General features: G+C 67.5%; 54 protein-coding genes (2 of these 54 cut by a window edge). 21 read left to right on the top strand and 33 right to left on the bottom strand.

All coding sequences use genetic code 11. The annotated features are described in order from the left end of the window. A protein-coding gene (locus tag BU124_RS08235) for a ligase-associated DNA damage response DEXH box helicase (protein ID WP_084862563.1) crosses the window boundary here: on the bottom strand, positions 1-624 show its 5' end (the start). It extends 1,776 nt beyond the left edge of the window; 624 of the gene's 2,400 nt are visible here — the first part of the coding sequence; it begins with the start codon at positions 622-624; its stop codon lies beyond the left edge, outside the window. A gap of 83 nt (positions 625-707) precedes the next feature. Further along, the gene (locus tag BU124_RS08230; protein WP_084862561.1) at positions 708-2,018 is read right to left on the bottom strand and encodes a P-loop NTPase family protein; all 1,311 of its coding nucleotides are present in this window, start codon (positions 2,016-2,018) and stop codon (positions 708-710) included. Between the two features lie 147 nt (positions 2,019-2,165). On the opposite strand from BU124_RS08230, the gene BU124_RS08225 reads away from it, so the two are divergent. After that, positions 2,166-3,797 carry a DUF2029 domain-containing protein gene (locus BU124_RS08225; RefSeq protein ID WP_084862559.1) on the top strand — a complete coding sequence of 544 codons (1,632 nt, stop codon included), beginning with the start codon at positions 2,166-2,168 and terminating at the stop codon, positions 3,795-3,797. 20 nt (positions 3,798-3,817) lie between these two features. Here the strand turns inward: BU124_RS08225 and BU124_RS08220 are convergent, their stop codons facing one another. The 12 genes from BU124_RS08220 to BU124_RS08165 form a co-directional block, all read right to left on the bottom strand. After that, entirely contained in the window at positions 3,818-4,267 is a 450-nt protein-coding gene (locus BU124_RS08220; protein ID WP_245831647.1) for a prepilin peptidase, read from the bottom strand. Positions 4,268-4,322: 55 nt separating this feature from the next. Then, complete coding sequence (locus BU124_RS08215; protein ID WP_084862556.1) at positions 4,323-5,180, bottom strand: tetratricopeptide repeat protein; 858 nt, start codon at positions 5,178-5,180, stop codon at positions 4,323-4,325. A 28-nt stretch (positions 5,181-5,208) separates the two neighbouring features. Then, a complete protein-coding gene (locus tag BU124_RS08210; RefSeq protein WP_084862554.1) occupies positions 5,209-5,772 on the bottom strand; it encodes a tetratricopeptide repeat protein in 564 nt (187 codons plus the stop codon). 98 nt (positions 5,773-5,870) lie between these two features. Further along, complete coding sequence (locus BU124_RS08205; protein WP_084862552.1) at positions 5,871-6,851, bottom strand: type II secretion system F family protein; 981 nt, start codon at positions 6,849-6,851, stop codon at positions 5,871-5,873. 8 nt (positions 6,852-6,859) lie between these two features. Next, positions 6,860-7,828 (bottom strand): type II secretion system F family protein, encoded by a 969-nt coding sequence (locus tag BU124_RS08200; protein ID WP_179141886.1) that lies wholly within the window; start codon positions 7,826-7,828, stop codon positions 6,860-6,862. A gap of 1 nt (position 7,829) precedes the next feature. After that, positions 7,830-9,287, bottom strand: coding sequence for a TadA family conjugal transfer-associated ATPase (locus BU124_RS08195; protein ID WP_084862549.1), 1,458 nt, complete (start codon positions 9,285-9,287; stop codon positions 7,830-7,832). Positions 9,288-9,299: 12 nt separating this feature from the next. Beyond that, positions 9,300-10,589, bottom strand: coding sequence for a CpaE/TadZ family protein (locus tag BU124_RS08190; RefSeq protein WP_084862546.1), 1,290 nt, complete (start codon positions 10,587-10,589; stop codon positions 9,300-9,302). Positions 10,590-10,861: 272 nt separating this feature from the next. Continuing rightward, the gene (locus BU124_RS08185; protein WP_084862543.1) at positions 10,862-11,542 is read right to left on the bottom strand and encodes an OmpA family protein; all 681 of its coding nucleotides are present in this window, start codon (positions 11,540-11,542) and stop codon (positions 10,862-10,864) included. An 11-nt stretch (positions 11,543-11,553) separates the two neighbouring features. Continuing rightward, the gene (locus BU124_RS08180) at positions 11,554-12,981 is read right to left on the bottom strand and encodes a type II and III secretion system protein family protein (RefSeq protein ID WP_084862541.1); all 1,428 of its coding nucleotides are present in this window, start codon (positions 12,979-12,981) and stop codon (positions 11,554-11,556) included. Positions 12,982-13,177: 196 nt separating this feature from the next. Continuing rightward, entirely contained in the window at positions 13,178-14,044 is an 867-nt protein-coding gene (gene cpaB, locus BU124_RS08175; RefSeq protein WP_084862539.1) for a Flp pilus assembly protein CpaB, read from the bottom strand. A 148-nt stretch (positions 14,045-14,192) separates the two neighbouring features. After that, positions 14,193-14,378 (bottom strand): hypothetical protein, encoded by a 186-nt coding sequence (locus BU124_RS08170; protein WP_084862537.1) that lies wholly within the window; start codon positions 14,376-14,378, stop codon positions 14,193-14,195. 190 nt (positions 14,379-14,568) lie between these two features. Continuing rightward, positions 14,569-14,754: a Flp family type IVb pilin gene (locus BU124_RS08165; RefSeq protein ID WP_084862535.1), complete on the bottom strand. Its 186-nt coding sequence runs from the start codon at positions 14,752-14,754 to the stop codon at positions 14,569-14,571. A gap of 352 nt (positions 14,755-15,106) precedes the next feature. Between BU124_RS08165 and BU124_RS08160 the strand changes: the two genes are divergently transcribed. Then, entirely contained in the window at positions 15,107-15,964 is an 858-nt protein-coding gene (locus tag BU124_RS08160) for a lytic transglycosylase domain-containing protein (protein ID WP_245831646.1), read from the top strand. Position 15,965: 1 nt separating this feature from the next. Next, positions 15,966-17,390, top strand: coding sequence for a UbiA family prenyltransferase (locus BU124_RS08155; protein WP_084862532.1), 1,425 nt, complete (start codon positions 15,966-15,968; stop codon positions 17,388-17,390). On the opposite strand, the gene BU124_RS08150 is transcribed toward BU124_RS08155, so the two are convergent. The 6 genes from BU124_RS08150 to tldD form a co-directional block, all read right to left on the bottom strand. Then, the gene (locus tag BU124_RS08150; RefSeq protein WP_342743731.1) at positions 17,387-18,127 is read right to left on the bottom strand and encodes an SDR family NAD(P)-dependent oxidoreductase; all 741 of its coding nucleotides are present in this window, start codon (positions 18,125-18,127) and stop codon (positions 17,387-17,389) included. The genes BU124_RS08155 and BU124_RS08150 overlap by 4 nt on opposite strands. Continuing rightward, positions 18,124-19,422, bottom strand: a complete 1,299-nt coding sequence (locus BU124_RS08145; protein ID WP_084862527.1) for an FAD-binding protein — start codon at positions 19,420-19,422, stop codon at positions 18,124-18,126. The genes BU124_RS08150 and BU124_RS08145 overlap by 4 nt, the downstream gene beginning before the upstream one ends. A 5-nt stretch (positions 19,423-19,427) precedes the next feature. Further along, positions 19,428-20,432, bottom strand: a complete 1,005-nt coding sequence (locus tag BU124_RS08140; protein ID WP_084862525.1) for a lysylphosphatidylglycerol synthase transmembrane domain-containing protein — start codon at positions 20,430-20,432, stop codon at positions 19,428-19,430. Between the two features lie 74 nt (positions 20,433-20,506). Next, positions 20,507-23,029: a type I DNA topoisomerase gene (gene topA, locus BU124_RS08135; protein WP_084862523.1), complete on the bottom strand. Its 2,523-nt coding sequence runs from the start codon at positions 23,027-23,029 to the stop codon at positions 20,507-20,509. 301 nt (positions 23,030-23,330) lie between these two features. Next, positions 23,331-24,479, bottom strand: a complete 1,149-nt coding sequence (gene dprA, locus BU124_RS08130) for a DNA-processing protein DprA (RefSeq protein WP_084862521.1) — start codon at positions 24,477-24,479, stop codon at positions 23,331-23,333. A 101-nt stretch (positions 24,480-24,580) separates the two neighbouring features. Beyond that, on the bottom strand, positions 24,581-26,026 hold the full coding sequence (tldD, locus tag BU124_RS08125; RefSeq protein WP_084862519.1) for a metalloprotease TldD: 1,446 nt from the start codon (positions 26,024-26,026) through the stop codon (positions 24,581-24,583). 161 nt (positions 26,027-26,187) lie between these two features. Between tldD and coxB the strand changes: the two genes are divergently transcribed. The 15 genes from coxB (at position 26,188) to ptsP (ending at position 41,060) form a co-directional block, all read left to right on the top strand. Further along, complete coding sequence (coxB, locus tag BU124_RS08120) at positions 26,188-27,060, top strand: cytochrome c oxidase subunit II (protein WP_084862516.1); 873 nt, start codon at positions 26,188-26,190, stop codon at positions 27,058-27,060. 67 nt (positions 27,061-27,127) lie between these two features. Next, on the top strand, positions 27,128-28,063 hold the full coding sequence (gene cyoE, locus BU124_RS08115; RefSeq protein ID WP_084862514.1) for a heme o synthase: 936 nt from the start codon (positions 27,128-27,130) through the stop codon (positions 28,061-28,063). 4 nt (positions 28,064-28,067) lie between these two features. After that, on the top strand, positions 28,068-28,286 hold the full coding sequence (locus BU124_RS08110) for a hypothetical protein (RefSeq protein ID WP_084862511.1): 219 nt from the start codon (positions 28,068-28,070) through the stop codon (positions 28,284-28,286). After that, positions 28,283-28,909, top strand: coding sequence for a cytochrome c oxidase assembly protein (locus tag BU124_RS08105; RefSeq protein WP_084862509.1), 627 nt, complete (start codon positions 28,283-28,285; stop codon positions 28,907-28,909). The genes BU124_RS08110 and BU124_RS08105 overlap by 4 nt, the downstream gene beginning before the upstream one ends. 23 nt (positions 28,910-28,932) lie before the next feature. Beyond that, complete coding sequence (locus BU124_RS08100; RefSeq protein ID WP_084862507.1) at positions 28,933-29,733, top strand: cytochrome c oxidase subunit 3; 801 nt, start codon at positions 28,933-28,935, stop codon at positions 29,731-29,733. Between the two features lie 111 nt (positions 29,734-29,844). Next, a complete protein-coding gene (locus BU124_RS08095; RefSeq protein WP_084862504.1) occupies positions 29,845-30,528 on the top strand; it encodes an SURF1 family protein in 684 nt (227 codons plus the stop codon). After that, positions 30,525-31,913 carry a threonine synthase gene (gene thrC / locus BU124_RS08090; RefSeq protein WP_084862501.1) on the top strand — a complete coding sequence of 463 codons (1,389 nt, stop codon included), beginning with the start codon at positions 30,525-30,527 and terminating at the stop codon, positions 31,911-31,913. Before BU124_RS08095 ends, thrC begins: the two co-directional genes overlap by 4 nt. Then, the gene (locus BU124_RS08085; RefSeq protein WP_084862500.1) at positions 31,910-33,175 is read left to right on the top strand and encodes a M16 family metallopeptidase; all 1,266 of its coding nucleotides are present in this window, start codon (positions 31,910-31,912) and stop codon (positions 33,173-33,175) included. The genes thrC and BU124_RS08085 overlap by 4 nt, the downstream gene beginning before the upstream one ends. Next, entirely contained in the window at positions 33,175-33,759 is a 585-nt protein-coding gene (locus BU124_RS08080; protein ID WP_084862499.1) for a GNAT family N-acetyltransferase, read from the top strand. Before BU124_RS08085 ends, BU124_RS08080 begins: the two co-directional genes overlap by 1 nt. 108 nt (positions 33,760-33,867) lie before the next feature. Continuing rightward, positions 33,868-34,263, top strand: a complete 396-nt coding sequence (locus tag BU124_RS08075; protein WP_179141885.1) for a DUF4168 domain-containing protein — start codon at positions 33,868-33,870, stop codon at positions 34,261-34,263. Between the two features lie 127 nt (positions 34,264-34,390). After that, a complete protein-coding gene (locus BU124_RS08070; protein WP_084862495.1) occupies positions 34,391-35,203 on the top strand; it encodes an MBL fold metallo-hydrolase in 813 nt (270 codons plus the stop codon). 37 nt (positions 35,204-35,240) lie between these two features. Further along, positions 35,241-36,653, top strand: coding sequence for an FAD-binding oxidoreductase (locus BU124_RS08065; protein WP_084862617.1), 1,413 nt, complete (start codon positions 35,241-35,243; stop codon positions 36,651-36,653). Positions 36,654-36,711: 58 nt separating this feature from the next. Further along, on the top strand, positions 36,712-37,950 hold the full coding sequence (locus BU124_RS08060; protein WP_084862493.1) for an aspartate kinase: 1,239 nt from the start codon (positions 36,712-36,714) through the stop codon (positions 37,948-37,950). A gap of 78 nt (positions 37,951-38,028) precedes the next feature. Next, a complete protein-coding gene (locus BU124_RS08055) occupies positions 38,029-38,703 on the top strand; it encodes an SGNH/GDSL hydrolase family protein (RefSeq protein WP_084862491.1) in 675 nt (224 codons plus the stop codon). 119 nt (positions 38,704-38,822) lie between these two features. Beyond that, the gene (gene ptsP / locus BU124_RS08050; RefSeq protein WP_084862489.1) at positions 38,823-41,060 is read left to right on the top strand and encodes a phosphoenolpyruvate--protein phosphotransferase; all 2,238 of its coding nucleotides are present in this window, start codon (positions 38,823-38,825) and stop codon (positions 41,058-41,060) included. On the opposite strand, the gene BU124_RS08045 is transcribed toward ptsP, so the two are convergent. Next, positions 41,057-41,869 carry an EcsC family protein gene (locus BU124_RS08045; RefSeq protein ID WP_245831645.1) on the bottom strand — a complete coding sequence of 271 codons (813 nt, stop codon included), beginning with the start codon at positions 41,867-41,869 and terminating at the stop codon, positions 41,057-41,059. The genes ptsP and BU124_RS08045 overlap by 4 nt on opposite strands. A gap of 30 nt (positions 41,870-41,899) precedes the next feature. Then, entirely contained in the window at positions 41,900-42,394 is a 495-nt protein-coding gene (locus BU124_RS08040; RefSeq protein WP_084862487.1) for a GNAT family N-acetyltransferase, read from the bottom strand. Between the two features lie 341 nt (positions 42,395-42,735). Between BU124_RS08040 and BU124_RS08035 the strand changes: the two genes are divergently transcribed. Together BU124_RS08035 and BU124_RS08030 are read left to right on the top strand one after the other, a co-directional pair. Then, the gene (locus BU124_RS08035) at positions 42,736-43,602 is read left to right on the top strand and encodes an S-methyl-5'-thioadenosine phosphorylase (protein ID WP_084862485.1); all 867 of its coding nucleotides are present in this window, start codon (positions 42,736-42,738) and stop codon (positions 43,600-43,602) included. A 25-nt stretch (positions 43,603-43,627) separates the two neighbouring features. Then, complete coding sequence (locus tag BU124_RS08030; RefSeq protein ID WP_084862483.1) at positions 43,628-44,158, top strand: adenine phosphoribosyltransferase; 531 nt, start codon at positions 43,628-43,630, stop codon at positions 44,156-44,158. Between the two features lie 9 nt (positions 44,159-44,167). Here the strand turns inward: BU124_RS08030 and BU124_RS08025 are convergent, their stop codons facing one another. The 3 genes from BU124_RS08025 to BU124_RS08015 form a co-directional block, all read right to left on the bottom strand. Then, complete coding sequence (locus BU124_RS08025) at positions 44,168-44,596, bottom strand: DUF1178 family protein (RefSeq protein WP_084862481.1); 429 nt, start codon at positions 44,594-44,596, stop codon at positions 44,168-44,170. Positions 44,597-44,657: 61 nt separating this feature from the next. Beyond that, positions 44,658-45,125 carry an NUDIX hydrolase gene (locus BU124_RS08020; RefSeq protein WP_084862479.1) on the bottom strand — a complete coding sequence of 156 codons (468 nt, stop codon included), beginning with the start codon at positions 45,123-45,125 and terminating at the stop codon, positions 44,658-44,660. Positions 45,126-45,228: 103 nt separating this feature from the next. Further along, a complete protein-coding gene (locus tag BU124_RS08015; RefSeq protein ID WP_084862478.1) occupies positions 45,229-46,140 on the bottom strand; it encodes a hydrogen peroxide-inducible genes activator in 912 nt (303 codons plus the stop codon). 119 nt (positions 46,141-46,259) lie between these two features. Here BU124_RS08015 and katG point away from each other — a divergent pair, with 119 nt between their 5' ends. Continuing rightward, entirely contained in the window at positions 46,260-48,431 is a 2,172-nt protein-coding gene (katG, locus tag BU124_RS08010; protein ID WP_084862476.1) for a catalase/peroxidase HPI, read from the top strand. Positions 48,432-48,497: 66 nt separating this feature from the next. Here katG and BU124_RS08005 read toward each other — a convergent pair whose 3' ends face one another. From BU124_RS08005 to BU124_RS07970, 8 genes are all read right to left on the bottom strand, one after another. After that, a complete protein-coding gene (locus BU124_RS08005; RefSeq protein ID WP_084862475.1) occupies positions 48,498-49,379 on the bottom strand; it encodes a 2-oxo acid dehydrogenase subunit E2 in 882 nt (293 codons plus the stop codon). Between the two features lie 9 nt (positions 49,380-49,388). Further along, on the bottom strand, positions 49,389-50,813 hold the full coding sequence (locus tag BU124_RS08000; protein ID WP_084862473.1) for an NAD-dependent succinate-semialdehyde dehydrogenase: 1,425 nt from the start codon (positions 50,811-50,813) through the stop codon (positions 49,389-49,391). Positions 50,814-50,828: 15 nt separating this feature from the next. Next, positions 50,829-52,124, bottom strand: a complete 1,296-nt coding sequence (locus BU124_RS07995) for a biotin/lipoyl-containing protein (RefSeq protein ID WP_084862470.1) — start codon at positions 52,122-52,124, stop codon at positions 50,829-50,831. Continuing rightward, positions 52,114-53,109, bottom strand: coding sequence for an alpha-ketoacid dehydrogenase subunit beta (locus BU124_RS07990; protein ID WP_084862468.1), 996 nt, complete (start codon positions 53,107-53,109; stop codon positions 52,114-52,116). Before BU124_RS07990 ends, BU124_RS07995 begins: the two co-directional genes overlap by 11 nt. Positions 53,110-53,119: 10 nt before the next feature. Continuing rightward, positions 53,120-54,097: a thiamine pyrophosphate-dependent dehydrogenase E1 component subunit alpha gene (locus tag BU124_RS07985; RefSeq protein WP_084862466.1), complete on the bottom strand. Its 978-nt coding sequence runs from the start codon at positions 54,095-54,097 to the stop codon at positions 53,120-53,122. A gap of 108 nt (positions 54,098-54,205) precedes the next feature. After that, a complete protein-coding gene (locus tag BU124_RS07980) occupies positions 54,206-55,516 on the bottom strand; it encodes a M24 family metallopeptidase (protein ID WP_084862463.1) in 1,311 nt (436 codons plus the stop codon). Between the two features lie 66 nt (positions 55,517-55,582). Beyond that, a complete protein-coding gene (locus BU124_RS07975) occupies positions 55,583-56,392 on the bottom strand; it encodes an SDR family NAD(P)-dependent oxidoreductase (protein WP_084862461.1) in 810 nt (269 codons plus the stop codon). Continuing rightward, positions 56,374-56,654, bottom strand: partial view of an ABC transporter substrate-binding protein gene (locus BU124_RS07970; protein WP_245831644.1) — the 3' end only. It continues 1,588 nt past the right edge of the window; 281 of the gene's 1,869 nt are visible here — the last part of the coding sequence; its start codon lies beyond the right edge, outside the window; the stop codon is at positions 56,374-56,376. Before BU124_RS07970 ends, BU124_RS07975 begins: the two co-directional genes overlap by 19 nt.

The raw sequence follows: 56,654 nt of genomic DNA, 5'->3' as shown, positions 1-56,654 counted from the left end.
GGCCGACAGGATCGGGCAGGGGTCCGGGTGCCGGGCCAGCGTGCGGGCAATGGCCTGCGGGTCGTCCACCGTGGCCGAAAGTCCGACGCGGCGCAGCCCCGGCGCCAGGCTTTCCAGCCGCGACAGCGCCAGCATCAGCTGGTCGCCGCGCTTGCTGTCGGCCAGGGCGTGGATTTCATCGACAACCACCCGTTGCAGTCCGGCAAAGATGCGCGGAGCGTCCTCGTAACTGGTCAGCAATGCGAGCGACTCCGGCGTGGTCAGCAGGATATGCGGCGGGTCGGCCCGCTGGCGCCGCTTGGCCGTATAGGTGGTGTCGCCTGTGCGATCCTCGATGCGGATGGGCAGGCCCATCTCATCGACCGGCGTGGTCAGGTTGCGCCGGATATCCGTTGCCAGCGCCTTGAGCGGCGACACATAAAGCGTGTGCAGCCCAGAATGCGCCCCGTCCGCCAGTTCGACCAGGCTGGGCAGGAACCCGGCCAGCGTCTTGCCGCCGCCGGTGGGCGCGATCATCAGGGTGGCCGGGTCGGCGGCGCGGTGCAGCATCTGCTGCTGATGGGGGTGGAGGGCCCAGCCTCGCGCGGCGAACCAGTCCGTGAAGATCGGGGGCAGGGCGGTCATACCGCCATAACTGCCCCCATTGGCGCGCGGGTCAAGCGGTGCGGCCGCTGCGTCGACGGGTCCGTCGACGGACCGCGCCGCGCTCAGTGCACGATGTCCTCTTCCTTGACGAACATGTTCGCCCAGGCGCGATCAACCAGGTCGGGGCGCATCTGGTAGGGGATGCCCTCGAACTCGCAGATCGAGATGATCTGGTCGATCAGGAAGATCGGCTGGTAATTGGCATAGACGTTGTCGATCTCCGGGTATTTCTCCTGCAGAAGATAGACCAGCGACTCCTCGTCCAGCGGCACCCCCTTCTTGCGGGCGACCAGGGCGAAGATCTTGAGGAAGTCCTCCTGGCTGGGGCCGTCGATCTTGATCTTGAAGAAGATCCGGCGCAGCGCGGCCTTGTCGAAGATGTCGTTGGGATGGAAGTTGGTCGAGAAGATGACCAGCGTGTCGAAGGGCACCTCGAACTTCTCGCCCGATTGCAGCGCCAGGATGTCGCGGCTCTCCTCGAGCGGTACGATCCAGCGGTTGACCAGTTTCTGCGGCGGTTCCTCCTGGCGGCCGAGGTCGTCGACGATGAAGACCCCGCCCGAGGATTTTAACTGAAGCGGCGCCTGGTAGGTCCGCGCCGTGGGGTTGTAGACAAGGTCGAGCATGGACAGCGACAACTCGCCGCCGGTGACGACCGTGGGACGCTCGCAGCGCACGTACCGGGTGTCGAAGCGGCCCGTCGTGCGGCGCAGGGAATTTGGATCGTCGACCAGCTCCTCGGCGGCCGAATGGACGATGGGGTCGTAGACGGTGATGACCTGCCCGGCATATTCGATGGCGCGGGGAACGTAGATCTTGTCACCCAGCGCGTCGCGGATGCCGTTGGAAATCGAGGATTTGCCGTTGCCCGGCGGGCCATACATCAGGATCGACCGCCCCGAGGACACCGCCGGGCCAAGCTGGTCGAGCAGGTCCGGCGGCAGGATCAGATGCCCCATGGCGGCCGTCAGGTGGTCGCGCGTGATCTGGATGTTGCGGATCGACTGGCGCTTGACCTGTTCGGCGTAGACTTCCAGCGGCACCGGCATCGCGCCGTAGTATTCCGACTGGGCCAGCGCATCCAGCGCCCGTGCCTTGCCCGCATCCGTCAGTTGATAGCCCATCTCGTTGCCGGAATTGGCGTTGAGCGTGCCCGTCGCCTCGAGCAGCTTCTGCGTTCGGGCGAGGTCGACCAGTTCCTGGGTCACCGGCACCGGCAGGCAGATCGCCCGGGCCAGGTCCGACACGGTTTCCGCGTTCTTGCGGAACATCGTCTTGAGGAGGATATCCCGCATCATGACCATCGGCAGCCGCATGGCCTCAAGCGATTTCGGCGCGGGCGGGGCGACAACGTCGGAGGTCTGCATGTTCATGGCGGCAGGCTCGCTTTTTCGGTTGCACTTGTGGCCCGCAGGCCGCGCCCGGCGTCAAATCCGGCCCGGCACGGCGCAAGGGGTGTGATCGCCTTCCTGCAGGGGTATTGTGGCGAAAAAAGGGACAAAGGCGTTCCAGAGGCGGGCATGAGCAGACCGAACCCAGTCATCCTGACGGCCGTGTTGGCCGTGATCGTCCTTTGTCTGGGGGGCGCCGCGGTGCTCAAGGGCGCGCTCTACATCGGCAAGCACGAGGGCGACGCGATGCACATGGTGCAGATCGTCTTCCGCATGGCCGAGGGACAGGTGCCGCACCTGGACTTCATGACGCCGATCGGCGCGCTTGCGTTCTGGCCCGTCGCGCTGCTGGTCAAGGCGGGGATGGGCGTCGGCATGGCCTTCCTGTGGTCCCAGGTGATCGTCGCAGCCCTCTTCCTGCCCATTGTCGCATGGGTCGCGGCCAGCCGCCTGACGCCCAACCTGGCCCTGCTTTTCGGTGCTGTCGTCATGGTGCTTCTGCTGGCGCTGATCGACGGTGGGGCCGAGACCAGTGTCTCGGTCTCGATGCACTACAACCGACAGGCCTGGGCGGCGGCCTTCGTTGCGATCCTGGCCGCTGTGATCCCGCCGGTGCATCCGCGCGTCGGCCAGGTCGACGGGATCATCATCGGACTGATGATGGGGGTCATGGCCATGATCAAGGTGACGTATTTCGCCGCCTTCGCGCTGCCGGTCGCGCTGGGACTTGTGATGACCGAACAGCGCCGGGCGCTGGTTTGGGCGCTGGCGACCGGACTGGTCTGCGTCGGCGTGATCACCCTTGTGATGGGCCCAATGGTCTGGCCGGCCTACCTGGGCGACCTGCGCACAGTTGCCGGGTCCGAGGTGCGCGCGGCTCCGGGCGATCCGCTCACCGCCGTCATGGGGGCGCCGGCCTACCTCGGCGGATCGCTGGTTGCCCTGGCCGGTGTCATCCTGCTGCGCCAGGCGCGGGTGGAAACGGGCGGGCTGATCCTGCTTTTGCTTCTTCCGGGGTTCTTCTACGTCACCTATCAGAATTACGGCAACGATCCGCAGTGGCTGGCGCTGTTGGCGATCCTGCTTCTGGCGCTGCGCCCCGAGCCCGAAAAGGTCCTTCGCAACGGCTTCGGCTGGCCGCTGCGCGAGGCCCTGGGCGTGGCCGCGGCCATGGCGCTGGCGCTGTCGGTGGCATCCTATGCAAACCTTGCCTACAGCCCGCTGCGCCATCTGCGCGCCGACGTGGCCGAGTATGTGCCGCTTCTGCCCCGGGCCAAGCGGCACGCCGACCTTCAGGTGCTCAGCCTGCGGTTCAACCGCGTGGAGGCGCGGGTGCCGCTGGACGGCCCCGGCACCGGGCTCGAACGCTACCGCCCGCAGGCCGAGCGGGAGGCGCCGCCGCGTTTCATGGGCGAGGACCTGGAAGAGTGTTCGCTGGAAATGGGGCTGCTCGCGGTCATGGATGCCATGGCCCGCGACCTTGACGCGGCCGGGCTGGCCGAGGGCCGCTCGGCGCTCGTGGCCGACATGTTCAGCTCTTTCTGGTTGTTCGGGGCGGTGGAACCGCTGCAAGGCGGGGCGCCCTGGTACTACGGCGGATTGCCCGGCTGGGAAGATGCGGACTACCTGCTGGTGCCGCGCTGCCCCCGGATCCCGCAGGTCCGTGACAGCATGATCGAAAAGATCAAGACACGCGGTATTCCCGAGACACTGACCGAGATCCGGCGGACACCACTCTATATACTTTACGACAAGGACTAGGTGCCATGTCCGCCGGGGCCTCAGAAAAACGGCGTGGCCAGGTAGAGAACGAGCGTCACCCCCAACGGAAAGCCCATTGGAAAGCGGCGCGTCTCGGTCCAGCTCTGCCAGTGGGGGACGATCCCGCGGACTGCGGGAATGGCCCGGCACAGCCGGTGCACGACGAAGGCGGCGACAAGGCTGATCACCAGCAGGAACAGTACGGCGCCCACGTCCTGAAGGGCGATGAAAGGCGCGGCCGAGGCCATGAATTTTGCATCCCCCGCCCCCAGCGCCCCGATGCCGTTCAGCCCGATCCCGATGGCCAGAACCACGCCGAAATGCGCAAAGCGCAGGACGTAGTCGGGCCAAACCGGCAGCAGGAAGACGCCCAGCACGACGAAGACCAGCGCGAGCAGGTCCGTTGACCAGGTCGGTATCTTCATCGCCCGCAGGTCGGACCAGACCACGTACAGGCACAGCGGCGCCACGAAAGGCAGTAACCAAACCGCCTGGGTCACAGTCAACGCGGTCTCGACCACCGGATCAGTTCGTCACGTTGTCTTCGAGCGCGCGCAGCGACCGCGCCGCGGCCTCGAAGTGCCGCGGGTGGGTATCAATCGCCTCGCGCAACAGGCCGCGCCCCATTGTCACGTCGTTCTGCTTGACGGCCGTCAGCGCCAGCGTGTGCAGCAATTGCGCCCGCTCGACCTGGCTCATGGGGATGACCGGCAGATCATAGTTGCGCTGCGCGCCGCGGGCCATGACCAGGTTGTTCTTTGCAGTGAAAAGGTCGCGGTCGTTCTTGATGGCGTCGAGGAACAGCTCTTCCGCGCCCTCGTAATCGCCCCGCGTCAGCTTGGAATACCCCCAGTTGTTATAGACGCCGGCGGGGCGCGTCGTCAGCCCGGCGGCGGTCTCGTAGAAACTGTCGGCGCTGTCCCATTCCTCGTTGCTGTCGGCGACCATGGCTTCCAGGCGGTAGCGCTCGTAGGTCTCGTGCGTGGGGGGGATGGCATCGAGCACCTCTTCAGCGCGGTCCCACTGGTTGGTGCGGATCAGCGCATCTGCCAGGCTGACTTCGTCGTCGGCGTTGCTCTCCGCGTGGGCAGTGACCTCGGACCAGGCCTCGACCGCGCGGTCGTTTTCCCGGGCCCGGATCAGCGACTTGGCCAGTCCCCGCATCAGGTCGATGCGGCCGGGGTCGTTCTCGCTCGCGCGGGCGAAGTAGCGCACGGCCTCGTCGGGGTCGCCGACGGTCAGCATGACGTCGTTGAGGTTGGTCTCGTCAACGACGTTGACGTCCTGAAGGGCCCGGTTCACCTGGGCTTCGCCCGACCGGTCACAGGCCGCCAGGGCCAGGACCCCGACCAGGGCCGTGCAAAGGAGGATCGAGTGGCGCATGTTGTGCGTCCTTTTGCTGCTCTTGCCTCTAGGGATCGCCGCCCAGCAGCAGGTAATCCCCCGTGCCGCGGCGAACCAGACGGAACTCTTCGTCCTCTTTCTGCGAAGAGTAACCCGAATTCCCCCGCTTGGCGAGCGCCAAGCGCAGGTTGTCGCGGATCAGGTCCGAATCGCCGTTGTCCGTTGCATAGGCGCGACGGAAGACCTGCGCGGCCTCGGCGATCTTGCCGCGTTCCATGAGGATGACGCCGAGGTTGTTCCAGGCCGGCACGAAGTCCGCGTCGGCCTCAACTGCGCGGCGCAGCAGGTCTTCGGCCTGGCCCAACCGCCCCAGCCGCAGGTTGGCCGACCCCAGCGCCGACAGGGTGTCCACGTTCAGGCCCTGGCGCCCGGCCGCGCGGGTGTAGGCCTGCAACGCAAGCTCGAATTCCTCCGCCGCCATCAACCTGTGCCCGACGATCAGCCCGTCGATATCGGACCCGCCCGCGACGCCGGGGGCATAGACCCGTTCGCCCTCGGGGGCGAAGTTCGCCGAGGTGCAGGCCGCAAGGGCACAGCAAAACAGAAGTATCGGGCGGGCAGGGGGCGTCATGGGCGGTCGGGTCTGCCTGTCGCAAGGGTGGTACTTGGTGCTAGAGGCTCGCCCATACCGCGCGACGGTTCAAGCCGGGATCGGCCCGGCCGCCCCCGTTAGAGACCGGAGTCCGACAGCGTCACCGCGATCTCGTAGACCGAGGGACCGATCAGGATGATCAGCAACGGTGGCAGCGTCAGCATCATCGTCGCCAGCGTCATTTTCGTTGGCAAGGTGTTGGCCTTTTCCTCGGCCCGCATGACGCGCTTGTCGCGCATCTCCGCCGAGAAGACCCGCAGCGCCTCGGCGATCGAGGTGCCGAATTGCTGCGACTGGATCAGAACGGTGACGAAGCTGGCAATGTCGGGCACGCCCGCCCGTTCGGACATGTCGCGCAGCACCTGGGTCTTGTCCTTGCCCGCCTTCATCTCGTGCGAGACGATCTTGTATTCGTCGGCCAAGGCCGGAAAGCCGGACTCCAGCTCGCGGGCGACGCGGATGATGGCCTGGTCCAGCGACTGGCCGGCCTCGACGCAGACCAGCATCATGTCGAGGCTGTCGGGAAATCCGTTGACCATCTGTTCCTGGCGTTCGCTCTGGCGCCGCGTGACCCAGTATTTGGGCAGCATGTAGCCCACCATGCCCGGTACCAGGATTGCCAGCATCATGGACTGGGCCGTCGGGTCGCCCGTCGTGGAATCGAAGATGGCATAGCCAGCGCCCAGCACCAGGAACCCTAGCCCCAGCGCGAACTGCGAGAAGTGGAACATGCGTACCGCGTTCTTGCCGCGATAGCCCGCTTGCAGCAGCTTGAGCTTGACCGAGGAAAATTCCTCCTGGTTCTGCGGTTCGAGGAAGTCGGAGTACTTTTCCAGCTTGTCCTTGCCGCCGCCCACGCGCAGCCGGGCGCCCTCGGTCCGGTTCTGGCTGGCCTGGTTGCTCGACTTGAGCTTTTCCAGCGGGTCCGCGTCCCTGTTCAGAAGGGCGGGCAGCACCAGCAGGATCAGCAGGACACCAAGCATCCCGAGCGCCATGAGCGGGCCGAAGGGGCCGAGCATCTCGGTAAGTTTCTGCGAGACTGTATCGAGAATCTGCATGACTGTCCTCAGACCTTGATATCAACGAGCCGGCGCATGACGATGATGTTGGCCACCAGGAAGACCGCCACGGCCAGGCAGGCCGGGATGAAGACCGCCGTGTCACGCACATCGTCGTAATAGCCGGGCTGGATCACGTTGATCATCACCAGCGCGACGAGCGGGAAACCCGACAGGAACATGCCGGACCACTTCGCCTCTGCGGTGATGGCCTTGACCCTGCGGAACAGCTTGAAACGTGCCCGGATCACCTTGGCCAGGCCGGCCAGGATCTCGGCCAGGTTGCCGCCGGCCTGCTGCTGGATCGTCACGGCCACGGCCAGGAAACGCAGGTCCTGCATGTCGATGCGGTCGGCCATCTCCTTGAGCGTTTCGCCCATGTCGCGGCCATAGGCCACCTCGTCGGAGATCACGCCCATCTCGGTGCCCAGCGGATCGGGAACTTCCTTGGCGACAATGTTGACGGCCGAACTGAAGGGATGCCCCACGCGGAGCGACCGGACCATGAGCTCGACCGCGTCGGGCAATTGTTCCTCGAGCATGGCCAGGCGCTTGTTGGCCTTGTTGTTGATCCACATGTAGACGCCGCCGACGCCCATGGCCACGGCCACGGCCAGGCGCACCGGCGCCGAGGCGGTGGTGCCGAAGGTCAGCCCGAAGAAGGCAACGCCCGACAGCACGCCCATCACGGCGATCAGTTGCGGGGGCGAGAAGGCGATGTTGGCCTTTTGCGCCTTGTTGGCCAGCAGGGAATACAGCGGGATTTGCTGGCTCTTGATGTGCTGCGTCATCTCCTTGCGGAGTTGTTCGAGCACTTCCTCGCGGTTGTTGCCCTTCTCCAGCATCTCCAGGCGCCGGTTGACGCGGCTGTTGAGACTGATCGACTTGCCGAATGCCACGAGGTAGATGCCGTTGACCAGCACCAGGATGGCCACGAAGATCAGCCCGTAGATGATGGGTTCTGCTGCTATGGCCATGTTATTGCGCCGCCACGGGTTCGAAGATCTGCGGCGGCAGGTCGTAGCCCCAGAGCTTGAACCGCTCCGAGAAATGCGACCGTACGCCGGTGGCCGTGAAGTGGCCGATGATCTTGTTTTCGGGAGTCAGGCCCACGCGCTGATAGCGGAAGACCTCCTGCATCGAGATGACGTCGCCTTCCATGCCCGTCACCTCGGTGACCGACACCATGCGGCGTGATCCGTCCTGCAGGCGGCTGACCTGGACGATCAGGTGAACGGCGCTGGCGATCTGGCTGCGCACCGCCTTGAGCGGCATCTCGATTCCGGCCATGGCGACCATGTTCTCCAGGCGGCTGATCGCGTCGCGGGCGTTGTTGGCGTGGATCGTGGTCATCGACCCGTCGTGGCCGGTGTTCATGGCCTGCAGCATGTCGATGACCTCCTCGCCGCGGGTCTCGCCCACGATGATGCGGTCGGGCCGCATCCGCAGCGCGTTCTTCAGGCAGTCGCGCTGGCTGACCCCGCCCTTGCCCTCGACGTTGGGCGGGCGGCTTTCCATGCGGCCGACGTGGGTCTGTTGCAGCTGAAGCTCGGCGGTGTCCTCGATCGTCAGGATGCGCTCGGCATCGTCGATGAAGGAGGACAGTGCGTTAAGCGAGGTCGTCTTGCCCGACCCCGTGCCGCCCGAGACGATCACGTTGAGCCGGGTCGAGACGGCCGCCTGAAGGTAGGCGGCCATTTCCTCGGAGAAGGCACCGAAGTTGACCAGGTCTTCGATACCCAGCTTGTCCTGGGTGAACTTGCGGATCGACACGAGCGAACCGTCCACCGCGATCGGTGGAACCATGGCGTTGAAGCGCGACCCGTCTGACAGGCGCGCATCGACATAGGGGTTGGACTCGTCCACGCGGCGCCCGACCGCCGAGACGATCTTGTCGATGATCCGAAGCAGGTGGCGCTCGTCCTTGAAGGTGACATCCGTCAGTTCCAGCCTGCCGCCACGTTCCACGAAGATCTGCTTGGGTCCGTTGACCAGGATATCGTTGACCTCGTCGTCCTGAAGCAGGGTTTCGAGCGGGCCCAGCCCCTTGACCTCGAAATAGAGTTCCTGGGTCAGGGTGGTGCGTTCCTCGCGGTTCAGGACAACGCCCATGTCCTCCAGCGCCTCGGTCGCAATCGCGGTGATCTCGGCCTTCAGGTCCTTTTCCGAGGCCTGGTCCAGCGCGGCGAGGTTCAGGTTGTCGAGCAGCGCCTTGTGCAGTTCCAGCTTGATCTCGCCCAGCTTCTCCTTGCGCTTGACCTCCTTGTCCTTGGGGGCGACCTGCGCGGGCTTGGGGTTCGCGCGCATCAGCGGCTTGCGGGGAGCTTCGGGCTTGGCGTCCCCCTCGGCCTCGGTCGGCGCGGCCGTGTCGGGGTCCGGCGACCGGGGCGCGTTCGATTTCGGTGCCGGTGCCGTCTTCTTGTACTTCGAGAACATCGGGCGGGCTCCTTATCCGGTTGCCGCGTCATCGGCGACGTTGTGCGCGTGAACCGATGTCGCCAGTTTCAGGATCTCCTTGCGCAGCGGGTTCTTGGGTAGCCCTTCGGCCAGCGGCACGCCGTGATCGGCGGTCTGGGCCACGGGGCGGCCGCCGTCGGACATCTGCACCTCGATGGAAATGCCGAGGCTTTCGGACAACCGCTTGATGCGGCTCTTGCCGCTCAGGTCGGTGAACTTGGGCGCCCGGTTGAGCACGAAACGCAGCTTGTCGAAGGGCAACTGTTCGGCCTGGAGCGCGCGTTTGACCCGCAGCGTGTTCTGGGCCGAACGCATGTCCAGCTCGAGCGTCGCGAAGTAGACATGGGCGGCGTTGAGGACCGTCTCGGTCCATTCCACGAAAGTCTTGGGCATGTCGATGATGACATAGTCGAAGTTGATCCGCGCGGTCTCGATCAGCCGCTCGATATCGGCGGGTGCGACCAGATCGAGCGGGATCAGGTCGGTAGGGGCCGTCAGGACATGCAGCTTGTCCTCGTAGCCTTGCAGGGCCTGCATGAAGCTCTCGCTGTCCATGGCCTCGGTGTCCTGCAACAGCTCGAACACCGCCTCGCGGCGCGGCAGGTCGAGGAAGGTCGAGGTGCTGCCGAACTGGAAGTCCAGGTCGATCAGGCAGACCTGGGGCGGCTTTTCGCCGGCCTTGTCCTTCGTCTTCTTGCCGGCCTTGGACCCGTCCGTTCCGATCCTCGCCAGTTCCCAGGCGAGGTTGACCGCCAGCGTCGTGGCCCCCGTGCCGCCGGCCATGCCGTGCACCGGGATCACCACCCCGCTGCGGTCGTTGGTGGCCTTGAGGGTTGTCGTAACGTCCTGTGTGGGGGCGGCGGGCGGCGGCGGCGGGGCCATCACGCGGTCGATCGCGCCGGCAAGTTCACCCTCGGGCAGGGGGTAGGGGACAAATTCGTCGCCCCCTTCGCGCATCAGGGTGTGCAGCGTGGTCGGCGAGACCTCCTCGCCGATGACGAGAATGATCCGTATGGACTTGTCCTTGGCGGCCCGGACGATATCGACGATCAGGCCGACATCGGTCTCGTCCTCCTCGTCCATGGCGATGGCCAGGAACTCCAGGTCGCGGGCCTCGGGCTGTTCCAGAAAGGCCAGCGTGTCCTCGAACCCGAGGTCGCCCCAGCTTTCGCCCATGCAGCTTTCCATGTCCTCGATCAGAAGATCGAAGTTCTGCACGTCACGGCTGACCGTGCAGGCCGTGATCGGTTGCGGTTCGGGCTGCAACATTGCACCACTCATGCCTGGTCCGTCCTTTCCAGCTGCCCCGCGGACCTCGGACTGTCGGGGGCCGTATCACGATTTTCCGGCCCGGCGTCGCGTGACGCACTGGGGGCCGGGACACCGCCGAAATTCACGGAGAAACATGTCGAGAATTGGGCCGAATTTCCGCCATTGTGCGAAATAATGGGACGGTGGTCCGTGCTCGCGCGGCTCTGTTTCCAGGCGCCGGAAGATGAAACGGGACTCGCTGTCGGGCCCCGTTTCAAAGCGAATGGCGAAGGGCGCGGCGCTCAGCCGCCGTCCTGTCCGCCCGGCATGTTGGTGCCGTGTCCCAGGCCCGGCGGGTTTACCCCGCCCAGGCTGGTCGAGACCCCGGTCGAGACATAGTCACGGAAGATCACCGCGGCATATTCACCGTTCAGCACGGTGGGGTGGTTCTTCACGAACCCGGTGACCTCGGTGACGGTGCGCCGGTTGCGGCGTTCGCGCCCCTCGGTGACGATCAGCGGCTGGCTCTCGCCCTGGCTGACCACCGCCTCCAGGCGCGAGCGGTCGACGCCCTGTCTGACAAGGTAGGCGACCGCGGCCTGGGCGCGGCGCAGGCCCAGCTGCCGGTTGTAGGCGCGCGACCCGACCAGATCGGTATGCCCGAAGACCTTGAAACGGACCTCGGGGAACTGGTTGATCCAGGTCGCCTGCTGGCGCAGCACCTGCCTGGCCTGCTGGTCAAGTACCGTCGAGTTGAAGCCGAAGTTGATCATCGGCTGAACCTCGGTCGAGAAACGCTGGTTGAGGTTGATGACGTGATTGGCCTGCCCGGTCCCGACCTGGATGTTGTTCATGGTGGCGTTGCCGAAGTACCCCGAATCGATCTCGGAGCCGGCCTCACGGGTGCTGAAGACGTTCGTCACGTCATCGCAGCCCGACAGGGCGATCAGGGCAGTCGCCGCCAGGGTCAGGGAAGTTTTCATGGCCTGGCTCCTCAGTTGTCCATGACATAGCCGTAGGACCCGTTGAAGTCCTGGCGGGCGACTTCGCCGGCCCCGCCCGATGTGGGGGCGCCATCGTTCGCGACACGGCCGAACAGGAACAGGTCACGCTCCGAGGGGGGGCGCACGCGGTCGGTCGGCAGGGCAAGTGCTTCGCCACGGGTCGGCGTGACCAAATGCGGCGTGACGATGATGACCAGTTCGGTCTGCTCTCGCGAGTATTCCGCGCTGCGGAACAGCGCGCCCAGCACCGGGATGTCGCCAAGCCACGGCACCTGGCCGGCAAGGTCGGTAAAATCGTCCGACAACAGCCCGGCGATGGCAAAGCTCTCGCCGTCGCGCATCTCGACGGTGGTCGAGGTTTCACGCGTGCTGAAGGCGTCGATGGAAAACCCGTTCTGGCTGAAGCCGTTAGTCGGGTCCAGCGAGCTGACCGAGGCGTTGAGTTCGAGGTTGATGACATCCCCGTCGATCACCCGCGGCACGAAGTTCAGCTCGATGCCGAAGGGCTTGTACTCCACGGTGATCTGGTCTTCGCTCTGCGCGATCGGAATCGGGTATTCGCCCCCGGCGAGGAACCGCGCCTCCTGCCCGGACAGTGCGGTCAGGTTGGGCTCGGCCAGGGTGCGGACCACACCGCGTTCTTCCAGCGCCTCCAGAAGGATGCCGACTTCCAGTCCGCCCGCATTGAACCCGAACAGCATGGCCCCCTGGTTGTCGTTGGACCCGGGCAGAGCGCCGCTCAGGGCCCCGTTCCGGCCGCCTTCCGTGACCGTCGTGCCTGTGCCGATCGACGTGCCGAGGTCGCCACCCAGCGCGTCGCCGGCGATGGCCACCGATGAACTGAGCTGTTTCGAGACAGAGCGCTGCATCTCGGCGAATCGCACGCGCAGCATGACCTGCTGGGTGCCGCCGACGCTCATCAGGTTGGACACGCGCCCGGAGGCATAGCGTTCGGCCAATTGCAGGGCACGGTCCAGCTTGGCCGAGGAACTGACAGTGCCGGACAGGACGATGCCGTCATTGGCCGTGCGCACCTCGATGGGTTCGCCGGGCAGGATCTGTTCCAGGCGTTCCTTGAATTCGGCGATGTCCGGTGTGACGTGGATTTCGACGTTGGTGATCAGTCGACCGTCGCCGGCCAGCAGCGTAAGCGTCGTGCGGCCCGGTTCCTTGCCCAGCACGTAGATGGTGCGTTCCGAAAGCGACGATATGTCCGCGATGCCCGGATTCGCGATGGAAAGCTCGGCGAAGGGCGTGTCGCTCTCAACAACGACCGCCCGGTTCATCGGAACGTTCAACGCGCTTGATGGCGACCCCGACATCACCTGCAGGGTCTCGGCTGGCGCCATCGAAGGCGCGGCCGTGACGGCAAGGATAAGCCCGGCAAGGGCCGCCTTGATCGAAGTTCTGATTGTCATGTGACCTGCCTCTCGATCACGCCCACTGCTGGACATTTTTGCCCGATATTGCGCCGACCCTGCACCGAAACGGCTTTTTTTGCAAGAATCAATACTGTGTGCAGGGGGGTTCATGTGGATAACCGGCAACAAGCGGCGAAACGGAACCGCCCGGACACGGGTGTGTCCGGGCGGTGTGACGGGGTGCCGTGACGTTTCAGTTGGTGCAGGGTATTTCGACTTCGACCGTTTCGGTGCCGCGGTTCTGGCGGATCGTGCAGACCTCCTCCTGCTCGACGGGCTCGGGCTCCTGACGCGGGGTGATCCCCAGCAGCGTGGCCTGGTTGACCTCGACCGGATCGTTCGACGCAGTGGGCAGGGTGTCGCCGACCAGGGCGAGCGAAAGCTGCCCTGATCCCTGTGCGGTGGCGAGGGCCGCGACCTGGGCGCTGTCGGCCTCGACAGTGACGGTGCGCACCTGGCCCGAGGCTGCGGCGCGCCCGCTGTCGGTGCTCTGGTCCACGGCGACGATCGTCAGCCCGCTCTGGATCAGGCGGGTCGTGACGCCCTGGGTGCCGCCGAAGTCGCCAAGGTTGGCCTGGCCGGTCCAGTAGACGTCGACGCGATCCCCCGGGCGCAGAAACCCAGATACCGCCGAGCGCACGGTCACGTCGATGGCATAGGCCTGCATGCCCGGCGTCAGCAGCGCGTTGATCCCGGCACTTTCGCCCGGGTCGGTGACCTTGACGGCCATCAGCGGCTCGTTCGGTTCCATCTGGCGCAGGGCGACGCGGGTTTCCTCGGCGCCTTCGGGGAAGACCTCTTCCTCGGTGCGGAAGACCCCCTCGGGCAGGAAGGGTTCGGCATGCTTGATCGTGACGACATCCTCGGGCGTGATCTCGTCACCGTATTCCACCACGCGATTCACGGCGATCACGTCGACCGTGGGCACGTTCTGCGCCATCCTGGCCCGCTGCGCCGCGAGCTGGGCGTTCTGTTGCTCGAAGTATCCTTGAACCATGTAGATGGCCGCCCCCGCGAGGCCGACCCCGATGATCAGGACAAGACCGAATACTGCACGCATCCTCTTTCCTTTCGCTTGCGGTGCCGCGCGGGCACCAACGCATTACGGATTCATCGCTTACCCCGGGAATGCGGCCATTTTGGGTCGTTCGCGTGACCGCTTCGGGTCAGCGTCGGGCCGCGCGGCGCGTTGGCCCGCCCTGCCCGGATCAGTAGGTCTTGACGGACTGGTCTTCCAGGTGGGCGCCAAGGCCCTCGGCGCCTTCGGCCGTGGTCTCGAGGATCGTGACGACGACGGCCACGCCCAGCCCGACGATCGCGCCTGTCAGAACGACCCAGTCGACGGTCACGGCCCCGGTCTCCGCCCTTCGGAACTTGCGTAGGATGTTGAGCATGGGACTCTCCAAAGCGTCAGATGATTTCAAATCGCTACCGTGCGACTGTGTCAGCTTCTGGCCGGGCCTGGGGTGATTCCGCGTCAGCCGCTGTTGCAAAAAACCCGGTCTGCGCGCCGAGAAAGACGAAGGGCCGCTCCGGAACGGAGCGGCCCCTGTCTCAGGTCCGACGGTTCGGACGAGCCGGCAATCAGTATTCCTTGATGCCCTGGCTGCTCAGCTCGGTCGAGATGTCGTCGGCGAAGGTGGCGGTCTGCTCGCCCACCGTGGTCAGCACGGCGATGCCGAGGCCCACGATGGCCGCGGTCAGGACGACCCAGTCAACGGTCACGGCGCCATCTTCGTCGTTGCGGAAGTTCTTGATGTAGTTCAGCATTTGATGTCCCTCCTCAGGGTTTCGCTCGGTTTCACTCTCCGCTTCGGATCGTCCCGCGCCGGCCTCTTGATTGGTGCGGTCCCCGTCTCGGATGGGTAGATATAGCCAATCGAATGGGGCGAGATTTGGACGGCTTTCGTGCATTTTTGCAGCCCGTTAAACTTTCGTATATTTATTTTCCAAATACTTGTTTTTAAACGATAATAAATTCAGCCGTCCTCGGTGGGCAGTATGTTGCGCGGCCTGTTCGGAGGTTTTTGAGGGCTACGAAACCCGCCAATTCGGCCCCTGTCACGGACGTCTGGCCAGCCCGCCGCGGACAGGGTAGGGTGTGAAGTGCAAGGCGAGGCAGGTGGAGACCGCGGAAATGCGGCGCAGCATCAATACTGCAGTTCTGGCAGGGGTCGCTGCGCTGGCCGTCGCAGGGGCGCCACGCGCCGAGCAACAGCGCCTGCAAGAGGATTTCACCTTCAAGCGCATCGGCGTTCCCCCCGCCGGTGCGACGGATCGCATCACGGTCCAGATCGCCCCGACGCCCCCTGACGCCGCCGCCGCGCCGGGGCCCGCCGCGGTGCCTTCGCCCCCGGCGGACGGGCTGTCCGGGCGGGCCGCCGCGGATATCGCCTGGTTCTGGGAGGCGGTCTCGCCCGACCTGGGGGCCTCTGACCCGGCGAGCTTCATGCAGGCCGAAGCCGCGCTGGTGAATGCCCCCGACGACCGCGCCATCCCGCAGCCGCGCCTGCGCGACCTCGGTGCCCTGGCCGGGCGCTATGGCGCGCAGATACTCGCCGCCTCGGTCGGTGAACCGGTGTCGCCCGCGCTGGTGCTGGCGGTGATCGCCGTGGAAAGTTCCGGCGATCCGCAGGCCGTCAGCAGTGCGGGCGCGCGCGGGGTGATGCAGCTCATGCCCGCCACGGCCGCGCGGTTCGGCGTGCGCGACAGTTTCGATGCCGGGCAGAACATCGCCGGCGGCGTGGCCTATCTCGGCTGGCTCATGGAAGAGTTCGACCGCGACCTGATCATGGTGCTGGCCGGCTACAACGCCGGGGCCGGCGCGGTGCGCGACAACGCCGGCGTGCCGCCCTATCCCGAAACCCGCACCTACGTGCCCCGGGTGCTGGCCGCATGGCGGGTGGCGCGGGGGCTTTGTGTCACCCCGCCTGAACTGCCCAGCGACGGCTGCGTCTTCAACGTCGCGCCGGAGGGCTGAGATGGCGGGCAAACCCCTTGTCGTGGATGCCGATGGCACCCTGCTGCGCACCGACATGCTGCTCGAATGTGCCTGGAAGGGGGTGGGGAGCGACCCGGCCGGCACGCTGCGCGCCCTCGGCCGCCTGCCCGACAAGGCGGCCTTCAAGGCCGAGCTCGCCCGCGTGGCGCCGCTGCGGACCGACCTGTTGCCCGTTCGGGACGAGGTCGTCGCCCTGGTCGAGACGGCCCGCGCGGCAGGGCGCGAGGTCGTCCTGGCCTCGGCCTCGGACGCCGCCCTCGTCGAACCGCTGGCAAAGCGCTTCGGCTTCGACCGTGTCTTTGCCTCGCGCGATGGCGAGAACCTGAAAGGCGCCGCCAAGGCGCGCGCCCTCGTCACGGCCTTCGGAGAGAGGGGCTTCGACTACGCGGGCGACGCCGCTGCCGACATTGCGGTCTGGCGGCACGCCGACCATGCCATCGTCGTCGGCCGGGCCGGCGGCGCGGCCGACAGGCTGGCGGCCCCGACCCGCATCGCCGGCGGCTGGACACCGCGTGCGCTGCTGGGGGCGCTACGGCCGCACCAGTGGGTCAAGAACGTGCTGCTGTTCCTGCCGATGATCGCGGCCCATGCCTTCGATACGGGCACGTTGCTGCGGGTGCTGCTGGGGATCGCCGCCTTTTCGGCGGCGGCTTCGACCATCTACATAGTCAACGACCTGGTCGATATCGAGGCCGACCGCCGCCACGCCACCAAGAAGACGCGCCCCTTCGCCGCCGGAACCGTTCCCATCCCGATTGGGATGATCGCCTGCGCGGCGCTTGCGGTGCTGGCGCTGGTGCTGGGCGCGCTGCTGTCGGTGCAGATGCTGGGTGTCGTGGTGCTCTACATGGCGCTGTCGCTGGCCTATTCCCTGCGCCTCAAGCGGCTGCGCTGGGTCGATATCGCGACGCTGGCCGCGCTATACACGCTGCGGGTCGTCGCCGGTGCGGCGGCGAGCGAGGTGCCGGCCTCGGTCTTCATGCTGATCTTCGTCTTCCCTGTTTTCCTGACCCTGGGCTGCGTCAAGCGGATGACGGAACTGGCGCTGGCGTCCGACGGCGCGCGGTTGCCGGGCCGAGGCTATGCCCGCGGCGACCGGGGCGATCTGCTGAACATGGCCGCGCTGGGCATGGCGGGAGCGCTCGTGATCTTCTTCCTGTATTCCTGGTCGGACCAGGCGCGGCTGCTCTACCCCGACCAGTGGCTTCTCTGGGTGGCGCTGCTGCCGATCGCGGCCTGGCTCTACCGGATGATCCGCCTGGGGTATTTCGGCACGCAGGACTACGACCCCATCGTCTTTGCCCTGCGCGATATCCGCGGCATCGGCTACCTGCTGATCACCCTGTCGCTGATGTTCTACGCGGCCGGCCTGTGGACCGAGTGGTATCTCCGGCTGACCGGCTAGATCGACATCTTCTTGAAGAGGTGCTCGGGAATGGCGCGGATCACCAGCATGATCGGCCACCAGATCCGCCGGGTATAGAGCACGTCTCGCCCGCGCCCGACCCCGGCGAGGATATCCTCGGCCACCGCCTCGGCTGTGGTCGGGAAGGGCAGGCCCTCCATCCCTTGTGTCATGGCCGTGTCCACCGGGCCGGGCTTCACGGTCAGGACATGCACGCCGCTGCGGCCCAGCCGGTTGCGCAGCCCCGACAGGTAGGTGGCAAAGCCGCCCTTGGCCCCGCCGTAGACATAATTGCCGATCCGCCCGCGGTCGCCGGCAACCGATCCGACACCGACAACGGTGCCCGAACCGCGCGCCTCCAGGTGCGGTGCCAGCATCTGCAGGAACCGGGCCGGGCCGGTGAAGCTGTCGGCGATCACACCATCCAGCAGCCCCGGGTCGGCGTCGATCTCCGCCTGCGGGGGCATGGAGCCGACGAAGACCGCGCAGTTGATCTGCCCGGGCTGGTCCAGGGCGCGGTCGATCACCGGCTGAAAGCTGTCGGGGTCGCGGGCGTCGAAGGCCACCGGCTCGGCCAGGGCCGCCCCACGGGCAAGGGCGTCGCTGGCGCTGGCCTGCAGGTCGTCCATCCGGCGCCCGGCCAGCACCAGGCCAGCGCCCGCTTCGGCGAGTTTCTGCATCAGCGCCCGCGCCATTGTCGAGCTTGCCCCCAGGATGATCCAGGTCTGTTCCATCATGTCCTCCGAAGGTCCAGCCGGCGGACCATGTCAGTTTCAAGGGCGCCGTCCGGGTCGGCCGCGGCGACCCGGGACAGCCAGCGGGGGTGGTCGGGATACATGGCCTTGACCCGGTCGCCCGTGGCCAGCGCGTCCTTGGCCAGGTAGATGCGCCCGCCGGCGGCGACGGTCAGGTCCTCCAGCCGGGCAATCAGGGCGCGCGCGGCGGCGCGGTTGGGAAAGTCCACCGCCAGCGTGTAGCCTCCCATCGGGAAGGAGAGGTATCCGGCTCGGCCCGGCCCCATGCGCTTGAGCACGGCCAGCGGCGAGGCCAGCCCGCTGTCGGCGATCTCGGCCAGCATGGCGCGCAGGGCCTCGGCCTGCTCCGGTGGCACGACGCACTGGAACTGGTGAAAGCCCCGCCTGCCGTAAAGCTTGTTCCAGTCGTGTATCCTGTCCAGCGGAAAGAAGAAGCCGTCGAAAGGGCGCACGGTGGTGCGGCCCGTCGCCGGGACGCGGTGATAGTAAAGGCTGTTGAAGGCGCGCACGATCGGCGCCGACAGGGCCCAATGCGGCGCGTCCAACGGCACACGGCGCGGTGCGGGCCGGGCCGGGGGCAGGCCGCGGCCGACCTCGGCCTCTTCGAGGATACCGCGGCCAAGGGCCGCGCCGCTGGCGGTCGCGTCGATCCAGCCCACGCAATAGGCGGCGTCCGAGGCGTCGAGACGGGCGATATGTTCGGCCCAGTCCGCGACCCGCCGCTCGGTGACGACCATGACATCGCCCGGGCAGGCGGCCAGTTGCAGCGTGACCTGCGTGATCACGCCGGTCTGGCCAAGCCCGCCACAGGTCGCGGCCCACAGCGCCGGGTCGGTCTCGGGCGTGACCGGGCGGCGCTGGCCGTTCTGCACCAGCGTCAGTGCGGTGACATGCTGGCAGAAGCTGCCGGCGGCGTGGTGATTCTTGCCGTGGACATCCATTGCCACGGCCCCGCCCAGCGTGGCAAAGCCCGTGCCAGGCAGGACCGGCGGCAGCCAGCCCCGGGCCGGCAGGACGCGGGCGAGGGTGCCCAGGGTCACGCCCGCCTCGGCGGTGAGGACCCCAGCCCGTGGGTCGAAGGCCAGGATGCGGTTCTGCGCGGTCATGTCGCAGGCGCCACCCCCGTCATTGAGCGGCGCGTCCCCGTAGGACCGCCGGTTGCCGAAGGCCGGCGCGGTGCCGTCGATGGCGTCGGCCGCATGGGGGCGGGCGACCGGACCCGTGGCGCGATGGACCCGGCCCCAGCCCGAATAGGTGATCCTCCGCGCGCCCTGCATGGTGCTCACCCCTGGGCGCGCGCCGCGCGGCGCTCGGCCAGCGGGAACACGGCCAGCCCGATCGCAATGGCGAACCAGAGGGTGGTCAGCCGGATCACGGCGGTGGCGGGGATCGAGACCTCGAGCGGGACGCCTTCGAGCGACAGAAGCGCGACCATGGCTGCCTCGGCCCCGCCGACGCCACCGGGCGCGCCCGTCAGGCCACCTGCGAGCGTTGCGAAGGTAAAGATGCCCATCGCCGCCCAGAGCCCGATATCGGTGCCCATCCAGCCCAGCAGAAGATGAAAGGCATAGCCCTCGGCGCCCCAGCCGATCACCCCCAGCAGAAGCGAGAGCGACAGCGTCGGCCCGTTGGAAAAGACGGCCAGCGAGCGCGCCGCGCCGCGGACCCGGCCCATCAGGCGGGGCAGCAGGCCGGTTAGCCGGTAGGCCAGCGTCACCCCGCCGGCCAGCAGGCGCGGGCGGGTGGCGATCCAGGCCGCCGCCAGCGCCAGCAGGGCGACAGGCGCCGCCATGCGCGCACCTCCGGCCGAAAGCGCGACCGAAAGCGCCAGGATCAGCGCCATGCTGGCCAGGTCCGAGGCGCGGTCCACCAGCACGAGTGGCGCGGTGCGCTCGACCGGCCAGCCGGCCTCGCGCTTGAGCCAGCGCATGCGGATCAACTCGCCCACGCGGCCGGGGGTCACCGACATGGCAAGCCCCCCGACGAAGTGGCGCATGTCCTGCACCAGCCCCGTGGGCAGCCCCAGCCGCCGGGCAAAAAGATGCCAGCGGGCGCCGCGAAAGAGGTAATTCACAAGGCTCAACCCCAGCAGCAGCGCGACCTGCCCCGCGGTCAGCCGCATCAGTTGCGCCCGGGTCTCGGCCCAGCCGGTGGCCGCGGCGAGCCCGGCCAGCCCCGCGATGACGAGCGCGAACAGGCCGCCCAGCAGCGCGAACTCGCGCCAGCGGCGCGTGGCAGGGCGGGGCGGCGGCGCGGCCGCGGGATCGGGGGTGAGGGTCATGCTCATTACCCGCCCGTCTAGACACGGAATGGGGCGACATTATGAAACCGTTTCGCAAAGGGAAACGATGTCTTGCGCCGTCAGGCTTTCTTGCGGCCGCCCGTCTTCTTGCCTGTGCCCGTCTTCGCGGCCTTCTCGGTAATCAGCGCCACGGCCTGGTCCATGGTCACGTCGCCCGGCTCGGTCTCCTTGGGGATCGTCGCGTTGACCTTGCCCCATTTCACATAGGGGCCGTAGCGCCCCTCCATGACGTTGACCGGCCCGCCCTCGGACGGGTGGTCACCCAGTTCCTTGAGGGGCTTTGCCGCACCGCGCCCGCCCCGGCCGGGGTTGGCGCGTTTCTCGGCCAGCATCTCGACCGCGCGGTTCATGCCCACCTGGAACACGTCGTCGGGGTCCTTGAGGTTGACGTAGACCGGCTTGGCCTCGTCCGGGCGCTGGTGCATGACATAGGGCCCGAAGCGGCCGAAGTTGGACTTGATCGTGCCGCCCTCGGGGTGTTCGCCCACCTCGCGTGGCAGGCTGAGCAGGGTCAGCGCCTTGTCCAGGTCCATCGCGTCCTTGTCCCAGCCCTTGGGCAGCGAGGCGCGCGGCGGTTTCTTGTTCTCGGGCGTCGGCTCGCCGCGCTGCACGTAGGGCCCGAAGCGCCCCGATTTCAGCCAGATCTCGTCGCCCTGGTCCTCGCCCAGCACGCGCTCGTCGCCATCGGCGCCCTCGCCCGCGATGGGGCGGGTGTAGGTGCATTCGGGGTAGTTGCCGCAGCCCACGAACCCGCCCGTGCGCGAGGTCTTGAGATGCAGACGCCCGGTGCCGCACTTGGGGCAGGCGCGCGGATCGCTGCCGTCCTCGCGCGGGGGATACAACTGCGGCGCCAGCACGTCGTCGAGCACGTCCAGAACCTCGGTGATGCGCAGTTCCGAGGTGTCCTCGATCGCCTTGTGAAAGTCGCGCCAGAAGCCCGACAGGACCTCTTTCCAGTCGCGCTGCCCGGCCGAGACATCGTCGAGCATTTCTTCGAGGTTCGCGGTGAACTCGTAGCCGACATACTTGCGAAAGAAATTCAGCAGGAAAACCGTGACGATCCGGCCCTTGTCCTCGGGGATCAGGCGGTTCTTTTCCTTGCGGACATACTCGCGGTCCTGGATCGTCGAGATGACGCTGGCATAGGTCGAGGGCCGCCCGATGCCCAGTTCTTCCATGCGCTTGACCAGGGTCGCCTCGGTGTAGCGCGGCGGCGGCTGGGTGAAGTGCTGTTCGGGGCTGACGCCGGTTTTCTTCGCCGCCTCGCCCTCGGTCATCTGCGGCAGGCGCTTGTCGTCGTCGTCGACCACGTCGTCGCGCCCTTCCTCGTAGACGGCGAGAAAGCCGTCGAAGAGCACCACCTGGCCGTTGGCGCGCAGCACGACCTGGCCATCGGCGCTGGCGATGTCGACGCTGGTGCGTTCCAGCCGGGCCGCGGCCATCTGGCTGGCCAGCGTGCGTTTCCAGATCAGGTCATAGAGCTTTCGCTGATCGGCCTCGCTGATCTTCGCGTCGGCCGGCGCCTTGGCCATTTCGGTGGGGCGGATGCATTCGTGGGCCTCTTGCGCGTTCTTGGCCTTGTTCTTGTAGATGCGGGCCTCGGCCGGGACGTAGTCCTTGCCGTAGCGTGCCTCGATCGCCGCCCGCGCGTCGGCCACGGCCTCGGGGGCCATATCGATGCCGTCGGTCCGCATGTAGGTGATCAACCCCGCCTCGTAGAGGCGCTGGGCCGTGTTCATGCACTGCCGCGCACCCATGCCGAACTTGCGGCTGGCCTCTTGCTGCAGGGTCGAGGTCATGAAGGGCGGCGCCGGCTTGCGGGTGCTGGGCTTGGCCTCGACCTTCTGTACCGACAGATCGCGCGAGGTCACGGCCTGCACGGCCATCTCGGCCTGGGTCGCGTTCTCGAGATCGAACTTTTCCAGACGCTTGCCGGCCAGGGTGGTCAGCCGCGCCTCGAAGGGCTGGCCGCGCGAGGTTTCCAGTTGCGCCTTGACCGACCAGTATTCGCGGGGGTCGAAAGCCTCGATCTCCATCTCGCGCTCGACGATCAGGCGCAGGCAGACCGACTGCACCCGGCCCGCGCTGCGCGCGCCGGGCAGCTTGCGCCACAGAACGGGCGAGAGGTTGAAGCCCACAAGGTAGTCCAGCGCCCGCCGCGCGAGATAAGCCTCGACCAGGTCCTCGTCGACCTGGCGGGGGTGCTGCATGGCCTCGGTGATGGCCTCTTTCGTGATGGCGTTGAAGGTTACGCGGGATACCGAGGTGTCCTTCTTGATCGAGCGGCGCTTGGTGAGCGCCTCCTGCAGGTGCCAGGAAATCGCCTCGCCCTCGCGGTCGGGGTCGGTGGCGAGGATAAGTTCGTTGTCGTCTTTCAGCGCGTCGGCGATGGCCTTGACGTGCTTCTTGCTGTCATTGGCGACTTCCCAGACCATGTCGAATCCGTTGTCGGGATCGACCGATCCGCTCTTGGGCGGCAGGTCGCGGACATGGCCGTAAGATGCCAGCACGGTGTAGTCGGAGCCCAGATACTTGTTGATTGTCTTGGCCTTGGCCGGGGACTCGACGACGACAACGGGCATGGACACTCCTGAAAATTCCTGGGTCGCGGGCCGGGCATAAAGGGCGTGGCCCGCCGCATTTGTCAATGCGTTCACTTGGGACGGCCCGGCAGCGGGGTCAAGTCGACGCCGGGCCGGCCGGGTGCGGGGCAGGCTCGGTGAAGGGGCGGCGGTTGGTGCCGTCGTGGTCCGAGATTGCCCCGCACCCGGCCGGACCGCCATGACGCGGCATTTCGGCACCGGGTGTGGAGCTCCCGTGCCCTTGTCCTTCGGAGATCGCGCCGGGCGGGCGGTGATCGTGCGCGGGATGGCCCGGCGTCCGTCAGACCACGCGCGACAACAGGCCGCCGGGCTGGCGCAGGATCTGCCCCTCCAGTTCCAGGTCCACCAGCACCGGGGCGACCTGGCCCGGGGCGACATGCAGGTCACGGATCAGCTGATCCTCGGCGATGGGGCTGGGGCCCAGCCGCGACAGGATATCCCGGTGCAGCGCGGCGGTGTCCTGCAGGCTGCGGCGGTCGGGCGGCGGCGCGGGGATGTCGAGGGCCGGCTGCGCCTGGGGCTGCGGGGCGGGGGCCGGATCGGCCAATGCCTCGGTCACATCGGCGGCGTTGCGCACCAGCTGCGCGCCGTCGCGGATCAGCATGTTGCAGCCGGCCGCGCGGGCGTCAAAGGGGTGGCCGGGCACCGCCATGACCTCGCGCCCCTGGTCGAGCGCGTTGCGCGCGGTGATCAGGCTGCCCGACTTGGCGGCCGCCTCGACCACGACGACGGCGCGGACGAGGCCCGAGATGATCCTGTTGCGGGCGGGAAAATGGCGGGCTTGCGGCTGCAGGCCCAGGGGCTGTTCGGACAGGCGCAGGCCGCTCTCGGCGATGCGCCCGGCCAGCGCGGTATTCTCGGCAGGGTAGGTGATGTCGACGCCCCCGGCCTGAACCGCGATGGTGCCGGTTGCGAGCGCGGCGTCGTGGGCCACGGCATCGATCCCGCGCGCCAGGCCCGACACCACGCAGAAGCCGGCCTCGCCAAGCTCGGCGGCCAGTTTGCGGGTCATGCGCGTGCCCAGCGACGACGCGTTGCGCGCGCCGACCAGGGCGACCATCGGGCGCCGGGCCAGCCGGGTATCGCCCAGCATCCACAGCGCGACCGGGGCATCGGATATCGTGGCCAGTTCGGCCGGATAGTCTGCCTCGCCATCGAAGACCAGCCGCGCCCCGGCCGCGGCCCCGGCCTTGAGTTCGGCGGCGACAACGCCCTCGGGGCAGGTCTGGTAGTCGTCGACCCCGGCGGCGCGTGCGACATCGGGCAAGGCGTCCAGCGCGGCTCCGGCATCACCGTGTTCCGCGATCAGGCGGCGCCAGGTCGATGGCCCCACCCGGCGCGAGCGCAACAGGCGAAGGGCATTGAACCGGTCGTCTTCCGTGGTGGGTGGGAGTGGGGGGTGAGTGGAAGAGTGCGTATCCCCGGTCATCCTGTCCTCCGCCTGCTGCAAGGACAGGTCTAGACCGGCAATGGTTAACCGACGGTAAAGGGAAAAACGCCGGCGCGATTTTCCCTGCGGGCGGGTGCGGGTCAGGCCGCCGCGCCACCCACCGTCAGCCCGCCGATCAGCAGGCTGGGCTGGCCCACGCCCACGGGCACCCATTGGCCGGCCTTGCCGCAGTTGCCCATGCCGGGGTCCAGCGCCATGTCGTTGCCGATGCCGCGGATTTGTTGCAGCGCGGTCGCCCCGTCGCCGATCAGCGTGGCCCCCTTGACCGGCGCGCCGACCTTGCCGTCGGTCACGCGATAGGCCTCGGTGCAGGAAAATACGAACTTGCCGTTTGTGATGTCGACCTGCCCGCCGCCGAAGCCCACGGCATAGATGCCGTCCTTGAGATCTGCGACAAGGTCACCAGGGGCGGTGTCACCGCCCAGCATGTAGGTGTTCGTCATGCGCGGCATGGGGATGTGGGCATAGTTTTCGCGGCGTCCGTTGCCGGTTGGCGCCACGCCCATCAGTCGGGCGTTCTGCCGGTCCTGCATGTAGCCGACCAGCCGGCCGTCCTCGATCAGCACGTTGCGCGCGCTCGGCGTGCCCTCGTCGTCAACGGTCAGCGATCCGCGCCGGTCGGGCAGGGTACCATCGTCGAGCACGGTCACCCCGGGGGCGGCGACCTGTTGGCCCATCAGCCCGGCGAAGGCGGAACTGCCCTTGCGGTTGAAATCCCCTTCAAGGCCGTGGCCCACGGCCTCGTGCAGCAGGATGCCGGGCCAGCCGGGACCGAGCACCACGTCCAGCACGCCCGCCGGGGCGGGTTCGGCCGACAGGTTGACCAGCGCGATGCGCAGCGCCTCGCGCAGTTTGGGCTCCCAGGTGTCGCGGGCCACGACATGGGACAGCCCCAGCCGCCCGCCACCGCCGGCGGTGCCGCTTTCGCGGCGGCCGTCCTGCTCGACGATGACCGAGACGTTGAGGCGGCTCATGGGGCGGGTGTCGCTGACCTGCGTGCCGTCGGAGCGTAGGATTACGACCTCCTGGTGCGACGCGGCAAGTGTGGCCGAGACCTGCACGACCCGCGGATCCATCTGCCGCGCGACCGCGTCGATCTCGGCCAGAAGCTCGATCTTGGCTGGGAATTCAGCCTCGGCCATGGGGTTCGCGTCGGTATATAGGTGCCGGTTAGTCCGCGCCGGGCCGGCGGCCAGCGTGCCGCCACCCTCGCCCACGGCCAGCCGCGCGGTAGAGACGGCGCGGTCCAGCGCCGTCTCGTCGATCACGGTGGAATGGGCGTAGCCGGCCGTCTCGCCGCGCACGGCGCGCAGGCCGAAGCCCTCGGAGGCATCGAAACTGGCCGTCTTGACCCGCCCGTCGTCGAAGGCCAGCACCTCGGAGCGGCGCCGCTCCATGAAAAGCTCGCCGTCATCGGCGCCGTCGATCGCCTGCTTGACCCGCGCCAGGGCGGCGTCACGATCCAGATGCGTTTCGAAGGGGCGAAAGCTGTCGTTCGCGGCTGGGTCGGGTGATGTCTCGGTCAAGGGGCCTCCTGCCCGGGCGATCTCCGGGGTTTGATCCAGATCAAAAAAAGCGACCGTTTGCCACAATGGCCGCGCTTGAGTTGCCCCCCAGATTATGGGATGACCAAAACGAAAGACAACGGGGCACCAGCCCCGCGGTCCGAACTGCTTTAGGGAATGACATGCGACTGAACACCTTTGTCAGCACGCTGGGCCGCGCCGCCGGATCGGCCCTTGCAACCGCCGCCCTCGCCGGGGCGGCCACGGCCCAGCAGGGCATGGACGACCTCGAGATCATCGGCAAGCCCGAGCAGGGCGGCACCGGCTTCCAGCCCGCCGCAACCGAACTCGCCCGTGACCTGCAGTGGCTCGATGGCATGGTCCTGATCATTATCACCGCGATCACGCTGCTCGTGGTTGGCCTGCTGGCCTGGGTGATCCTGCGCTACAATGAACGGGCCAACAAGGAACCGGCGACCTTTACCCACAATTCCCCGCTCGAGGTGGCCTGGACGGTGGTGCCGATCGTCATCCTGGTCTTCATCGGCTCGTTCTCGCTGCCGACGCTGTTCAAGCAGCAGGAAATCCCCGAGGGTGATATCAACATCACCGTGACGGGCTATCAATGGTTCTGGTCCTACGAATACACCGACGAGGACATCTTCTTCGAAAGCTACATGATCGGTTACGGCGAGGGAAACCTGAACGACAGCATCCGCGACCAGCTTGTCGAGGCCGGCTATTCCGAGGACGAGTTCCGCCTGGCCACCGACACGGCCGTGGTCGTTCCGACCGGGGCGACTATTGTCATGACCGTGACCGGGGCGGACGTGATCCACTCGTGGACGGTCCCGGCCTTTGGCGTGAAGCAGGATGCGGTGCCTGGGCGCTTTGCCCAGCTGTGGTTCGAGCCCGAGCGCGAGGGCGTCTACTTCGGTCAGTGTTCCGAGCTGTGCGGCAAGGATCACGCCTACATGCCGATCACCGTCAAGGTCGTCAGTCCCGAGGCCTACGAGGACTGGCTGGCGACCGCCAAGGAAGAATACCCGGCCTGACCGGGCTGCGCTGCCTGCCTGACCCCGCGGCCGGGCGGGCAGCCGACGTGACACGAACGGGGTATGGATGACCGACGTTACCCAGCAGACCATGCAGCCCGGCGAGGCACGGATGGGCGATTACTACGCCCTGATGAAGCCGCGCGTGATGCAACTGGTTGTTTTTACCGCGCTGGTGGGTCTGCTGGCCGCGCCCGTTGCGGTGCATCCCTTCATCGCCTTCGTCGGTATCCTGTGCATCGCGGTCGGCGCCGGGGCGTCCGGCGCGCTCAACATGTGGTGGGACGCCGATATTGACGCCTTGATGACGCGCACGCAATCGCGGCCCGTCCCCGCGGGCCGGGTCCAGCCGGGCGAGGCGCTGGGCATCGGCCTGGCCTTGTCGGGGTTCTCGGTCATCCTTCTGGCGCTGGCGACGAACCTTCTCGCGGCGGGATTGCTGGCCTTCACGATCTTCTTCTACGCAGTCGTCTACTCGATGTGGCTCAAGCGGACGACGCCGCAAAACATCGTCATCGGCGGGGCCGCGGGGGCCTTTCCGCCGATGGTGGGCTGGGCCGTGGCCACGGGCGGCATCGCACCCGAAAGCCTGCTGATGTTCGCGCTGATCTTCATGTGGACGCCGCCGCACTTCTGGGCGCTGGCGCTTTTCGTGAAATCCGATTACGGCAACGCCAAGGTGCCCATGCTGACCGAAACGCACGGCCGGCGCGCCACCCGCAACCACATCCTTGGCTATACCATTGCGCTGGTGCCGGTGGCGCTGGCCATTGCCTTCACCGAGGTCGGTGGGCCGGTTTACCTGGCGGCGGCGCTCTTGCTCAACGGCTGGTTCCTTTCGGGGGCGCTCGCGATCTGGCGCCGCGACGACGCCGCCAGCGAGGCCGACAGCCACGCGACCGAGAAACGGGTCTTCAAGGCGTCGCTCTATTACCTTTTCGGCCACTTCGGCGCCCTTCTGATCGAGGCGCTGCTGCGCAACCATGGCCTGGGAGGCTGGTAGGACGATGACGCTGAAGGTTGAACACGACCTGCACAAACGCCGCCTTGACAAGAACGTCGGGCTGGGGGTGCTGCTGGCGGCCTTCGTGGCCATCGTGCTCGGCCTGACGGTGGTCAAGGTCCAGACACTCGACGACCCCCGCGAGATGGAACGCTTTGATCACGTCGCCCGGCCGGCGCTCGAAGAGGCCGCCCGGGACCAGTCACAGGAGGGCGCGGAATGAAAATGAACCTCTTCAACCGCATCGAGGACGGCCCCCGCCGCACCGCCGCACAGGCTGTCACCGTCGTTGTGCTCATGGGCGGCCTGGCCTGGGCCTCGGTGCCGTTCTACGACTGGTTCTGCCGTGTCACGGGCTTCGGCGGGGTGACCGGCGTGGCCGAGGCCGGCAGCGACGAGATCCTCGACAAGACCGTGACCGTGCGCTTCGAGGCGTCGGTTGAACGCGACATGCCCTGGCGCTTCAAGCCCGCGCAGCGCGAGATGGAAGTGCGCATCGGCGAGACGGCGCTGGCCTTCTACGAGGCCACCAACACCAGCGACGCGCCGATCGCCGGGAGTGCCAGCTACAACGTGGCCCCCTACGACGCTGGCGGTTTCTTCGAGAAGATCGACTGCTTCTGCTTCGAGATGCAGGTCCTGCAGCCGGGCGAGACCATGCAGATGCCGGTCAATTTCTACGTGGACCCGGCCATCGTCGACGATCGCGAGGGCCAGTATGTCCACACCATCACCCTGGGCTATACCTTTCACAAGGCGCCGCTGCCCGAAGAGGAAAAGCAGGCGGCCCTGAAAGCCGGGGCGATGACGGCGACCCCCCCGGTCGACCGGACCCGAAATCAATAATATCGCGCGAGGGAAAGCACAAAATGGCGCACGAAAAGAACCACGACTACCACATCCTCAACCCCTCGATCTGGCCCTTCCTGGGCGCGGTCGGGGCCTTCGTGATGCTCTTTGGGGCGGTGCTCTGGATGGACGGCTCGGCGCCCTGGATGTTCCTGATCGGCCTGGTGGCGGTGCTTTACACGATGTTCGGCTGGTGGGCCGACGTCGTCGCAGAAAGCCAGCAGGGCGACCACACGCCGGTCGTCCGCATCGGCCTGCGCTACGGCTTCATCATGTTCATCATGTCCGAGGTCATGTTCTTCGCCGCCTGGTTCTGGAGCTTCTTTAAGCACGCCATGTATCCGATGGGCCCGCAAAGCCCGGCGGTCGATGGCCAGTGGCCGCCGGCGGGCATCGAGACCTTCGATCCCTGGCACCTGCCGCTGATCAACACGCTGATCCTGCTGTGTTCGGGGGCCGCCGCGACCTGGGCGCACCACGCTCTGGTGCACGAGAACAATCGCCAGGACATGAAGCACGGCCTGATCCTTTCGGTGCTGCTGGGCGTGATCTTCACCGGCTTTCAGGCCTACGAATACAGCCACGCGGCCTTCGGGCTGGCCGGCAACATCTATGGCGCCAACTTCTTTATGGCGACCGGCTTTCACGGCGCGCACGTGATCATCGGCACGATCTTCCTGCTGGTCTGCCTGATCCGTGTCTACATGGGCCATTTCACCGCCCAAAAACATGTCGGCTTCGAGGCGGCCGCCTGGTATTGGCACTTTGTCGACGTGGTCTGGCTGTTCCTCTTCGCGGCCGTCTACGTCTGGGGTGGCTAGGCGACCTGACCGCGGCGGCTCTTGACCCCCGACAGCTGACAGGACAAGACGCGCGGGGTGCCGGCGCCCCGCGCGTCTTGATGTCCAGGCACCGCAACCACGGACCCGTTGATGCGACAGCTTCTGTTTCCACTCCTCGTCGGCCTCGGCGGCCTTGCCGTGCTGCTCTGGCTGGGGTTCTGGCAACTGGACCGGCTGGAATGGAAAGAGGGCATCCTCGCCGGGATCGACGCGCGCATGGCGGCCGATCCGGTGCCCCTGCCCGACGCGGTGACCGAGGCGGCGGACGAATACCGCACCGTCACCTTCGCGGGCCGTCCCACGGGCGACGAGCTGCACGTGCTCGTCTCGGGCACGCAAGAGGGGACGGGCTACCGCGTCATCTCTGCCTTCGAGACCGAGGCGGGCCGCCGCATCCTGCTGGACCAGGGCCTTCTGCCGCTCGAAGAAAAGGACAGCGCCCCGGCCCGCCCCGAGATGGCGGTGACCGGCACGCTTCTATGGCCCGATGACGTGACCAGTTCCACACCGGACCCCAACCTCGAGGAAAACATCTGGTTCGGCCGCGACGTGGCCGCCATGGCCGACCGGCTGGACACCGAGCCGCTGCTGGTTGTGTTGGCGCGGGCCTCGGCCCTGGATCCGCGGATCGAGCCGCTACCGGTGGACACGGTCAATATCGCCAACGACCACTTGGAATACGCGATCACCTGGTTCCTGCTGGCCGCGGTCTGGGTCGCCATGAGCCTTTATTGGCTGCGCCGCAATCTTCGCCGCGAGGACGCCCCGGCATGAAATACGTATCGACCCGCGGCAGCGCCACCGCGCTGGATTTCGAAGACACCATGATGACCGGCCTGGCGCGCGACGGCGGGCTCTACGTGCCCGAGACCATCCCGCAGATGCCCACGAACGAGATCGCCGCGCTGGCGGGCAAGAGCTATGAAGAGGCCGCCCACGAGATCATGCGCCCCTTCGTCGGCGACACATTCACCGATGGCGAGTTTCGCGGCCTGATAGATGCCGCCTACGCGGGCTTCGGCCATGCCGCGCGCGCCCCGCTCAAGCAACTGGCGCCCAATCATTTCCTGCTGGAGCTGTTCCACGGGCCGACGCTGGCCTTCAAGGACTTCGCCATGCAGATCATCGGCCAGATGTTCCAGGCCGCGCTAACGCGAACCGGCAAGCGCATCACCATCGTCGGCGCGACGTCGGGCGATACCGGGTCCGCCGCGATCGAGGCCTTTCGCGGGCTCGACAACGTGGATGTCTTCATCCTGTTCCCGCAGGGGCGGGTCTCCGAGGTGCAGCGCCGCCAGATGACCACCCCGACCGAGGCCAATGTCCACGCCCTGGCCGTCGAGGGCGACTTCGACGACTGCCAGGCCCGGCTCAAGGACATGTTCAACGACTTCGCCTTCCGCGACGCGGTGGGCCTGGCCGGGGTCAACAGTATCAACTGGGGCCGGGTGCTGGCGCAGGTGGTCTATTACTTCACCGCCGCCGTCAGCCTGGGCGCGCCGCACCGCCGCGTCAGCTTTACCGTGCCCACGGGCAACTTCGGTGACATTTTCGCGGGTTACATCGCGCGGCGCATGGGCCTGCCCATCGACCGGCTGGTGGTGGCCACCAACCAAAACGACATCCTGCACCGCACGCTGCAAACCGGGGCGCAGGTCAAGCAGGGGGTGACGCCCTCGATCAGCCCCTCGATGGATATCCAGGTGTCGTCGAACTTCGAGCGTGCGCTTTTCGAGGCCTATGGCCGCGACGGTTCCGTGGTGGCCGCGCAGATGGCGGACCTGAAGTCCCGTGGCGAATTCACCATCAGCCAGGGCGCCATCGAGATGCTGCGCGACAGCTTCGACAGCGGCCGGGCCACCGAAGCGCAGACGCTGGCGCGCATCCGTGCCGAGCTCGCCCGGTCGGGCGAATTGCTGTGCCCGCACAGCGCCGTGGGCGTCGAGGTGGCCGAGGCGCATCTGGGGGCGACCCCCATGGTCACGCTGGCCACCGCGCATCCGGCCAAGTTCCCCGACGCGGTGGAGCAGGCCACCGGCATCCGCCCGGCGCTGCCCGATCGCATGGCCGACCTTTTCGATCGCCCCGAGCGTGTCACCCCCGTGGCCAACGACCTGGCCGCCCTTCAAACCCTGATCCGGGAGAGCCGCACCAAGTGACTGTCGAAATCCATACCCTGTCGAACGGCTTTCGCGTCGTCTGCGAGGTCATGCCGGGCCTGAAATCCGCCGCCCTGGGCATCTGGGTCGATGCCGGGGGCCGCCACGAGCGGGCCGACCAGAACGGCATCGCCCATTTCCTCGAACACATGGCCTTCAAGGGCACGGCCCGGCGCAGCGCGCTGCAGATTGCCGAGGCGATCGAGGACGTGGGCGGCTACATCAACGCGTATACCAGCCGCGAGATGACGGCCTACTACGCCCGCGTGCTGGAACAGGACGTGCCGCTGGCCATGGACGTGATCGCCGACATCCTGCTCAACCCGGTGTTTGATACGCGCGAGATCGAGGTCGAGCGCGGCGTGATCCTGCAGGAGATCGGCCAGGCGCTGGACACCCCCGACGACATCATCTTCGACTGGCTGCAGGAACAGGCCTACCCGGGCCAGCCCATCGGCCGCCCGATCCTTGGCCCGGCCGAGCGCGTCAATGCCTTCACCCGCGACGACCTGGCCGGTTTCGTGCAGGATCAGTACGGCCCCGAACAGATGATCCTCGCCGCCGCCGGGGCGGTGGACCCGCAGGAGCTGGTCAAACTGGCCGAGGCGCATTTCGGCCACCTGCCGGCGCGCGCCCCGGCCAACAAGGCCACGCCCGCCCGTTTCGGCGGGGGCGAGGCGCGCCACGACAAGCCGCTGGAGCAGGCCCATTTCGCGCTGGCCTTCGAGGGGCCGGATTACTGCGCCGACCGGATCTATGCCGCGCAGATCTATGCCATCGCCATGGGCGGCGGCATGTCATCGCGCCTGTTCCAGGACCTGCGCGAAAACCGCGGGCTGTGCTACACGATCTTCGCCCAGACCGGCGCCTATTCCGATACCGGCATGATGACGCTCTATGCCGGAACGTCGGGCGAACAACTGGGCGCGCTGGCCGAGCTGACCGTGGATACCATGAAACGCGCCGCCGAGGACATGAGCGCGCAGGAGGTCGCCCGCGCCCGCGCCCAGATGAAGGCCGGGATGCTGATGGGCTTGGAGTGCCCCGCGAACCGGGCCGAGCGGCTGGCGCGGCTGCTGTCGATCTGGGGCAAGGTGCCCAGCCTCGAGGAAACGACGCGCCGCATCGACGCGGTGACCACCGGCGATGTGCGCGATTTCGGTGCCGAGATGCTCGGCCGCGCGGGCACGGCCATGGCGCTTTACGGCCCCGTCGGCGGCGCCCCGTCGCTGGAGACCCTGCGCGAAAGGCTCGCGGCGTGATGCTGCGCCAGAAGCGGAAGCTGCGGCTGGAGACCGAGCGCCTGACCCTGCGCCCGCCCCAGCATACGGACTTCCGCGACTGGGTGGCCCTGCGCGAGGCGAGCCGCGATTTCCTGGCCCCGTGGGAGCCCAGCTGGGCCCCCGACCACCTGTCGCGCAAGAGCTTTACCAACCGCGTGTACTGGGCGCAGCGGTCGGTGGCCAACGGCACCGCGGTGCCGCTGTTCCTGATCCGGCGCGCCGATGCGGTGCTGCTGGGCGCGATCACGCTGGACCATATCCGGCGCGGCCCGGCGCAGGCCGGCACCACCGGCTACTGGATCGGCGCGGCCCATGCCAGGCAGGGCTACATGCGCGAGGCCATCGAGGCGTTGGTGCACCATGCCTTCACCGCGCTGGACCTGAGCCGCATCGAGGCGGGTTGTCTGCCCGAGAACGTCGCCTCGCGCCGTTTGCTGGAAAGCTGCGGCTACAAGTACGAGGGCGTGGCGCAGTCCTACCTGCAGATCAACGGGCGCTGGCGCAACCACGTGCTCTACGCCAACCTGCGTCACGACCGGCGCGGCAAGACCGGGGCCGGATAGCACGGTCGGGCGAATTTTTCAGCGGATTTCCGCAGGCCCGGTTGGTGGGCCGCTGCCGGTGCATTAGGTGCGATGGGCGACGGCAACTCACCCCTTGAAAGGATCGCAATGACCCTGAAAACGACACTCTACACCACCCTCGCAGCCGCCGGCATGGCCGTTTCGGCCCTTCTCGTCGGCCCGGCTGTTGCGCAGGACAGCAGCGGCGACACCGCCGTCGAGGACTCGGCTGCAGCCGCCGATGTTTCCGAGGTCGAACTGGACGCCTTCGCCGACGCGGTCGACGCGGTCATGGCGATCGAGCAGACCTACGCCGGGCGCCTGGAAGAGGCCGAGGGCGACCAGTCCCAGCAGCAACAGCTGATGGAAGAGGCCCGTAGCGAGATGATGACAGCCGTTGACGAGACGCCCGACATGGACGTCGACCGCTACATGGAGATCATCGAACTGGCCCGGAACGACGCTGACCTGCGCGCCGAACTGACCGACCGCATGGAAAACTGAGCCGACCGCAACCGGTGACGCCATCGCCCGCATGCCGCCCGCCGGCATGCGGGCGTTTCTTTGCCGGGCGCCGGAAATGGCTGACTTTCGCGGACAAGGCGCTATTCTCTTGATCAGGAGGTCCGCCATGATCCGTTACATCCTGCCTCTCGTCCTCGCTCTGACTGCAAGTCCCCTTCTGGCGCAGGACCGCATTCCGTCGCATTGTCGCGCCTTCGCGCAGGCGCCGGGGATGGACTATCTGCACAGCGCCGCGTTCCGCGACCCTGTCGCCGACGACACGGTGCGCATCACCTACGTCGATCACGCCATGTTCCTGATCCAGTCCGAGAGTGTCTCGGCCATGACCGACTTCACCGGGTGGTATGGCAACGTGGATTTCACGCCCGACGTCGTGACCATGAACAACGCCCATTCCACCCATTTCACCAGCGCGCCGGACCCAGCGATTGCCCATGTCCTGCGGGGCTGGGCCGTCGAGGGCCAGCCGCGCGACCACGAGCTGGACCTGGGCGAGATGCTGATCCGCAATGTGCACACTGACGTCCGCTCGGGCGGCGGGGTGCGCGAGGACGGCAATTCCATCTTCGTGTTCGAGGTCGCCGGGCTTTGTGTTGGCCACCTCGGCCATCTGCACCACGAACCTGACGACGAACAATATGCCATGCTTGGCCGGCTCGACGTGGTCATGGCGGCGGTGGACGGCGGTCTGACCCTGCGCCACGCGACGCTGATGCGGGTGATGGACCGGCTGCGGTCCTCGGTGGTGATCCCGATGCACTGGTTCGGGCGCAGCACATTGGAGTCCTTTCTCGACGACATGGCGGTCAGCGGCTACGACGTCGTGCGCAGCGGCGGGCCGGAGATCACCCTGTCGCTGGACAGCCTGCCGTCGCGGCCCACCGTCATGGTGCTGGAGCCGGAGTTCCTGTCCGAGTGACTTGCCCCGCCCCGCGCGCCCGTGCTTTGACGCGTTCATGCTGACCGCTGTCTCGCCCGATCTGGAAAAGGCCCTGCGCGCGCGCCTCGGGCCGACCGGCCTGCCCGAGGACAGCACCGCCTACCTGCAGGAACCGCGCGGGCGCTGGCAGGGGCGCGGCCTTGTCGTGGCCCCGGCCAGTACCGACGAGGTGGCGCAGGTCGTCCGGCTCTGCGCCGAGGCGGGCGTGGGGATCATTCCCTATGGCGGGGGCACCGGCCTTGTCGGTGGCCAACTCACCGAGGCTGACCCGGCCCCCGTCATCATGTCGCTGCACCGCATGGCCGCGATCCGCGCGGTCGATGCGCGCGAAAACGCGATGGAGGTCGAGGCGGGCGCGATCCTCGCCGACATCCAGGCGGCGGCGGAGAGGGTGGACCGTCTGTTCCCGCTCTCGCTGGCCTCGGAAGGCTCGGCCCGGATCGGCGGCCTGCTGGCGACCAACGCCGGCGGGCTGAACGTGCTGCGCTACGGCAACGCGCGGGCGCAATGCCTCGGGCTCGAGGTCGTCATGGCCGACGGCACCGTCTGGCACGGGCTGTCGCGGCTGCGCAAGGACAACACCGGTTACGACCTGCGCGACCTGATGATCGGCGCCGAGGGCACGCTGGGGATCATCACCGCCGCCACGCTGAAACTTATGCCGCGCCCGGTCGAAACCGCCACGGCACTGTTCGCCGTGCCCGGCCCCGAAGCGGCGCTGGACCTGCTGGCGCTGGCCGGGGCGCAGCTGGGCGAGACGATCTCGGCCTTCGAGCTGATCCACCGGCAGGGGGTCGATTTTCTGGCCGAGGCCGGGATCGACCATGTTCGCCCGCTCGACCCTGTCCCCGAATGGTGCGTGCTGACCGAGGTCGGCCTCGGGGCGGGGCAGGCGGCGCAGGGCGCGCTCGAGGCGCTTTTTGCCGCCGCGCTGGACGCAGGGCTGACGGAGGACGGCACCATCGCGCAATCGGTGCAGCAGGCGCGCGCCCTCTGGGCGATCCGCGAGGGCATTCCGGCGGCCAACCGCGCGATCGGCGCGGTGTCCTCGCACGACATCTCGCTGCCGCTGTCCGCGATTCCCGACTTCATCGCGCAGGCGCCGGGCAAACTGGCCGAGGTGGGCGACTTCCGCATCAACTGTTTCGGCCACCTGGGCGACGGCAACCTGCACTACAACGTCTTCCCGCAGCCGGGCCGCAGCCGCGCCGATCACGATCACCAGCGCGGCGCGGTCAAGCGCGCGGTGCATGACCTTGTGCACGAAATGGGCGGCTCGATCAGCGCCGAACACGGGGTGGGGCGGCTCAAGGTCGCCGACCTGGAACGCTACGCCGACCCGGTGAAACTGGCCACGATGCGCGCCATCAAGCAGGCGCTCGACCCGCAGGGAATCCTCAACCCCGGCGCGGTGCTGCGCGGGGTGTGATGCTTGCCCTCGGGCGGGCTTGCGCCTATCAGGGCGCGGATCGACCCAAGGGCCCGGCATGTCAGTTCTCGTGATGAAATTCGGCGGCACCAGCGTCGCCACCCCCGACCGCATCCGCCGCGCGGCCAAGCGCGTCGGCGTCGAGGTCGCCAAGGGATATGACGTGATCGTCATCGTCTCGGCCATGGCGGGCGAGACGAACAAGCTGGTGGGCCATGTCGCCGACACCAGCCCGCTTTACGATGCGCGCGAATACGACGCCATCGTCAGTTCCGGCGAGAATGTCACCGCCGGGCTGATGGCGCTGACCCTGCAGGAAATGGAGGTGCCCGCGCGCAGTTGGCAGGGCTGGCAGGTGCCGGTGCGCACGACCGCCGCCCATTCGGCCGCCCGGATCGAGGAAATCCCGACCGACAACATTTCCGCCAAATTCGCCGAAGGGATGCGCGTGGCCGTCGTGGCCGGCTTTCAGGGCGTCAGCCCCGAGGGCCGCATCACCACGCTGGGCCGAGGCGGGTCCGACACCACCGCGGTGGCCTTTGCCGCGGCCTTCGGCGCCGAGCGCTGCGACATCTACACCGATGTCGACGGCGTCTATACCACCGATCCGCGCATCGCGGCCAAGGCGCGCAAGCTTGACCGCATCGCCTTCGAGGAAATGCTTGAACTTGCCAGCCTCGGGGCCAAGGTGCTGCAGACCCGCTCGGTCGAACTGGCCATGCGCTTCAACGTGAGGCTGCGGGTGCTCAGCAGTTTCGAGGAACAATCCGACGCGGCCGGCACCCTGGTCTGCGACGAGGAGGACGTGATGGAAAACCGCCCCGTATCCGGTATCGCCTACAGCCGCGAAGAGGCCAAGATGACGCTGATCTCGGTGGCCGACCGGCCCGGTATCGCGGCCGCCATCTTCGGCCCGCTGTCCGAGGCGGGCGTGAACGTGGACATGATCATCCAGAACATCTCCGAAGAGGGCCGCACCGACATGACCTTTTCCTGCCCGGTGGATCAGGTCCCCCGTGCCGAGAAGGCCCTGAACGCGGCCAAGGCCAGTGGTGAGATCAATTATCACGATCTGGTGGCAGACACGGACGTCGCCAAGATCAGTGCGGTCGGCATCGGCATGCGCAGCCAGTCCGGCGTGGCCGCGACCATGTTCAAGACGCTCTCGGCCGAGGGCATCAACATAAAGGTCATCGCCACCTCGGAAATCAAGATCAGCGTGCTGGTCGATCGCAAGTACATGGAACTGGCGGTGCAGGCCCTGCACGACGCTTTCGAGCTGGAAAAGGCCGGCTAGGGCGCGCTGGCTGTTGGCAATGCGGTATTGACTGTCTGCTGGCAGATCCACCCATTGCCATCTTATTCGGGACACAGGATGCTCTGGCGGCTCTTTCTGGTATCGGTTTTCACGGTGTTGGCCGCGTGCCAGGACACACCGGCGACTTTCAAGGGCGCCAAGGTGCTGGTCATGGGCGATTCGATGATGGCCTATAACCGGCTTTCGGGAGCATCAGTCGCCGATCAATTGCAGGCACGGTTGAACCGCGCCGTCGCGGATCGGTCCGTATCTGGTGCAGCCGTGGTCGGCGCGGGGGCGGCCGGCGGTATTGCCGGCCAATATGTGCCACAGGATTGGGACTGGGTCGTGCTGAACGGCTATGGCAACGATCTCTTGTGGGGCTGTGGTTGCCGGAGCTGCGCGGACAGGATGACCCGGCTCATCGCCCCCAGTGGCGAAAGTGGCGCGATCCCCGACCTCGTCACCCGCCTGCGCGCCGACGGAACACGGGTGATCTACACCGGCTACCTGCGCACCCCCGGGTTCGCGTCACCGGTCGAGCGCTGCGCGCCGCTGGGGGCGGAGATGGACCGTCGCATCGCGCGTCTGGCCGACCGGGACCCGGGCGTGTTCTTTCTGGACCTCGCCACGGTGGTGCCAAGCGGCGACACCTCCTTTCATCGGCTTGATCGTGTGCACCCGTCGCCCAAGGGCAGCGCGGCCATCGCCGAACGTATTGTCGCGCTCATGGCAGCGATCGACCAGCGCTAGCAGGGGCCGCGCACCCTGGGCGAGAAAGGGCTTCAAAACCCCGGCGTTCCGTGATCTGTCTTCTCACCCGTCTAGATTGCGTTATACAGTCCCGAGACCGGCGGCTGTGAAAGAGTAAGATGCCCGAGACGTTGGAAACAGAAAGCCGCAAGCTTCTTGGTCGGCTGCGCGACGCCATGGCCGCCGGCGATGCCGGCCAGGAACGTCTGGACCGGATCGTCGCGCTGATCGCCGGCTCGATGCGCACCGAGGTCTGTTCGATCTACCTGTTCCGCGATGCCGACACGCTGGAGCTTTGCGCGACCGAGGGCCTGTCGCCCGAGGCGGTGCACCAGACCCGGATGCGCGTGGGCGAGGGGCTGGTGGGCCGCGTCGCCAAGGCGCGCGACGTGATCAATACCGCCGATGCGCCGTCCGCGCGGGGCTTTCGATACATGCCCGAAACGGGCGAGGAGCGGTTTTCCAGCTTCTGCGGCGTGCCGGTCCAGCGGCTGGGCGACACCATGGGCGTGCTGGTGGTGCAGTCCAAGGCCGAGCGCGAGTTCACCGCCGACGAGGTCTATGCGCTGGAAGTCGTGGCCATGGTGCTGGCCGAGATGACCGAGCTGGGCGCCTTCGTGGGCGAGGGCGCGGCGCTCTCTGCGCGCCACCAGCAGCCGGTGATGTTCCGCGGCACTGTCGCGCAAGAGGGCGCCGCGGGTGGCAATGTGTTCCTGCACGAGCCGCGCGTTGTGGTCACCAACCCCATCGCCGACGACCCCGAGAGCGAGAAGGCCCGCCTGTCGGAGGCCATCGACACCCTGCGGCTTTCCGTCGACCAGATGCTGGCGCGCAACTCTGCCGCCAGTGCTGATCAGAAGGACGTGCTCGAGGCCTATCGCATGTTCGCCAATTCGCGCAGCTGGCTCAAGCGGATGGAGGACGACATCGACAACGGCCTGTCGGCGGAGGCCGCGGTGGAAAAGGAACAGTCCCTTGCGCGGACCCGCATGGCCCAGTCCAAGGATGCCTATCTGCGCGACCGGCTGCACGACCTGGACGATCTGTCCAACCGGCTGCTGCGGATCCTGACCGGGCAGGGTGGCGACACCGGCGCCGAATTGCCCGAAAATCCGGTGCTGGTGGCGCGCAACATCGGCCCCGGCGAACTGCTGGACTACGGCAAGGTGCTACGGGGGATCGTGCTCGAGGAAGGCTCGGTCGGCAGCCATGCGGCAGTGGTCGCCCGGGCCTGGGCGATCCCGCTGGTGATCCACGCCAAGAACATCACCACCGAGGCGCTGAACGGTGACCCCATTCTCGTGGACGGCGAACAGGGGATCGTCCACCTGCGGCCGGACGACACCGTGCGTTCCGCCTTTCGCGACAAGATCGCCATGCAGGCGGCGGCGCAGGAACGCTATGCCTCGCTGGTCGATCAGCCCGCCACGACCCGCTGCGGCCAGACCGTCGCCCTGAACATGAACGCCGGGCTGATGGCCGATCTGCCCTCACTGCCCTCGTCGGGGGCCGAGGGCGTAGGGCTGTTCCGCACCGAGTTGCAGTTCCTGATCCGCAACCAGATGCCCCGGCGGGCCGAGCTTTCGGCGCTTTACGCGCGGGTCATGGATGCCGCCGGGGGCAAGCGTGTGGCCTTCCGCACGCTGGACATCGGGTCGGACAAGGTGCTGACCTACATGAAACCCAATGACGAACCCAACCCCGCGATGGGCTGGCGCGCGATCCGCGTGGGCCTCGACAAGCCCGGCGTGCTGCGCATGCAGCTGCAGGCGCTGATCCGGGCCGCCGCCGGGCGTCCGCTGACGGTGATGTTTCCCTTCATCGCCCAGTTGCAGGAATTCCGCGATGCCCGGGCCGAGTTCGACAAGGCCATGGACCGCGAACGCCGCCTCGGCCATCCGCTGCCCGAGGCGGTCGAGGTGGGGGCGATGCTGGAAACCCCCAGCCTGGCCTTTGCGCCCGACCAGTTCTTTCAGGATGTCGATTTCCTCTCGATCGGAGGCAATGACCTCAAGCAGTTCTTCTTTGCCGCCGACCGCGAGAACGAGCGCGTGCGCCGGCGCTACGACACGCTCAACGTCAGTTTCCTGAGTTTTCTGGAACAGCTGATCGCGCGCTGCGCGGCGCTGGGCACGCCGGTCAGCTTCTGCGGCGAGGATGCCGGCCGGCCCATCGAGGCGGTGTGTTTCGCCGCCCTTGGGCTGCGGGCGCTGTCGATGCGCCCGGCCTCGATCGGGCCGGTCAAGCACCTTCTGCGCCAGGTGGACCTCGGCGCGGTCAAGGCCGCGATGGACGCGGCGCGCGCACGGGGCGACCAGTCCGTGCGCCACGCGGTGATCGAGGCGCTGCGGGGCTAGCCGCGCAGAACCGGGCGCCGCAGACGTGCGAGGTCCGCGTGAAATGCGCTCAGAACCGCCTCTTCGCCATGGGTGCGGGCCAGTTGGCGCAACCCGAAGTGCACCTGCGCGATGCGGCTGTAATAATCCATGAAAGCATAGTTGGTGCCCGCTCCGGCCGCGGCCCCCAGCACCGGCACCGCCTGACCGGCGAGTTTCTGGCCGATGACCGAGGCGAAGCGCGGCGCGATCCGGGCCAGCAGCTTGTTGAGGGCCGCGCCCGTCAGGCTCAGCCGCGCGCCGATGAAGGAGGTGTCGATGCCGTCGTCGCCCGTGCCCGGCCCGCCCGCACCGAAAACCTGCAGGCAGTGCAGCCGGGTGACGTCGGCCGCCGGGTCCTCGCCGTGGGCCTCGGCCACGGCCTGCACCGCGCGGAAGATCACCGTGGTGGCGACGGGCAACTCGGCCAGGGCCGTGGGCAGCCCGCCGATACCCCCCAGCGCGCCCGACACCGTGGCCAGCGCGCGATGCCCCCGGTCCGAGGCGGCCAAGCGGGCCATGGTGCCCCGGCGGCTGCGCCCGGCCAGGTCGTAGGACCGGTGCAGCGCGGCGCGGGCGGCGGACTCGATCTGCGCGCGCTGCGCGGCCGGCAAGAGCGTGAGACCGTCCTCGACCTGGCCGCCGACGAAAGTGACGGCCTGCATCAGCAGAGTGTTCGCGCCGTGCTGACGTACGGCAAGGGCCGAGATGGCGGCGCGCGCCGCGTCATCGAGCGGCGCGGGCGGCGGGTCGGGATTGACCAGGCGCATGGTGTCGCGGTCTGGGGCCATGGACAGAAGATGGGGAAGGCGGCGGGCTTTTCAATCGCCGCGATGATCGGCGCGCGTCACCGCGCCGGAAACGCCGTCCCAGGCCCCGGGGGTCAGGGCCAGCCCAAGCACCCGGTCGGGGTTGGTGGGCGGCGGCATGCGCACGCCCGGCAGAGGGGCGAAGCCGAAACGCGCATAATAGGGCGCGTCGCCGACCAGCATGACCCTGTCCCAGCCCTGGCGCGCGGCCTCGGCCACCTGCGCGCGGATCAGCCAGCCGCCCAGCCCCTCGCCTTGGCGGGTCGGGTGGACGGCGACGGGGCCCAGCAGGATCGCGCGGGCCGTGCCGACGCGCACCGGCCAGCCCCGGATCGCCCCGCCCAGGATGCCGTCGCCGTCGCGCGCCACCAGGCAGAGCGGGGCCACCGGGGGCACCCCGTCGCGCAGCCGATAGGAGGACAGCGCCTCGCGCCCCGGCGCGAAACACAGGTCGAAGAGCGCCTCAACCTCCCACCAGTCGGCGTCGCGTTCGGGACGCAGGTTCATGCGCCGGTCTTTCGTGTTGTTTCCGCGCTGCCGGTTAGCATGGGGGCCACACCACGGCAAACGCTTGGAGAGGCTGACGTTCCACCGCCCCGATACGGGCCACGGCCTGGCGCATGATCCTCTCGGGGCCATCGTCGCCCCGCGGCCCGTCGGCTGGATCGCGAGGCGCGACAGCTTACGGCGGGACGACGCTCGTCACCGGGCGGGGGCCGGCGACATCGCCCCGCCCGCCGTCCCGTTGCCGCAAATTTCGGCGCTCTCGCGACCTGATCGGCGGACTGTCCGCTTCACAACCGGGGCGGGTTTGGGCAAGGTGGCGACGGATTTTGACGGAGGGTGCAATGGCAGCCATGATCGGGATCATAGGAGGTTCGGGGCTTTATCAGCTGCCCGGGCTGGACCGGGCGGAGTGGCACCCCGTCGCCACGCCCTGGGGCGCGCCCTCGGACGATATTCTGGTGGGCGAGGTGGGCGGCGTCGGGCTCGCTTTCCTGCCGCGCCACGGGCGCGGGCATGTCCATGCGCCGGACACCGTGCCTTACCGCGCCAATATCGACGCGCTCAAGCGGCTGGGCTGCACCGACGTGGTCAGCGTCTCGGCCTGCGGGTCCTTCCGCGAGGAGATGGCGCCGGGGGATTTCGTTGTCGTGGACCAGTTCATCGACCGCACCGTCACCCGGCCGCGCAGCTTCTTCGGCACGGGCTGCGTGGCGCATGTGAGCCTGGCGCATCCCGTCTGTGACCGTCTGGCGGAGTCCTGCGCGGCGGCGGCGGAGGCGGCGGAGGTGACGGTGCACCGCGGCGGCACCTACCTGGCCATGGAAGGGCCGCAGTTCTCGGCCCGGGCGGAATCGGTGCTCTATCGCGATGTCTGGGGCTGCGACGTTATCGGCATGACCAACATGCCCGAGGCCCGGCTCGCCCGCGAGGCCGAGCTTTGCTATGCCTCGGTGGCGATGATCACCGATTACGACAGCTGGCACCCGGATCACGGCAGCGTGGACATATCCGAGATCATTGCCACGCTGGGGGCCAATGCCGACAAGGCGCGGCACACGGTCGCCGGGCTGCCCGGTCGGCTGGACCATGCCGCGCCCTGCCCGCATGGCTGCGACCGGGCGCTGGACCATGCCCTGCTGACCGCGCCCGAGGCGCGCGACCCGGCCCTGCTGCGCAAGCTGGACGCCGTGGCCGGCCGCGTTCTGTGACCGTTTGCCGAAAGGACCCGTGCCCATGAAGACCGTGAAGGACTATATCCGCACGATTCCCGATTTCCCGCATGCAGGGATCATGTTCCGCGATGTGACGACGCTGTTCGCCGACCCGCGCGGCTTCCGCATGGCGGTGGACCAGTTGCTGCACCCCTACGCGGGCGCCGACATAGACGTGGTCGTGGGGCTGGAGGCGCGCGGCTTCATCCTGGGCGGGGCCATCGCGCATCAGCTGGGCCGGGGCTTTGTGCCGATCCGCAAGGCCGGCAAGCTGCCCGGCGCGGTGATCGACCAGCCCTATCAACTGGAATACGGCGAGGCGGTGATGGAGATGCACGACGACGCCATAAGTGCCGGTCAGCGCGTGCTGGTGGTCGACGACCTGCTGGCCACGGGCGGCACCGCCGAAGCGGGCATCAGGTTGATCGAACGGCTGGGCGGTGCGGTGGTCGGCTGCGCCTTCGTGATCGACCTGCCCGAGCTAGGCGGGCGCACGCGGCTCGAGGCGCTGGGCATGGAGGTGCACGCCCTCTGCGCCTTCGAGGGGGCCTGACGCGCTGTATCAGTTGGTCTTGCGCTTGGGGACGAAGGGCAGGGGCGCCACCGGAATGCCGTCCTCGATCAGGGCCTTGGCCTCTTCGGGGCCGGCCTCGCCGTGGATGGCGCGTTCTGGCGCGGTGCCGTCGTGCATGGCGCGCGCCTGAGAGGCGAACGCCGGGCCGACATAGGCGCTGTTGTCCTCGACATGGCGGCGCAGGGCGGCCAGAGCCTGCCGGGCCTGCGTGTCCGGCGCCTGCGACAGCGCGGGGGCCGCATCGTCGGCCCCGCCCTTGGCGATGCTGGGCGCCATGGGGCTGCGGCGCACCCGGGTCGAGCCGCAGGTCACGCAGGCGACCTGGCCGGCATCGCGAAGTGTCTCGTAGGCCTCCGATGACCGGAACCAGCTGTCGAACTGATGGTCTTGGTCGCAGGTCAGCGTGTAGTGGATCATCGGGGCTCCGGCGTGCGGCTTCCGTTTTCCCACAGATAGAGCCGAGGCCCGGCCAGGGCAATCACACCAGCTTGGGATCGAAGTGCAGGATCATCTGCCGCAACTCGGGCTCTTCGATCAACCGCGCAGCCTTGCGGCGGGACACCCAGCGGCGCTGGCGTTCCTTGCACTCGGGCCAGCGGCTCTGTGCCCTTTTCACCTTGAGCGGATAGACCACGACCACGCAGGGCAGGGAATCCGCGCTGTGGACCTTGTAATAGCTGTAGACGCCGAGGGGGCGGCTGCGCACGCGGCCCTCGACACCGGCCTCTTCCCAGGCCTCGGTGGCGGCGGCCTGGCCGGGGGTCTCGCCGTCCATGGGCCAGCCCTTAGGGACGATCCAGCGCCCGGTGCCGCGACTGGTGATAAGGCAGAACTGCAGGTCGCCATTCTTGACGCGGTAGCACAGGGCGCCGAACTGGGTGCGGACATCGGTCTTGCCGGCCGCGCCAAGGCTGATCCTCGCCTGTTCCGTCTCCTGTTTTGCCATGCCTGCCGTCTCTGGCCCTTTTGCGGGCGGTCTCTACGCCTCCGAACCCTATTCTACAGCAGATTCCCCGCGTACCATAGTGCTTTTCGGCCGGCGCGGCGGGTCATCCAGCGCCCTCCGAGACGGGGGTGGCCCCGGCGGCGCGCACGACGCCGGCAATGGCCGTCAGCCGATCGGCCAGGGGGTTCGTGCGGCGCCAGACCATGCCGATCGTGCGCCGCGGCGCGGGGGCCGGGAACCGGGCGACCGACACCGGGGCCGATGGCGTCTCGACCGGCACGGCCATCTCGGGGATCAAGGTCACGCCGATCCCGGCGCCGACCATCTGCACCAGCGTGGACAGGGTCGAGCCGTCCAGAACCTCGCGCGGGGCCTGAGCCGCCCGGTTGCAGAACGACAGCGCCTGGTCGCGGAAACAATGCCCCTCTTCAAGCAGCAGCAGGCGCATCTCGGGCAGGCGTTCGGGCGCGGGGACGGGCTGATCGGCGTCCGTGCCGGGCCGCACCAGAACGAAATCCTCCTCGAAGAGGGCCACTTCCTCCAGCCCCGGCTCCGACACCGGCAGGGCGACGATGGCCGTGTCGATGCGGCCGCGCGCCAGTTCCTCGATCAGGGTCGAGGTCAGGGTCTCGCGGACGTTGATGTCCAGCCCCTCGTGCTGGCGCGACATCTCGCCGATGATCCGGGGCAGCAGGTAAGGGGCGATGGTGGGAATCACGCCGATCCGCAGCGGCCCCGCGAGGGAATCTCGCGACGCGCGCGCCAGCTCTTCCAGTTCCTCGACCGCGCGCAGGATGTCGCGGACCCGGACCGCGACACGTTCGCCGAAGGCGGTCAGCCGCACGTGCCTTGGCCCACGCTCGAAGACAGGGGTGCCGAGCCGGTCTTCGAGGTCCTTGATCTGCATGGACAGGGCGGGCTGGCTGATGGCACAGGCCGCGGCGGCCTGGCCGAAATGGCCGTGCCGGGCAAGCGCCTCGAAATAGCGCATCTGCTTGAGGGTCAGCGAAGACATAAGGTGAAATTATCATGACGATCAGAATATTCAACTTAAACTAATTCTAAAAGCGCTCTATATTGTAGGCAGAATGGTAAGACCATTGATACGTCAACTGCACACGACCGGAGGACAAGATGGACGGAAACGACATAGACAAGGCGGGCAAATGCCCTGTGATGCATGGCGGGCTGACGTCCAGCGAGCCGTCGGTCACCGCTTGGTGGCCCAAGACGCTCAACCTCGACATCCTGCACCAGCATGACCAAAAACCCGACCCGCTGGGCGACACGGACTTCCGCGAAGAGGTCAGGCAGCTCGACTTCGAGGCGGTCAAGGAAGACGTCAAGGCACTGATGACCGACAGCCAGGACTGGTGGCCGGCCGACTGGGGCCACTACGGCGGGCTGATGATCCGCCTGGCCTGGCACTCGGCCGGATCCTACCGCATTCAGGACGGGCGCGGTGGCGGCGGTCACGGCAACATCCGCTTCGCGCCGCTGAACTCCTGGCCCGATAATGGCAACCTGGACAAGGCCCGCCGCCTGCTGTGGCCCATCAAGAAGAAATACGGCAACAAGCTGTCCTGGGCCGACCTGATCCTGCTGGCCGGGACCATGGCCTATGAATCGATGGGGCTGAAGACCTTCGGCTTCTCCTTCGGGCGCGAGGATATCTGGCACCCGGAAAAGGACGTCTACTGGGGCGCGGAGAACGAGTTCGTCGGCGACGCCAGCCAGCGCTACGAGGACATCCAGAAGCCGCACACGCTGGACAACCCGCTGGCGGCCGTCCACATGGGCCTGATCTACGTCAATCCCGAGGGCGTGAACGGTCAGCCCGATCCGATGAACACCGCCGAGCAGGTCCGTGTGACCTTTGCGCGCATGGCCATGAACGACGAGGAAACCGCGGCGCTGACCGCCGGGGGCCACACGGTCGGCAAGGCCCACGGCAACGGCGATGCCGAGGCGCTGGGCCCCGAGCCCGAGGCCGCGGACGTCGACAGCCAAGGCTTCGGCTGGGTCAACCCCAACCTCGGCGGCAAGGCGACCAACGCCGTGACCAGCGGCATCGAGGGCGCCTGGACGACCAACCCCACGCAGTGGGACATGGGCTATTTCAAGCTGCTTTTCGGTTATGAGTGGGAGCTGACCAAGTCGCCCGCCGGGGCCAACCAGTGGCGCCCCGTGGACATCCGCGAAGAGGACATGCCGGTCGACACCACGGACCCGAGCAAGCGGGTCATGCCGATGATGACCGACGCGGACATGGCCATGAAGATGGACCCGACCTATCGCGCCATCTGCGAGAAGTTCATGGACGACCCGGACTATTTCGCCGATACCTTCGCGCGTGCCTGGTTCAAGCTGACCCACCGCGACCTCGGGCCGAACATCCGCTACATCGGGCCGGACGCCCCGAAAGAGGACCTGATCTGGCAGGACCCGGTCCCGGCCGGGCCGGTCAACTACGACATCGGCAAGGCCAAGCGCCTTATCGCCGGGTCGGGGCTGTCGGTGTCGGACATGGTCGCCACCGCCTGGGACAGCGCGCGCACGTTCCGCCAGTCGGACCTGCGCGGCGGGGCCAACGGCGCTCGCATCCGTCTTGCCCCGCAGAAGGACTGGGTCGGCAACGAGCCCGAGCGGCTGAACCGCGTGCTGGACACGCTCGAGCCCATTGCGAAGCAAACCGGGGCCTCGATCGCCGACGTGATCGTGCTGGCCGGCAACCTCGGAGTGGAACAGGCCGCCAAGGCCGCCGGTGTCGAGGTCGACGTGCCCTTCGCGCCGGGCCGCGGCGACGCCACCGACGAGATGACCGACGCCGAGAGCTTCGCCTATCTCGAACCCATGGCCGACGGGTTCCGCAACTTCATGAAGCAGGACTACGAGGTCGCCGCCGAGGAGCTGCTGCTGGACCGCGCGCAGCTGATGGGCCTGACCGCGCCCGAGATGACCGTGCTGCTGGGCGGCATGCGGGTGCTGGGCACCAACCACGGCGGCACCGAGGACGGGGTCTTTACCAAGACGCCGGGCGCGCTGACGACGGACTTCTTCGAGACCCTGACCGACATGTCCTACAAGTGGGAACCGACCGGCAAGAACGAATACGCCATCGTCGATCGCAAGACGGGCGAGACCGCCTACACCGCCACCCGCGTGGATCTGGTGTTCGGCTCCAACTCGATCCTGCGCGCCTATGCCGAGGTCTATGCCCAAGACGACGCGAAAGAGAAGTTCGTCAACGACTTCGTCGCCGCCTGGACCAAGGTGATGAACGCGGATCGCTACGACCTGGCCTGATCGGCCCGCGACACAACGACAGTCAAACGGCGCCCCCGCGGGGGCGCCGTTTTGTGTTTGTCGGCCTCAGATCAGCATGTTGCGCGGATCGCCGATCAGGCCCGCGTAATGCGCCAGGAAGCGCGCCGCGTCGGCGCCGTTGATCACGCGGTGATCGTAGGACAGGTCCAGCGGCACCATCGGCACCGGGCGCGGCGTGTCGCCGTCCCAGACCGTGATGGTCTCGGTCCGCGTGATGCCGAGGATCGCCACCTCGGGCGGGTTGACGATGGGGGTGAACCCGGTGCCGCCGATCCCGCCAAGGTTGGTGATGGTCATGGACGCCCCGCCCATTTCATCAGGCCCGATCTTGCGGGCCTGCGCGCGCGCGGCGAGGTCGGCGATCTCGGCCCCGATCTGCCACAGCCCCTTGGTATCCGCATCGCGGATCACCGGCACCATCAGGCCGTGTGGCGTGTCCACGGCGATGCCGATATGGACGAAATCCTTGAGCACCAGCGTTTCGCCATCAGGCGTGAGCGAGGCATTGAAGCGCGGAAAGGCGCGCAGGCACCGCGCCAGCGCCGCGACATGAAAGGCCAGCGCGGTCAGCTTGACGCCGCGCGCCTGCGCCTCGGGTTTCAGGGCTGTGCGAAAGGCCTCGACGGCGCTGACGTCGGCGCGGTCGTGATGCGTCACCGCCGGGATCAGCGCCTGCGCGGCGGCAAGGTTTCCGGCGGCCACCTGAGCAAAGCGGCTCATCGGCTCTTCACGCACCGGGCCGTACTGGCCGTGGTCAACGTCCCAGAAGGCGGTGTCGCCCCCGGGCCCCGCGGGCGCAGGGGCCTTGCCGGTGATGTCCTCGGGGCCGATCGTTGTGCGCCCTAGGCGCCGGGCGAGGGCCTCGATATCCACGTCATTGTCCCGCGCGAGACGGCGGGTCGAGGGGCTGGCGATGATGTCCGACATGTCCACCCCCTACCAGTTGGCCGAGATATACTGGGTTTCCATGAACTCCAGCATACCCTCGTGCCCGCCTTCGCGGCCGAGGCCCGATTGCTTGGTGCCGCCGAAGGGGGCGGCCGGGTCGCTGACCAGCCCGCGGTTGAGGCCGACCATGCCGTAGTCCAGCCGCTCGCAGACCTGCAGCGCGCGCTTGAAATCTTCTGAGAAGACATAGGCGACAAGGCCGTATTCGGTGGCGTTGGCGCGGGCGATCACGTCCTCCTGGTCGGAAAAGCTCTGGATCGCGGCAACGGGGCCGAAGATCTCGTCATGCACGCAATCGGCATCCTCGGTGACGCCCGACAGCACGGTGGGTGGGTAGAAATACCCCGTCCCATCGGGCGTGGTGCCACCGCATTCGACCTTGGCCCCCTTGGCCACGGCATCGGCGACGAAGGCGGCCACCTTGTCGCGCGTGTCGGCATTGACCAGCGGGCCGACATCCACCGACGGGTCGGTGCCACAGCCCAGCTTGAGCGCGGCCATGCGTTCGGTCAGGCGGCGGGTGAATTCGTCGGCCACGTCGCGGTGCACATAGATGCGGTTGGCCGCGGTGCAGGCCTCGCCGAGGTTGCGCATCTTGGCCAGCATTGTGCCCTCGACGGCCGCTTCGATATCGGCGTCCTCGAAGACGATGCAGGGCGCGTTGCCGCCCAGTTCCATGGCCGGTTTGAGCACTTGGTCGGCGGCGGATTTTAGCAGCTTGCGCCCCACACCCGTCGACCCGGTAAAGCTGACGACGCGCACGCGCGCATCATGCAGCATGTGATCGACCAGCGCGCCGGTACGCGTGCTGGGCAACACGTTGACCAGCCCCGGCGGCACGCCCGCCTCTTCCAGCAGCGGCATCAGCGCCAGCATGGTCAGCGGCGTCTCCGAGGCGGGCTTGATGATGACGCCACAGCCCGCGGCCAGCGCGGGCGCGATCTTGCGGGTGCCCATGGCCGCCGGGTAGTTCCACGGCGTGACCAGCACCGCCAGCCCGGCGGGCTTGTGCTGCACCACGATGCGCGCGCCCGAGGCGGGGGCCTGCGTGATCAGCCCGTCGGCGCGCACGGCCTCTTCCGCGAACCAGCGAAAGAACTCGGCGGCATAGGCGGCCTCGCCGCGGGCGTCGACGCCGGCCTTGCCGTTTTCAAGCGTGATGAGGTGGGCGAAGTGATCCAGTCGCGCGGTCATCAATTCCCAGGCCTTGCGCAGCACCTCTGACCGCTGCCGCGGCGTGCGCGCCGCCCAGTCGGCCATGGCCGCCTCGGCGGCATCAAGCGCGGCATCGGCATCGGCGGTCTCGGCCGAGGCGACAGTGGCCAGCACCTCTTCGGTGGCCGGGTTGATCACGTCAAAGCGCGTGTCGGTCGCGTGCCACGCGCCGTTTATGTAGAGATCGGTGTAGTCCATGTCGGTCTCCAGGGGTCAGAGCAGATGGCGGAGCGGTTGTTCCACCCGGTCCGCGACGTCGGTCAGAAGCTGGATCGCGGCCCGCGCGTCCAGCCGGGACGCGGCGCATTCCAGGGTGAGGGTCAGGCCCGTCGCCTTCGGTGTCAGGGTCAGAACCGGGGTGGACTCGCCGCCCATCTCGACGTTGGTCAGCCGGCTGCCGCGCAGATCGCGCAGTATCAGTGCCGGGTCGTCCCCGGTCTCGGCCACGCCCGACAGGGCGCGGTCGGCGGGCAGGGCATAGGTCGTCATCGTGCCGTGCCGTTCGACAGCCACGGGGCCGGGGTCGGGCAGTGACGCGGCCGTCAACCCGGCGAGGATCGCGTCGGCATCCGTGAGGCCATGCGCCGCGGCCGCCCAGGCCGCGAACGCCGGCACGCCATCCTCGGGCACCTCGGCAACAAGGCGCCGGCTGGCCTCGCCCGCCTCGGCCGCGGGGGTGACGGCCGGTAGGCTGCGCAGCGTGTCCAGGTCGCTGACGTGATAGGGCTGCGGATGGCCCGCCTCGGCCAGGCGGGCCAGGTCCAGCCCCTGTTCCAGCGCCAGCCGCCGCGCCTTGGGCGAGGCCAGGATGCGCCCGCCTGTCGGCTGCAGGACCGGTTGTGGCGCGGCCGGTTTCCGGGCTGGTTCGGCCGCCGGCTCCGGCTTTGCCTCTTGTGCGGGCGGCGCCGGGGCCGCGGCCACGGACCGGGCTACGGGATTGTCCGGGGCGGCGTTGCTTATCACGGCCACCGGTCCGCCCACGGGCACCTCTTCGCCCGCCTGAGCCAGCGTCGCGGCCAGGTATCCATCCCGGCCCGCCTCGACCTCCATGGTGCTCTTGTCGGTCTCGACCTCGAAAAGCACGTCCGCCGCCGCGACGGCATCACCCGGCGATTTCAGCCAGCCGACCAGCAGCCCGGTATCCTGGGCCATGCCAAGTTGCGGCATGGTCACCGAATGGCCCTCGGGCAGGGCGTCTGCCGGTACCTCCGCCACCGGGGCCGCGGGGGCAGGGGTGTCATCCTCGGCACTGTCGCTGATCCGGGCGATCACGGCGCCCACGGGCACGTCGTCGCCCTCGGCCGCTGCCACCCCGGTCAGGAAGCCTGCCGCCTGCGCCTCGACTTCCATCGTGGCCTTGTCGGTTTCCACCTCGAAGAGGGCCTCGCCCTTGGCGACCGCATCGCCCGGGGCTTTCAGCCAGGACACGATCTTGCCCGCATCCTGCGCCATGCCCAGTTGCGGCATCGTCACGTCACGCCGCGTGACTGTCTGGTCGTCACGCTGCATGAATGAGTTCCCCGGAGCAAAGCTTGCGCGCGTTTTCGGCCACGCCTTCGGGCGTCGGCACAGTGATGTCCTCCAGCGCGGGCGAGAAGGGCACCGGCACGTCCATTGCGCCCATGCGCAGCACCGGCGCATCCAGGTGATAGAAGGCCTTTTCGTTGAGCCGCGAGGCGATTTCCGAGGTCACGCCATAGCTCTGATGCCCCTCGTCTATGACGATGGCACGGCTGGTCCGTTTGACGCTTTCGACCAGCGCCGCCTCGTCCAGCGGCACGAGGGTGCGCGGGTCGATGACCTCGGCGCTGATGCCCTCGGCCGAGAGCATGTCGGCGGCCGCCTCGGCCACCTGCACCATCGAGGACGTGCCGATCAGCGTGATGTCCGACCCCTCGCGCTTGATATGCGCTTCGCCGAAGGGAATCAGGTAGTCCTCCTCCGGTATCGGCGCCTTGTCCTGGTACATCAGCTTGTCCTCGAAGATGACGACCGGGTTGTTGTCGCGGATCGCCGTCTTCATCAGGCCCTTGGCCTCGTAGGCCGACGAGGGCATCGCCACCTTCAGCCCCGGGATATGCGCCACCAGCGCCTGCAAGCTCTGCGAGTGCTGCGCGGCCGAGCGACGCGTTGCCCCGAGGTTGGTGCGCAGGACCATCGGCACCGTCAGCTTGCCACCCGACATGTAGTGCTGCTTGGCTGCCTGGTTGCACAGCTGATCCATGACCAGGTACAAAAAATCGCCGAACATCAGGTCCACGACGGGCCGCCCGCCGGTCATTGCCGCGCCCACGGCGAGGCCGACAAAGCCCGGCTCGGCGATGGGCGTGTCGATGACACGGCCCGTGCCGAACTCCTCGACCAGGCCGGACAGGACCTTGAAGGGCGTGCCGGCCTCGGCCACGTCCTCGCCCATCAGGAAGACCGTCTCGTCGCGGCGCATTTCCTCTGCGATGGCCTCGTTCACGGCCTGGGACAGTGTGATCTCTCGCATTTCTCTCTCCTCAGTCCGAATGGACATGCATGTCGACCTCGGACACGTCGGGGTACCTGGCAGCCTCGGCATAGGCGACCGCCTCGGTGGCGTCGGTCTCGATCTCGGCGTTCATCGCCTCGATTTCGTCCTCGGTGGCGATGCCCTGTTCGACCAGCCAGCCGCGAAAGCGCACGATCGGGTCGCGATTTTCCTTCCAGTCCTTTTCCTCGTCCTTGGACCGGTAATACTCGCGGTTGATGTCGCCCACGTGGTGGCCGTGGTAGCGGTAGGTTTCCAGCTCCAGAAAGAACGGCCCCTCGCCGCGGCGCGCACGCGCGACCAGGTCCTGCGTCAGCTCGTTGACGGCCAGCACGTCCTGGCCGTCCACCGTGTGGGCCTCGATGCCGAAGGCCTCGGCCCGCGCGGTGATCGACCCGGCGGCGATTTCCTCGGTCTTGGTGTATTCGGAATAGCCGTTGTTCTCGCAGGCATAGATGACGGGCAGGTTCCACAGCGCGGCCATGTTCATGACCTCGTAAAGCAGCCCCTGCGCCGTCGCCCCGTCGCCGAAAAAGCAAACGGTCACGTCGTCGGCCCCCTGCAGTTTCGCGCGCAAAGCCGAGCCCGTGGCGATCCCCATGGAGCCGCCGACGATGGCATTGGCCCCGAGGTTGCCGTGGCTCTGGTCGGCGATATGCATCGACCCGCCCTTGCCCCGGCAATACCCCTCTTCCTTTCCAAGTAGCTCGCAGAACATCTGTTTGAAATTCGCCCCCTTGGCGACGCAATGCCCGTGGCCGCGATGGGTCGAGGTGATGCGGTCGGAATCGGTCAGCGCCTCGCAGATGCCCACGGCCACGCCCTCTTCGCCGGAATACATGTGCGTCAGGCCCGGCATCTTGGCCGAGAGGTAAAGCTGGTTGGCATTGTCCTCGAAGGTGCGGATGCGCACCATCTGGCGATACATGCGCAGGTAGTCCTCGGTATTGGTCTTGGCCTTGGCCATGTTCCGTGTCCTTTGCGGGGCGGCCGTCGGTGGTTCTTCTGGCCGCAAATATCCTCGGGGGGTGTGGGGGGCAGACGGCCCCCCACGTTTGCTGGTGCAACGGGCGGGTCAGTAGCGGTTGGCGATCGGCAGGTCCTCGGCCGGGAACAGGCTGATCACCTCGCAGCCGGTCTCGGTCACCACGACCTCTTCCTCGATCCGGGCGGCGGAATAGCCGTCGGTCGCCGGGCAGTAGGTCTCCAGCGCGAAGACCATGCCGGTCTGGATTTCCATCGGGTGATCGAGTGATACCGCGCGGGAAATGATCGGGCGCTCGTGCAGCGCCAGCCCCAGTCCGTGCCCGAACTGCAACCCGAAGGCCGCGTCCTCGTTCGGAAAGCCAAGGCTTTCGGCGGTGGGCCAGACCTCGGCCACCTTGTCGGTGGTGACACCCGGCCTGATCATCGCGATCGAGGCGTCGATCCATTCGCGCGCCTTGACGTAGGCGTCGTTCTGCGCCGGGGTGGCGCGGCCCACGTTGAACGTGCGGTAATAGCACGTCCGGTAACCCTGGTAGGACTGCAGGATGTCGAAGAAGGCCTGGTCGCCGGGCCGGATCAGCCGGTCGGTGAAGTTGTGCGGATGCGGATTGCAGCGCTCGCCCGAGATCGCGTTGATCGCCTCGACGTCGTCACTGCCCATCTCGTAGAGCATCTTGTTGGACAGCGCGACGATGTCGTTTTCCCGCACGCCCGGTTTCAACTCCTCGTAGATCATGTGGTAGACGCCGTCGACCATGCTGGCCGCCTGGGTCAGCAACTGGATCTCGTCCCAGTTCTTGATCTCGCGCGCCGACAGCATGATCTGCTGGCCGTCGACGACCTTGATGCCCTCTTCCTGAAGCGCGTGGAACATCGCCGTTTCGGCATAGTCCACGCCCACCGGCATGTCGGCCATGCCGGCGTCCTTGATCAGCTCGGCGATCATCTTGGCATACTTGCGCATCAGCCCGAACTCGGGCGGGATCGTGCCGCGCATGCCCACGACCCCGGCCAGGCAGTGGTCGGGTTCCAGCCAGTCGGAATACTTCTGGTGGTGCACCGCGGCCGAGCCGAAGTCCCAGACGTAAGGGCTGTCGTCGCCGGTCAGCAGGCAGAACCGGCACATCTTGTCCCGCTCCCACTCGCCGATCTTGGTGGCGGAGACGTAGCGGATGTTGTTGACGTCGAACAGCAGCAGCGAGCCGGCCTGCGAGGCCTGCAAGCTCTGCCGCGTGCGCGCCAGCCGGTAGCGGCGCAGCCGGTCGTGATCGACCCGGCGCTCGAAATCGACGGACATGTGGCCGGGCGAGGGCAGCTTGGCCTCCCACTGCCAGTTGGGTTTCAGGTCCTGCGGGGTCAGCAGGTTCGGCATCAGGGCATTGCCCGGACGGTCTGACATGACGAACTCCTTGCGGGGCCGTGCCCCGGCGTTGTGGTCTGCGGGTGCGGTTGTGGATAGGCGGGGTTACTTGGTGACCCAGCCCCCGTCGATGTGGATCATCTGGCCGGTCATGTAGTCGCTGTCGTCGCTGGCCAGGAAAGAGGCAGTGCCGGTGATGTCGTCAGGGTAGGAGACGCGCTTGATCACCAGGTTGTTGGCGACAATGTCGTCATAGGCCTGGCCCTCGCGCTCCTTGAAGCCGATATCGACCAGGTCCTTGTCGAGCTGTTCCCACAGCGGGGTGACGACGACGCCCGGCGCGTAGCCGTTCACGGTGATGTTGTGCTCGGCCAGCCCCAGCGCGCCGCATTCGGTCAGCGCCAGGCAGCCGTATTTCGAGGTGCAGTAGACGGTGACGTCGACCAGGGGCTTGCGGCTGGCGATGGAACCGACGTTGATCAGCTTGTAGGGGTGGTCCTCCATGGGGCCCTGGGCGATCATCTGGCGGGCGACCTCCTGCATCCCCAGCCACATCGCCTTGGTGTTGACGTTCATGATCATGTCCCAGTTCTCTTCGTCGATATCCATGAAGAACCGGGGCTTGTTCAGGCCGGCGTTGAACACGCCGACGTTGATCGACCCGAAGGCCTCGACCGTTGCCTTGACGGCGGCGGCGTTATCCTCGCGCTTTGTCACGTCCATCCGGGCGGCGATCGCCTTGCCGTTTCCGGCGGCGTTGATCGTGTCTGCCATCTCCTGCGCGGCGGCGAGGTCGAGGTCGCCGAGACAGACATTGGCGCCCTGGGCGGCGAAGACTTGGGCATTGGCGGCGCCCATGCCGCGGGCGGCGCCGGTGATAAGGATGTTCTTGCCGGTCAGGCGGTTGGGGTCCATGGTTTCCTCCCTTGTGTGACGGACGGGCTGTCGGGGTGTCGCAAAATGTCCTCCGCGCGGGCCTGCACCCGCGCAAGTGCCTCGCGCGGGGCGACGATCCCGCGCAGCATGTCGTGCAATTCGTGCCCGCAGATGCGGATGATGTCCGAGATTTTCGGGATCGGCGGGCGCGGCCAGAACTGCAGCTCGTCGCGCCAGGACATCTGGTCGACCATCTCGAAGACGGGCGAGAGGCGGCGCACCTCGGGGTCGGCCCCGACCG

It is taken from the genome of Salibaculum halophilum (genome assembly GCF_002094885.1).
Taxonomy (GTDB): domain Bacteria; phylum Pseudomonadota; class Alphaproteobacteria; order Rhodobacterales; family Rhodobacteraceae; genus Salibaculum; species Salibaculum halophilum.
This window is presented reverse-complemented; position numbering and strand designations above follow the sequence as displayed.

Bases quoted from the DNA above. Each gene is read 5' to 3' on its own strand.
- BU124_RS08190 (WP_084862546.1), bottom strand. From the start codon at position 10,589: ATGAGTGGTGCAATGTTGCAGCCCGAACCGCAACCGATCACGGCCTGC.
- BU124_RS08080 (WP_084862499.1), top strand. From the start codon at position 33,175: ATGCTGCGCCAGAAGCGGAAGCTGCGGCTGGAGACCGAGCGCCTGACC.
- ptsP (WP_084862489.1), top strand. From the start codon at position 38,823: ATGCCCGAGACGTTGGAAACAGAAAGCCGCAAGCTTCTTGGTCGGCTG.
- coxB (WP_084862516.1), top strand. From the start codon at position 26,188: ATGCGACTGAACACCTTTGTCAGCACGCTGGGCCGCGCCGCCGGATCG.
- BU124_RS08005 (WP_084862475.1), bottom strand. From the start codon at position 49,379: ATGTCGGACATCATCGCCAGCCCCTCGACCCGCCGTCTCGCGCGGGAC.
- topA (WP_084862523.1), bottom strand. From the start codon at position 23,029: ATGCCCGTTGTCGTCGTCGAGTCCCCGGCCAAGGCCAAGACAATCAAC.
- BU124_RS08170 (WP_084862537.1), bottom strand. From the start codon at position 14,378: ATGCTCAACATCCTACGCAAGTTCCGAAGGGCGGAGACCGGGGCCGTG.
- BU124_RS08200 (WP_179141886.1), bottom strand. From the start codon at position 7,828: ATGGCCATAGCAGCAGAACCCATCATCTACGGGCTGATCTTCGTGGCC.
- katG (WP_084862476.1), top strand. From the start codon at position 46,260: ATGGACGGAAACGACATAGACAAGGCGGGCAAATGCCCTGTGATGCAT.
- BU124_RS08145 (WP_084862527.1), bottom strand. From the start codon at position 19,422: ATGCAGGGCGCGCGGAGGATCACCTATTCGGGCTGGGGCCGGGTCCAT.
- BU124_RS08210 (WP_084862554.1), bottom strand. From the start codon at position 5,772: ATGACGCCCCCTGCCCGCCCGATACTTCTGTTTTGCTGTGCCCTTGCG.
- BU124_RS08105 (WP_084862509.1), top strand. From the start codon at position 28,283: ATGAAAATGAACCTCTTCAACCGCATCGAGGACGGCCCCCGCCGCACC.
- BU124_RS08195 (WP_084862549.1), bottom strand. From the start codon at position 9,287: ATGTTCTCGAAGTACAAGAAGACGGCACCGGCACCGAAATCGAACGCG.
- dprA (WP_084862521.1), bottom strand. From the start codon at position 24,479: ATGACCGGGGATACGCACTCTTCCACTCACCCCCCACTCCCACCCACC.
- BU124_RS08025 (WP_084862481.1), bottom strand. From the start codon at position 44,596: ATGATCCACTACACGCTGACCTGCGACCAAGACCATCAGTTCGACAGC.
- BU124_RS07980 (WP_084862463.1), bottom strand. From the start codon at position 55,516: ATGTCAGACCGTCCGGGCAATGCCCTGATGCCGAACCTGCTGACCCCG.
- BU124_RS08075 (WP_179141885.1), top strand. From the start codon at position 33,868: ATGACCCTGAAAACGACACTCTACACCACCCTCGCAGCCGCCGGCATG.
- BU124_RS08000 (WP_084862473.1), bottom strand. From the start codon at position 50,813: ATGGACTACACCGATCTCTACATAAACGGCGCGTGGCACGCGACCGAC.
- BU124_RS08185 (WP_084862543.1), bottom strand. From the start codon at position 11,542: ATGAAAACTTCCCTGACCCTGGCGGCGACTGCCCTGATCGCCCTGTCG.
- BU124_RS07995 (WP_084862470.1), bottom strand. From the start codon at position 52,124: ATGCAGCGTGACGACCAGACAGTCACGCGGCGTGACGTGACGATGCCG.
- BU124_RS08020 (WP_084862479.1), bottom strand. From the start codon at position 45,125: ATGGCAAAACAGGAGACGGAACAGGCGAGGATCAGCCTTGGCGCGGCC.
- BU124_RS08030 (WP_084862483.1), top strand. From the start codon at position 43,628: ATGAAGACCGTGAAGGACTATATCCGCACGATTCCCGATTTCCCGCAT.
- BU124_RS08150 (WP_342743731.1), bottom strand. From the start codon at position 18,127: ATGATGGAACAGACCTGGATCATCCTGGGGGCAAGCTCGACAATGGCG.
- BU124_RS08060 (WP_084862493.1), top strand. From the start codon at position 36,712: ATGTCAGTTCTCGTGATGAAATTCGGCGGCACCAGCGTCGCCACCCCC.
- BU124_RS08055 (WP_084862491.1), top strand. From the start codon at position 38,029: ATGCTCTGGCGGCTCTTTCTGGTATCGGTTTTCACGGTGTTGGCCGCG.
- BU124_RS08205 (WP_084862552.1), bottom strand. From the start codon at position 6,851: ATGCAGATTCTCGATACAGTCTCGCAGAAACTTACCGAGATGCTCGGC.
- BU124_RS08070 (WP_084862495.1), top strand. From the start codon at position 34,391: ATGATCCGTTACATCCTGCCTCTCGTCCTCGCTCTGACTGCAAGTCCC.
- BU124_RS08095 (WP_084862504.1), top strand. From the start codon at position 29,845: ATGCGACAGCTTCTGTTTCCACTCCTCGTCGGCCTCGGCGGCCTTGCC.
- BU124_RS08230 (WP_084862561.1), bottom strand. From the start codon at position 2,018: ATGAACATGCAGACCTCCGACGTTGTCGCCCCGCCCGCGCCGAAATCG.
- BU124_RS08015 (WP_084862478.1), bottom strand. From the start codon at position 46,140: ATGTCTTCGCTGACCCTCAAGCAGATGCGCTATTTCGAGGCGCTTGCC.
- BU124_RS08215 (WP_084862556.1), bottom strand. From the start codon at position 5,180: ATGCGCCACTCGATCCTCCTTTGCACGGCCCTGGTCGGGGTCCTGGCC.
- BU124_RS07985 (WP_084862466.1), bottom strand. From the start codon at position 54,097: ATGGCCAAGGCCAAGACCAATACCGAGGACTACCTGCGCATGTATCGC.
- cyoE (WP_084862514.1), top strand. From the start codon at position 27,128: ATGACCGACGTTACCCAGCAGACCATGCAGCCCGGCGAGGCACGGATG.
- cpaB (WP_084862539.1), bottom strand. From the start codon at position 14,044: ATGCGTGCAGTATTCGGTCTTGTCCTGATCATCGGGGTCGGCCTCGCG.
- BU124_RS07975 (WP_084862461.1), bottom strand. From the start codon at position 56,392: ATGGACCCCAACCGCCTGACCGGCAAGAACATCCTTATCACCGGCGCC.
- BU124_RS08040 (WP_084862487.1), bottom strand. From the start codon at position 42,394: ATGAACCTGCGTCCCGAACGCGACGCCGACTGGTGGGAGGTTGAGGCG.
- BU124_RS08140 (WP_084862525.1), bottom strand. From the start codon at position 20,432: ATGAGCATGACCCTCACCCCCGATCCCGCGGCCGCGCCGCCGCCCCGC.
- BU124_RS07990 (WP_084862468.1), bottom strand. From the start codon at position 53,109: ATGCGAGAGATCACACTGTCCCAGGCCGTGAACGAGGCCATCGCAGAG.
- BU124_RS08165 (WP_084862535.1), bottom strand. From the start codon at position 14,754: ATGCTGAACTACATCAAGAACTTCCGCAACGACGAAGATGGCGCCGTG.
- BU124_RS08065 (WP_084862617.1), top strand. From the start codon at position 35,241: ATGCTGACCGCTGTCTCGCCCGATCTGGAAAAGGCCCTGCGCGCGCGC.
- BU124_RS08100 (WP_084862507.1), top strand. From the start codon at position 28,933: ATGGCGCACGAAAAGAACCACGACTACCACATCCTCAACCCCTCGATC.
- thrC (WP_084862501.1), top strand. From the start codon at position 30,525: ATGAAATACGTATCGACCCGCGGCAGCGCCACCGCGCTGGATTTCGAA.
- BU124_RS08180 (WP_084862541.1), bottom strand. From the start codon at position 12,981: ATGACAATCAGAACTTCGATCAAGGCGGCCCTTGCCGGGCTTATCCTT.
- BU124_RS08035 (WP_084862485.1), top strand. From the start codon at position 42,736: ATGGCAGCCATGATCGGGATCATAGGAGGTTCGGGGCTTTATCAGCTG.
- BU124_RS08225 (WP_084862559.1), top strand. From the start codon at position 2,166: ATGAGCAGACCGAACCCAGTCATCCTGACGGCCGTGTTGGCCGTGATC.
- BU124_RS08155 (WP_084862532.1), top strand. From the start codon at position 15,966: ATGGCGGGCAAACCCCTTGTCGTGGATGCCGATGGCACCCTGCTGCGC.
- BU124_RS08110 (WP_084862511.1), top strand. From the start codon at position 28,068: ATGACGCTGAAGGTTGAACACGACCTGCACAAACGCCGCCTTGACAAG.
- BU124_RS08045 (WP_245831645.1), bottom strand. From the start codon at position 41,869: ATGGCCCCAGACCGCGACACCATGCGCCTGGTCAATCCCGACCCGCCG.